Genomic DNA, 55,094 nt, shown 5'->3' on the forward strand with positions numbered 1-55,094 from the left:
GTCGATGGTGCGCATGATGTCGTCCCGGGTTTCGGAGGGCGCTCCGATCATGAAATAGCCCAGGGTCTCGATCCCCAGTTTCTTGGTGGCGGCGAACGTTTCCCGGACCTGGTCGAGGGTGATCCCTTTGTTGAGGACGGCCAGGATCTTTTCGGTCCCGGCCTCCACCCCGTAATGGATGCGTTCGCAGTGGGCCCGGCGCAGGCGTTCCAGCATCGGGGCGTCGACGCAATCCACCCGGGCCCGGATGTCCCAACCGATATCGAGGCGCCGGCGGATGATTTCGTCGCAGACCTCCATTACCCGGGGCTTGCTCACGGTGAAGGTGTCGTCGTAGACCAGGAACTCGTGGATGCCCAACTCCAGGCAGGCCTCCATCTCGTCGACCACGTTGACGGCGCTGCGGGCCCGGAACCGCTTTCCCAGATGGGGTCTGCCGCAGAACGAGCAGCGGAAAGGGCATCCCCGGCTGGTGATCATGGTCGTGATCGGCTGGCGCTTGGCCATGACCGAGCTGTAGTTGCGCCAGGGGGTGAGGGTCCGGTCGGGGAAGGGAAGGGCGTCCAGGTCGGCGACCAGTTCCGCGGGGGGGTTGCGGTGAAAACCGTATTCGTCCGTCCAGGCCAGGCCCGGCACGCTCTCCCGCGCGCCCTTCCCGTCCAGGCAGTCGGCCAGGGCGGCGAAGCCGGCTTCTCCCTCCCCGGCCAGGACGTAATCGACGCCGTCCAGCCGTGCCGTCTCTTCCGGATAGATGAAGACATGCCCCCCGCCCACGACCACCGGGACCCCCGGGCACGCCTCCTTGACGGTGCGGACGGTCTTGACCACGTCCAGGAGGGTGAAGGTCATGGCGGTGATGCCGACCAGGCCGGCCTTCGCTTCCCGGATCCTGGCCTCCAGTTCCGGATAGGTCAGCTCCTCCACCTGGGCGTCGATCACCTCCACTTCATGCCCGGTTTTCTCCTTGAGGTAACCGCCGATATAGAGCAGCCCCAGCGGGGGGTTGAAGCCCCGCTCCTCGTCGATCAGGGCCGGGTTGTTCCCGGTGAGTTCGTTTTCCCGGGGCGGATTGATCAGAAGGACTTTCACCGCTGAATCCGCTTATCGATCAGGTCGGCGATCAGGGCCAGGCCCATCATCTGCAGCCCCGACATGATCACCACGATGACGGTTATATCCATGACCCGTCCCAACACGAATTTGCTGTAGACGAGGATGCCCGCGGCCAAGAGGAAGAGGAGGACGCCGGCGGGGACGAAAATCTTGAGGGGGTGGAAGTACAGGCTGGTTCTGAGGATGAGGTTGACCAGATTTCCCGTGTCCTGGACAGGGCGGAACTTGGAGCGTCCTTCCCGGTGGTGGTAGTTGATGGGAAGATAGGCGACGCGGTATCCGTTGCTGAGAAAAGCCAGGGTGATGGTGGTGGTGAAGGAGAATCCGTCCGGGAAGATGTTGAAGAAGCGCAGGGCCGCTTCGCGGTTGAAGACCCGCAGGCCCGAGTTCAAGTCCGGAATCTTCATCCCCGCCAGATAATTGGCCATGGCCCGCAGCAGCGCTTTCGGTATCCGGCGGTGGCAGGGGATCGCCACCCGATCCCCGGTCCGCGACCCCACCACCATGTCGTGGTCGCGGGCGCTCTCGAGGAGAGCGGGGATGGCGTCGATGGGGTAGGTGCCGTCGGCGTCGGTGATGAGGACGGTGTCGAACTTCGCCGCCCGGATGCCGTCCTTGAGCGAGGCCCCGTAACCCCGGTTGACGGGGTGCCGGATGAGCAAAGCCGCTTCCGGCGCCACCGCGGCCGCGGTCCCGTCGGTGGAGGCGTCGTCGACGACGATGACCTCGAAGTCCACCCCGCTGTCGGCCATGACCGACCGCACCTGCCCGACCACCGGGGCGATGCCCGATTCCTCGTTGTAAGCCGGTATGACTATCGATACCCCGTTCATGTGCGTTCCTCGGATTAAAAACTATATGCCCGGTTCGGGGGCAGTGTCAATCGCCCCCCCGGACTCCGGCAGGAAATAGTAGCCGACGATCTCGTCCCCCCACCGGTCCCTGATCTCTCCGAGCGCGCCGCGCGCCCCCGTGGATTCGACCGCCGCCTCCAGCGCCTTCCGGTTGGGGGGGTGGACCACCACCGCTCCCGGTTCGCTTCCCCGGGAGGCGCGCACCAGGGAGTCGGCGAGTCCGGCCGTCCCCGCGAAGTAGGCGCAGAGGGGATGGGCGGCGATTTCGTGGTAGTCGTAGTACCGGTGGATGTCGGTGTGATAACGGTAGAGCCTCCCCGTTTCCGGGTAGCAGAGAAAATCGATCGCCCGCGCCGGCCCCAGGGTGGTGTAGAAGCTTTCGAAGTGAACCTCGGTCCGCCGCCCCCGGCGGAAAAGGTCGGCAACGAAAAGCCCGACCGCGTTCGAATCCGGTTCCTTCATGGCGAAGTAGCGGGAGACGTTCAGGACCGTCAGGGGCAGGAGGTAGAGGACGACGGCCGCCGCCCCCAGGGAGATTCCGACCCGGCGCGTTTTTCCGGGGAAAAGTCCGAGGAACCTCGACCCCAGGGCGGTGATGAAGACCGCCGCCGCCAGGCAGATCAGGGGGATGCCGAGAATGAGGTGCCGCGGCGGCGAACCGATGGGTTTGACCAGGGCCATGAAAGGAACGGTTGCGGGCGCGATCCAGAGAACGAGAAACAGGTAGCGGGTGCGTTTCCAGTGGTACAGCGCCCAGGCCAGGCCCAGAACGGCGGGCAGGAAGACGGCCCGGTTGACCAGGCCGCCCTTGGGGGGATAGGTGAACGAGCCCGACCAGCGGTCGACGCAGAGGTTGAGGTAGAGGTCCTCAAGGTTGGTCAGGAGCTGGCCCGGCACCAGTTCCCAGCGCATGGACATATCCGCCCGCGATTCGCTGCCGATGAAGGGGTAGATGCTTCCCCCCTTGGAGCTTTTGTAGGCGGTGTCGGCGATCATCCCCAGGCTCCCGGCCTGGATGGAGAAAAAAACCGCGAAGACGGCCAGAAAGACGAGGAAGCCGGGCAGGTTGCGGCGGAAAAAACCGCGCCGCAGCGCGGCCCGCGCCACCCACAGCGCCAGAAGCATGGGGAGCACGATTTTGACCGGGAGGTAGCAGAAACCGTAGAAACTGAGGACGAACCCCAGGAAGAGATAGGGGAGGATCCGCTGGGAGCGGATGGCGGTGAAGAAGAGGTTGAAGACGAGCAGGGCGAAGGCGATGCTCATGCTCCCGAACATGCCGGCTCTGAAGATGGTCATATGCCAGGGGGAGATGGCGAAGAGCGCGGCGGCCAGGAGTCCGGCGCCGGGGGAGAAGAGCCGGGCACCCAACAGGTAGAGCAGGGCGATGGCGGCCATCCCCCAGAGGACGGAGATGCTTCGGAACGCGACCAGATGAACCCCGAAGAGGCGCATCATCTCGGCGGCGGGAACGGTAAAAAGCGCCGAACTGCAGGAATCCGCCCCGTAGGAGCGGGGAAAATAGGTCCAGATGAAATCGGTGGTGTCGGGGTCTCCTTCCAGAAGCTGGACGCCGACCAGGGCGTTGGTGGCTTCGAATTCGTCGAAACGGGGCTGGCTGTCGATCCGGTAGAAGCCGGCGGCGGTGGCGGCCAGCAGCAGAGCGCCCAGTCCGGCGGCGTACATCCCCCCCCGTTTCCCGCGCCCCGGCTCCGCGGGGCCCGGGAACAGCCCGGCGACCAGGACCGCTCCCGCCGCCAGCAGGTAGCGGATGAACCCCTCCCGGCCCAGGCCGTCGCTCAGTCGGTTTTCCGCACTCAGGGCCAGCGCCAGGGCCAGGGCCAGGAAGAGGAAGCCCCCGGCGCGCCGCCGCCGCGCCGCCGCCGCCGCGACCGCGGCCAGAAACAGCGCCGCGCCGCCGATCCCGAACAGGACTTCGCCGCGGTTTTTCATGAACAGGACGGCGGCGCCGGCGCCGCGGTCGATGGTTTCGAAAACGGGTCGCAGCGCCGGCAGCGAGCCTTCGGGACCGAAAGCCGTCTTCCGGGCGGCCGTCAGCACCCCGGCGAAAAACAGGGCGTACAGAACCGCCGCCGCCGTCCCCGCGGCCAGGGCCCGCCGGTTCGGCGGTACCCGCTCCCGGCGCAGGAACAGACCTCCGGCGACCAGGACCAGAGCCAGGGCCGCCATCCGAAAGACGGGAGCGAGGATGAAGCTCCCGGAACTCACGGCTCTTCCGGCACCGGCCGGTCGAAGATCGCCGTCCGGGCGATCCGTCTTCCGAACCGGTCCCTGGGTTCGTCGATCCGGGCTCCGGGCAGTTCCCGCGCCAGTTCCGGCACCCGGCGGGACGCCGGCTGCTGGTCGGCGACTACCAGCGCCGCCGGCCTCCCCCCGGCGGACAGCTCCCGGGCGGTCCGTTCGACCAGGTCGGGGCGGATGTAGCGGTATCCGTAGGCCGGTTTCCCGGAAGTATCGAGGAGGAGGAAGTTGATGGTCTTGCGGCTGAGATCGTTGATGGGGACCACGACCAGCTCGTATTCGCGCGGAAAGGAGAGAAGATAATCGTCGAACGAGCGTTCCTCGTCCCAGCGACCCGCCGGTTGGTTGCTGTCGAAAAAGACGTGACAGTTGAAGACTCCGATTCCGGCCAGTCCCGCCGCCGTCAGGACGGCCGCCGCCGCCCCGCCGGTTTTCCCCAGCGCCGCCCGGGCCAGGACGGAAAAGCGGGAAAGCGGGATCGCGGCCAGGCAGTAGATGAAGGGCCATGAAACCATCATTCGTCTGACCATCACCGGGGGCCGGGAGAGCAGGTTGGGGACGAGGAAGGCCGCCAGGAAGAAGAGCAGAAGCCGGTAGTTCAATTTTCGGATACGGGCCAGGGCGGTGCCGATTCCGAGGATGAAAAGGACCGAAACGCCCGGGTTGAAAAAGAGGTTTCCCCGCGGCCAGGGGTCGTAGTTGAAGTTGCGGGAAAAGAAGAAATCTTCTCCCAGCTTGAGCAGGTTTTCCCAGACCAGGGGAAGCCCCCGGAGGTAGTCGGCCTGGGGGGTGTAGAGATGGCCCTGGGTCCGGTGCCAGACCGATTCGTAGCCGGCGAAACTGGGGGCCATGACCCGGAAGACGGGGATGTTCAACACGGCCCCGATCGCGACGACGGCGAGGACCCCGGCGGCCAGGCCGGGCAGGTTTCCCCGCAGAAACCCCCGGTGGAAGAACAGGAAAAAGAGAATGAGAACCGCCGCCAGCAGCACCGGGTATTTGGCCGGTGAATAAAAATAACCGGCGAAGGAGCAGGCGGCCCCCAGCAGGATCCAGGAGGTGACGTCGCGCCGCAGCAGGGCCCTCAGCAGCAGGAACACGATAAGAAGGCTGACCGTCTGGGTCGAACAGAGCAGGAGCCCGATCCGGCTGTAGTTGATGTGGAGGGGGGAAACGGCCATGAGCAAGGCGGAAATCAGGGCCAGCCGTTTTCCGAAGAGGATGCCGACGATGCCGTAGGTGAGGAGGACGGACAGGGTGCCGTAGACGACCGGAACCAGCTTCAGGGAGGCCAGGGAAACCCCGAGGAGACGAAAGGAGAGGGCTACGCAGTAGGTGTAGACGGGGGAGAGGTTCAGATGCCCCAGCCCCCGCCAGATGGTGGAGGTCCAGAGGGAGGGAGCGTGTTGGCCGTTGAGGACGTTGAGCGCCTGCCAGGCATAGTCGGACTCGTAGTGGTCGAAGCGGACGGAAACCGCCCCCAGCAGGTGGACCCTGAGGGCGAAGGCGAGCAGGACCGTCAGGGCCGCCATCGCCGCAGCCGGCACGCCTTCAGCCCAGGGCCGTCCCCCGGATCGAAGCGGGGACGGGGAAGCCGCGGCCGAGGCGAAGGCGTAGACGCCTCCCGCCACCAGGAACAGGGGTCCCCAGAAGAAGTTCCAGGCGCTCAGGAAGACGCCGCCGGCCAGGGCGAAGGACAAGCCCAGAACCAGGAGGATGAAGCCGGCGCCCCCCTTCCTCCGGGCCACCCCCGCCCAGAGGATCAGTCCCGCCGCCAGGGCGGCCGCCGCGCGCCGGAGCAGGGGCAGGTGGGGAAAAAGCCAGTCGTCCAGCGCCCGCCCCGCCTTCACCGCGGGGTCCACGATTTTTCCGGTGAGGGCGGAGGTGCCTCCGGGGAGGACGGCCGCCGCCCAACACCCCCATCCGATCGCGGCCGCGGTCGCCAGGACCAGGAGGGTCTTCCACCGGGTCCGGCGGTAGGCCGGCGCCGTGAAGAACCCCTTGACCGCCAGCCCGGCCGCTATTCCGCCGGCGCCCAGAACGAGCAGGATGATCCGGGACGGTTGCATGGGCCGGGGTCAGTCCGAGAAGGATATCTTCATGTTGGTGTAGGCCGGTCCCGCGTCCTTGGCTTCCATCCGGTTGATTTCATGGAAGAAGCGGTCGTCGAAGACCGGATCCTCCCCCGGCCATCCCCCCGAACCGCGGTAGACGTGGGTGTTGCGCCCTCCGGGCCAGGTGCAGCCTACGAAAATGACGGCGTCTTCGCTGCTGAACGAAAATTCGCTCCAATCCCCGGTTTCCTTCGCGGTCAGGAATTCGGAACGGGCGATCTCCCGGTCGGGTTTGTTGTCGCCGTTGCGGTCGGCGAAGGCCACGATGTGAAATCCGCCGTCTTCTCCCTCCAGGGCGTGGGCGATGCGGACGGTCACGGTGCTCCCGGTTTTCTTTTCGGGCTTGACCCGCCAGACCCAGAGGACATAGTTGCCCTGGGTGTTATGGATGTTGCCGGTCATCAGGCCTTTTTCGGCCATCTCCCGGGGCATCGTCGGCGGTTTGCGGGGTCGGGGCGCGGCCCGGTCGGGGGCTTCCCGGGAGTCGCGGCCGGCGGAGGAGAAAAGGCTCTTGACCCAGGCCGCCGCTCCCCCGGCCGGTCCCCGGGGGAAGAAGGGCCGAACGGTATCGTAGGCTACCGCCAGAAAGAGCGCCACCCCGGCGACTATCAAGACGTTGCCCCACAATCTGCGGCTGAACAGTTTCATAGCGATCCCCGTTTGGTTGGTTCCCGGTCAAAAAGAATACCACCCCCGCTGGGGGAGCACTATAATACGGTGATTTACAGCCGAAACTCAAGCGCCGCCTGGGTGAATAATGCCGCGTACCCTGATCGAGAAACGTCTGGAACTGGTCCTCTTCCTCGTTCTTCTGTTCAGTTTCGCTTATTTTTACCAGGGAGGGGGGGCCAATCAGAACGCCCGCCTCGACCAGATCCGTTCCATCGTCGAGTACGGCCAGCTCAACCTCAAGGGGACGGCCGGGAGCCACGACATCGTCCAGGTGGGGCGCAGGACTTATCCCAACAAGGCTCCGGGGATAGTGTTGGCGGGCACGCTCCCCTTCCTGGCGGCCGCGTGGCTCAAGGGGCCCGCCCTGCTCCTGGTGGAGGAGAGGTATCTCTACCTCTTCGTCAGCTACCTGGTCACCGTCCTGACGGTGGGAGCGGTCTGCGCCGCGGGGGGAGTGGTCTTCTTCCGGCTTCTGGGGCTGTTCGACGGGCGCCCCGCCCCCCGGCTTCTGGCAGTCGCCGCCCTCTTCGTCGGCACTCCGGCTTTCGCTTATTCCACCATGCTCTACGGCCATATGGCGGGATCGGTCTGGGCGCTGCTTTCCTTCTACCTCCTCTATAAGTACTCCTGCGTTCTGCCTCACGCCCCCCGTGCCCGGTTTTTTATTTTCCTCTCGGGGCTCTCCGGCGGTTGGGCGGTGGTGACGGAATATCCCACCATCGTCATCGTCGCGGTTCTATCCCTGTACTGCCTGTTCCGCTCCGCCCGGCTGCGCACCGGGCGCTGGTGGGGGAACGCGGGAGCGTTCCTGCTCGGGGCCCTCTTCCCGGCTCTGGTGCTGCTCGGGTACAACCGGGCGGTCTTCGGCCGCTGGCTGTACGTGGCCTACTTCGACAAGCGCGCCGCCGCCCACTCCGCCTATAAGCGGGGCCCGGTGTTGGGGTTTTCCTTCCAACTGCGCACGTTCCTCAACGTGGTCTGGCAGACCTCCTTCGGCGCCTATCGGGGTTTTTTCCACCTCTCCCCGTTCCTGGTTCTGATTTTCCCCGGCACCTGGTACCTGGCCCGCCGCCGGGGCGGGGGCGGCCTGGCCCTGGCGATCTGGTTCATGGCTCTGGCTTATTTCGCCCTCAATTCGGTCTACCCCTACTGGTACGGAGGCAAGGCTCTCGGCCCCCGGCACGCCATGGAGATGCTCCCCTGGCTGGTGCTGCTGGCGTTTTTCTGTATCCGGCGCCTTCCGCTTCTCTCGGGGGCACTGGTCGCGGTTTCCGCGGCCTTGATGCTGGTCGCGGTTTCGGTCCGGCCGGAGGAGTACGTGACCCGGCCTTTCCGGGACCTCTACTTCGAGTGTTTCCAGGACGGCGCCCTCGCCATCCGGGGGGAGCCCAGTTTCGTCAACGCCGGCGAGTTCAATTCGTTCAATGTGGGCCAGCTTCTGGGGCTGCCGGGCCGTTCCAGCCTCGTTCCCCTGCTGGCCGTCTGGTTCGCGGGAGGACTGTTCATGAGTATAGTTTCGCTGCGTCACCGCGCCGACGGCGCCGCTTCGGTCTCGTCGGCCGCGGTCAGGATCCTGGGAGCGGTGGTCGTGCTCCTCCTCGTTCTCGAGGGAGTCACGCTCTATCGGCTCATGCGGCTGGAGGAGGAGGTCGCCCTGCTCACCGACACCGGGGAATACCGGGTTCCCCCCGGTGAAATTCCGGCCGCCCAGGTCAGGGAGAAAGCTTCTCCCGGCCACCGTCTCCAGGTCTGGGAAGTGCTCAAGCCCTACGCCCCCGGCGACCTGGTCACGGTCAAGGCCGAACACGCCGCCGGCGGGGATAAAGGCGGGTTCTCCATCATCGCTTTCGCCGACCGCAACGGCGACGGCCGCCCCGACATCGAGATCAGCCGTTCCCCCTTCCTCGCCGGCCGCCGGGCCGGAGACTGGAGCCAATGGAGCTTCCGGGCGCCGACGGGAAAGATATTCGTCGGCTACACCTGGCGCGAAGGCGCCCGGGTGTACTTCGAGCGCACCGGATGGAAGGATGCGAGTTTCTCCCCGGAGATGTATTACTCCTCGGGAGAACTCCCCACGCTCTCCACCAGCCCCCGGGCCAGTAACCTGGCGGTGGAGATCGGCGCCGGCGGGGCGGCGCGGTGAGTCTCGGTTCCCGGACCCGCTTCTGGGTCCTCCTGATTTTTCTCGGCAACCTGGGCCTGCGCCTGGCCCTGGTCTCCTGGAATTACGCCACCTACACCGACAGCATCGACTACATGACCGCCCTCGACCGGGTGAGGGGGACCATCATCCTCCCCGGTTATCCCTTCGCCGTCGACCTGCTCGAGCTTCTCACCGGCGATCCCCAACTGGCCGGGCGCCTGGTTTCGATCGTCTTCGCTTCCCTGTGCGTTTTTCCGCTCTACGGTCTGGGCCGGATCGTCTGCGGCCGGCGCGCCGGGCTTTTGACCGTGCTCTTCTACAGCGTTTCTCCGCTGCTTCTGCGCTGGTCGCTGCGGGTGTTCCCCCACGGAATGTACGCTTTCCTGGTGCTCGCCTTCCTCTACGGGATCTTCCGTTCCCTGGAGAGCGGTTCGGTCTGGTGGCTGGCGGCCGGCGTATTCTGCGGCGGCCTGGGCGTCGTAACCTATCCCACCGGCCTCATCCTGGTCCCCGTCGCCCTGGCGGCCGTGGCCGGCCACCTGTTCCGGACCGCGGCCCGGGAACGTTCCGGGCCGTACTGGTGGGCGGTTTTCCTGGGGGGCTGGGCGGCGCTCGGGGCCGCGTTCGCCGCTTTTCCGGCCTGGCGTTCGGCGCCCGAGGCCGCGCTGGCGTTTCTGCTGGGGATCTTTCCGTTGGGGCTCCCCGGTCCCGCCGCGCTCTGGCCGATTCTGCTGCTGGGCGCCGGCTGGGGGACGGCGCTTGTGGTCGTCTCCTACCTGCTGCCCGCCCGCGGCGGGCGCCCCGGCCGTTCCCTGAGGCGCCCCCTGGAGCTGCTGGCCCTGGCCGCCGCCTTCTCCGGCTACGCTTTCCTCCATGTCTGGCAGCGCTATCTTTCCATGAGCACCTGGTACCAGGAAGGGATGAAGAACTCCATGCGTTCGCTGTCCGGGCGCTGGGAGCAATGGCTGACGTATTATCTTCAGTCCTATCCGTACGTTCTCGTCTACCCCGTCGCCGCCTTGGCGTTGGTGGGCCTGGTCCTCGTCGCCCGGCGCGCCCGGAGAAGCGCGGTCGTCGCCGCCTGGCTCGTCTTCTTCATCTATTTTCTGGCCGGGGTTTTCTACACCCTGGTGGCGAACAAATGGTGGACTCCCCGCTACCAGTACACCCTGGTCGCCGTTACCCTTCCTTTGGCCGGGTGCGGCCTTTCGGTCTTTTTCGATTCCCCCCGGCGCCTCCTGCGCGGCCTGGGTTGGGGGCTTCTCCTCCTTTCCCTGGGCGCCTCCGCGGTTTTCACGGCTTTCGTTCTCTACTGGTCTCGCGACAGTTTCGCCGACATCCGGCGCAGCGCCGACTATATCCGCGAGCACCTTTCCGGCCGCCGCGTCTACTCCAGCGAACTCCGCAAGGTGGGATGGTGGGCCCGGACCCCCGTACGGGGCTATACTTCCGGATCCCGGAGCTCGGTCCGTCCCGGCGATTATGTCCTCCTGGTCGGCTGGCACACCAACCTTGCCACCGAACTGCGCTACCTTTCCTCCCGGTATCCCCTCCGGGAAGTCCACCGCGAGACCGTAACCATCAGGGGGCTGCTCGCGGACGATATCGTCGACTGGGCCGGCCGGCGCCTCTCGCGCCGGGCCAACTCCCCGGTCTGCTGGGAAGAGAGGTTCCGCCCGCAGACCCTGGAGAGCCTGATCGTGGAAGTGCTCGATCCGGAAACGGGCGCGGGGCCCGACCAGGGGCGCCTCCTGCTCCCTGCCCCCGGCGACCTCCCGGTGGGAGGGGTCGAGCACGCCGACTACTTCGATTCCGGTTTCTGGGAGGTGTCCCCTCCGCCGGCCGCCGGAAGCGCGGTCGTGGTGGAGATGGCCCATGCCCGCCCCGGGGCCGAGGGGTCCTTCCGGATGGCGGCTTACGCCGACGAAGACGGAGACGGACTTCCCGACCGTCTCCTGGCCGAGTCCCCGCTGCTGGAGTCGGAACGAGCGGGCGAATGGTCCCGCTGGGAATTCACCTCCCCCGGGGGAAGAATTTTCGTGGGAAGCCGCTGGAGCCTGGGCAATTGGATCTACTACGAACGCGGCCGCTGGATCGACCAGCCTCTCGGGGAAGTGATGTTCTATTCCCGGGGAGGGGAACCCCGCAACAAGGCCAACCCCATCGTCACCAACCTCAAGGTCTCCTTCGCCGCCGCCACGGCGCCGGCCCCCTGATCTTTCCGGATCGGTCTTGGCGGAGCCCGGGGGGATGGGGTATGCTCGGAGCCGGGGAGGAAGGACATGACGCAAAACCCGAAAACTCGCCGTCCCGGCCGGGAGGCCGGCTGCGATCCGGTCCTCATCAGCCGCCTGCTGGAGCTGATGGAGAACGAGATCGTCCCCCTCACCCGGCGGGAGGTGGCCCGGGGGAACAAGATCTTCGGGGCCGCGGTTCTGAAGAAAGGCGATCTCTCCACCGTGGTCGTCGGTTCCAACAACGAGATCGAAAACCCGCTCTGGCACGGCGAGGTTCACACCATCAAGCTGCTCTACGAACTGCCCCGGGACCTGCGTCCCCACCCCCGCGATCTGATATTTTTCTCCACGCACGAGCCGTGCCCGCTCTGCCTCTCCGCCATCGCCTGGGCCGGTTTCGACGTTTTCTATTACTTTTTCAGCCACGAGGATTCCCGGGATTCCTTCGGGATCGGGCACGACCTCGCCATCCTCAAGGAAGTTTTCAAGCAGGAGCCGGGAGGGTACGCCCGGAGCAACCGGTATTGGACGGGGTACGGTCTCAAGGATCTTATCGCCGCCTGCGCCCGGGAGGACCGGGAGGCGTTCGCCGACCGGGTCGGCAGGCTGGAGGCCGATTACGAGCGGTTATCCGGGCTCTACCAGGCGAATAAAGCCCGGATCGACAGCAAGGATATCCCTCTGCGGTGATCCGCCGCGGGCCGGTTTCCGGTCCGGCGCCCGCGGGCGGGGCCGGGGGGAGGGAAGGGACATGGCGTTGAAGAATCTCCTGATCGTGGGACTGGGCGGGTTCGTCGGTTCGGTTCTCCGCTACTCGGTTTCGGGCTGGGTTCAGCGTCTGGCCCCCGAGGGATCTTTCCCCCTGGGCACCCTGGCCGTCAATGTGACGGGATGCCTGGTCCTGGGTTTTCTGGGGGGGCTGGCGGAGAACCTGGAGGTGTTCGCTCCCGGGACCCGGGTCTTCGTCTTTCTCGGCGTTCTGGGAGGCTTCACGACCTTTTCGTCCTTCGGTTACGAAACCGCGGCCATGCTCCGAGACGGCCAGATGCTGGGGGGGCTGGCCAACATCGGCCTCCAGGTACTGCTCGGCCTGGGCGCGGTCATGGCCGGTTACGGCCTGTCTACCCTGGAGTGAGGTGAACGACATGTTTCCGGTGAACGGACGGCTTTTGCGGATTTTCGTGGGGGAGAGCGACCGGTACGAAGGAATGCCCCTCTACCAGTGGATCGTACGACGGGCGCGGGAATCGGGGTTGGCCGGAGTTACGGTACTTCGGGGTATGGAGGGTTTCGGCCCCGACAGCAGGATGCACACCGCCAGGATACTGAGGCTGGCCCAGGACCTGCCCATCGTGATCGAAATCATCGATACCCCCGAGAAGATCGCCTCCTTCGTCCCCGACGTCGACCGGGTCATCGCCGAAGGCTTGATGACCCTGGAAGAAGTGCAGGTGCGCTTTTACCGTGCCGGCGCCGCGGAAGGTGAGTGAACGGCGCCGGCCGCCGTGCGGTTACGGTTGCGGTCGGAGCTTCCGAGGTGATATTTTCATGGCTTAACGGCGGGATCGGATTCCGTGCCCGCCCGCACCCGGCCGGTACGGCGGGAAAGAGAGCGGCAAGATGATCGAAGGCAAACGGATACTGCTCACCGGCGGCGCCGGTTTTATCGGGACCAACCTCTGCCGGGCCCTGGCCGACGCCAACCGGCTGGTGGTCTTCGACAACCAGCACCGCGACGCCATCCATTTCACCGCGCTGACCAGTCATCCCAACGTCACCTTCATCAAGGGCGACGTCCTCGACCCGGCTTCGGTCCGGCGGGCCATGGCCGGTTGTTCCCAGGTGATACATCTGGCCGCCATCGCCGGGATCGACACCGTCAACCGCCGCCCGACCGTGACCATGAACGTGAATATGCAGGGAACCCGCAACGTCCTGGAGGCGGCGGTGGAGGAGGGGGTGGAACGGCTGATCGATTTTTCCACCAGCGAAGTCTACGGTTCCTTCGTTTACAACGCCGACGAGGGCGATTCCACCATCCACGGCCGGGTGGGGGTGCTGCGCTGGATCTACGCCGTGAGCAAACTCGCCGCCGAGCATATGACCCACTGTTACCACGAGGAGTACGGGCTCCCCACCGTCACCATCCGTCCCTTCAACGTCTACGGCCCCTACCAGGTGGGGGAGGGGGCGATCCAGCGGTTTTGCCTGGCCGCGCTCGCGGGCGAGCCTCTCTGGATCAACGGCGACGGCTCCCAGATCCGGGCGTGGTGCTACATCGACGACTTCGTCCGCGGGGTCCTGCTCTGTCTGGAAAAACCCGCGGCGCTGGGCGAGGTCTTCAACATCGGCAACCACACCGCGGCCGTGACCATCCTCGATCTGGCCGAGCGTATCATCCGCCTGGCCGGGTCCTCCTCGACGGTGAACCACCGCGACGAACTGGGAGCGGACGTGGCCCTGCGCATTCCCAGCACCCGCAAGGCCCGGGAACTGCTGGGGTTCGTTCCCGAGATCAAGCTGGACGAGGGTCTTCGGCGCACCATCGACTGGTACCGAGAGTACGCCCCCAGGTTGTGAAGCCGGAGACGCAGGGATGAGAGTTCTGATCGCGGGGGCCAACGGCTTTGTCGGGCGCAATCTCCTGCTCGGGCTCGGCGCCGGCCGGGACCTCTACGGCGTCGATCTCGGCCCCGGACTGGAGGAGTTCGTTCGGCGACGGGGTCTGGCCGGGGTCAGGTGCGCCGCCTGCGACCTGGCCGATCGGGAAGCGGTCGCCGCCCTGGCCCGGGACTGGGGTGACGACTTCGACGCGGTCGTCTACCTGGCGGGGAACGGAGACCCCGCCCGCTCCGTGGCCGACCCCGCCTTCGATCTGCGCAGCGCCCCCCTGAGCCTGGTCACCTTCCTTTCGGCATTCCGGGCCCGGCGGTTCGTTTATTTCTCCTCGGGCGCGGTGTACGACCGGATCCGGGGCGCGGTTTCGCCCCGGACCCCGGTCGAGCCCGTGCTCCCCTATGCGGTGGGGAAATACGCCTGCGAACGCTATATCCGCTTTTTTCGGGAACGGGAACGGATCGGAAGCTACGTCGTTCTGCGGTTCTTCGGCGCGTACGGCCCCTGGGAACCCGCCCGCAAGATCTACACCCGGCTCGTCCGCCGGTTCGCCCTGGAGCGCCGTCCCGACTTCGAAATCCGAGGGGACGGCAGCAACCTCATCGACGCCATGTACGTCGAGGACGCCGTCCGGGCCGTGGGCCTGGTCCTCGATTCCGGGGTTGCCGATCGGACCGTGGATTTCTGCGTCGGGAGTCCGCTGACCCTCAGGGCCCTGGTCGAAACGGCGGCCCGCGAGTTCGGGCTCGAACCCGACCTCCGCTGCCGGGGAACCGTTCCCGAGTACATCGAGTTCCGTCCGTCGCCCGAGGAGATGCGCGAACTTTTCGGTTTCAGGCCGGAGATCCCCCTGAACGAGGGGCTGCGCCGGTTGGCGGAACACCTGCGCGCGGCAACGTTTGGAGAAGAAAGCCATGTCTGAGAGGAAACGAAACGTTCTCGTCACCGGCGGGGCCGGATATGTCGGATCGGTGATGGTCGGCGAGTTCCTGCGCCGGGGCTTCCGGGTGACCGTACTCGACGACTTCCGCTTCAGCCGCACTTCGCTCCTGCACCTGGTGGGGGAACCGGGGTTGGAGGTGGTTCGAGGCGACGTCCGGGACCGGTCCCTGCTCAAGCCCCTGGTGGCGGCGGCGGACGTCATCGTCCCCCTCGCCGCGGTGGTCGGCGCCCCCGCCTGCTCCCTGCATCCGGGGGAGGCCCGGAGCGTCAACACCGGGGCCGTTCGGCTCCTCAACGATCTGCGCAGCCGTTCCCAGCCGGTGCTTTTCCCGGTGACCAACAGCGGCTACGGGATCGGGGAGAAGGGGGTCTACTGCGACGAGAACACGCCGCTGCGGCCCATCTCCCTGTACGGGAAAACCAAGGTCGAAGCCGAGAAGCTGCTGATGGACAAGGGGGGGGTCGTCGCTTTCCGGCTGGCCACCGCCTTCGGGGTTTCGCCCCGGATGCGGGTGGATCTGCTCGTCAACGATTTCACCTACCGGGCGGTAAAGGACCGGTGCGTGGTCCTTTTCGAGGAGCACTTCAAGCGCAACTATATCCACGTTCGGGATATCGCCCGCGCGTTCCTCTTCGGGCTCGAACGTTTCGGAACCATGAAGGACCAGGCGTATAACGTCGGTCTCAGCAACGCCAATCTTTCCAAGCTCGAGCTCTGCCGGGTGATCAAAAAGCACGTCCCCGAATTGGTGATCATCACGTCCGACATCGGCCGCGACCCCGACCGCCGCGATTACATCGTCAGCAACGCCAAGATCGAGGCCGCCGGATTCAAGCCCCGCTATTCCCTCGACTACGGGATCCGCACCCTGATCAAAGCCTATGGCTTCATCAAGAACTCGATCTACGACAACCAGTGAAAACCGCCGCCGATAGTTCCGCTCCCATCCTGGTAACCGGAGCTTCCGGCTTCCTCGGCCGGCACATCGTCCCCGTTCTCAGGGAGCGGTACGGCGCCGACCGGGTGGTGGGCGTTTCCTCCTCGGATTACGATCTGACCGAGCAGGACCAGGTCCGGGCCATGTACCGCGACATCGCCCCGGGACGGGTCGTAGCTCTGGCCGGCTACGTGGGCGGCATCGGCGCCAACCGCGACTACCCCGCCGACTTCTTCTACCGCAATATCGTCATGAACACCCTGACCATCCATGAAGGTTGGAGGGCGGGCGCGGAGAAACTCCTGGCGGTGATGGGGGGGTGCAGCTATTCGGCGACCGCCCCGTCCCCCCTCCGCGAGGAACAGATCTGGGACGGGTTCCCGGCGGCGGAGAGCGCCCCGTATTCCATGGCCAAGAAGATGGGCCTGCTCCAGGCGGCCGCCTACCGCGCCCAGTACGGGTTCAACGCCGTCGTCCTCGTTCCCGGGAACGTCTACGGCGAATACGACAACTTCGAGCTGGCCAACTCCCACGTCGTCCCGGCCATGATCAGGAAATTTCACGAGGCCGCCCTCCGCCGGGAACCGCGGGTCGTCCTCTGGGGCAGCGGATCCCCCACCCGGGACTTCGTCTACGCCGCCGACGTCGCCGGGCTCTTTCCCTGGTTCCTCGACCGTTACGACAGCTCCGAACCGGTGAACCTCTCCACCGGGGTCTCCACCTCGATCCGGGAACTGGCGGTCCTGACCGCCGAACTGACCGGGTACCGGGGGGAGATCGTCTGGGACACCTCCCAGCCGGACGGGAAAAAGTACAAGATCTTCGCGGCCGACCGGCTCCACGGCCTGGGCCTTTCCTGTCCCACTCCGCTGCGGGAAGGCCTGGAGAAGACGGTGCGTTGGTTCGCCGAACACTACGGACGGGGGGACGTCCGGCTGTGAAGGCCGTGGTCCTGGGGGGTAAGGGGTTCGTGGGCTCGGCCCTGGTCCGGGAAGCCGAGCGCCGGGAAATCGAGTGCCTGGCCGTCGACCTCGACAATTACCGGGAGTGCCGGGGGACGGAGTGCGACCTCTTCATCAACGCCGCCGGCAACTCCCGCAAGTACCTGGCCGCCCGCGAGCCCGCCGAGGATTTCCGTATTTCCCTGGGAGGGCTGATCTCGTCTTTCGGGGATTTCCGGTTTTCCCATTACGTCTACATCTCCAGCGTCGACGTCTACCCCGACCCTTCCTCCCCCGCCCGAACCCGCGAGGAAGCCGTCATCGACGTCGCCTCCGTCTCCAACTACGGGCTCCATAAATACCTGGGAGAGCAGATGGTCAGGCACTACGCTTCCTCCTGGCTGATCCTGCGGCTGGGGGGGATCCTGGGGCCCGGCCTGAAGAAGAACCCGGTCTACGACCTCCTCCATGGGATCCCGCTCCGGGTCTCCGAAGAGTCCCGCTACCAGTACCTCGACGCCGGTTTTTTCTCCGGTGCCGTCTTCGCCCTGGCGGCGGCCGGCCGATGGGGGGAGGTCTACAACGCCTGCGGACGGGGGACGGTGGCCCTGCGCGAAGTGCGCCGGATGCTGGATGCCCCCCCGGAGCCGGCACCGGCCTCCGTCCCCGTGGAGCACTACCGGATCAACAACGACAAACTGGGCGAGTTCACGGAAATACCGGCCACTGCCGACACCGTCCGGGATTTCATCGCCGCCAGGGAAGCGAGGCAGCCATGATCATTTCCCAGACCCCGGTCAGGGTGAGTTTTTTCGGGGGAGGCACCGACTTCCCCGAGTATTTCGAGGAGCACCCCGCCGCGGTGCTCTCCACCACCATCGACAAATACGGCTACCTGACGGTCAGCTACCTCAGCGGTTTTTTCGACTATCGGATCAAGGCCTCGTATTCGCGGGCGGAGACCGTGGCCACGGTCGACGAACTCAAGCATCCGGCGATCAAGGCCTGCCTGCGGTTTCTGGGGATCGAGGAGAACATCGAGATCAACTACTTTTCCGACCTCCCGGCCCGGACCGGCCTGGGAACGTCATCGTCCTTCGTGGTCGGCCTCCTCAACGCGCTCTACGCCTACCAGGGCCGGCGGGTTTCGGCCGATCAACTGGCCCGGGAAGCCGTCTACGTCGAACGGGAACTGGTGGGGGAAAACGTGGGGCTCCAGGATCAGTACGCCGCCGCCTACGGAGGGCTCAACTACATCGGGTTCCACCCGGGACGGGTCGTCAAGATCGAGCCCATCATCTGCCCCCCGGAGACGATCGAGCTTCTCGACCGCAATCTCATGCTTTTCTACACCGGTATCCAGCGCTATTCCGAAACCATCCAGCAGGAACACGTGGCCAGGATCGGATCCAACCTCGGCCACCTGGCCGACCTGGCGGCGCTGGCGCCGGCCGGAAGGGACCTGCTCGAGAGCCGCCGGCCCGACCTCAGGGAGTTCGGGCGCCTGCTCCACGAAAGCTGGCTTCTGAAAAAGTCCATGGGAAGCGGCGTCTCCATCCCCGAGATCGACCGGATGTACGAGGCGGCCCGGAGCGCCGGCGCCTTGGGGGGAAAACTGCTGGGCGCCGGCGGCGGCGGCTTCCTCCTCCTCTACGTCGAGGAGCCCTGCCGCCCGGCGGTGAGAAAGGCCCTGGCCTCCAAGCTCGAAGTGACTTTCAATTTCGAGAGCAACGGGACCCACATCGTTTTTTACGACCCCCAGCGCCTGGCGCCTCCGCCGGACCCGGTCTGACCCCGTCGCCTCCGCGGCGCAGATTAAAGGTGCAAAACGCCGCGGGCTTGTGTGATAATTCCCGACCCATGGAACCGATCAGCATAATCGTATCCACCTTCAACGAGGAGGACACCATCGTCGGGGTCCTCGAGGGGCTGGCCGCCCACGCTCCGGGGTCCGAGATCCTCGTCGTTCACGGCGGCCGCGACGGAACCGCCGAAGCCGCCCGGAGATGGGGCAAGGAGCGCCCCGAGATCGATCTCAAGGTCATCCGCAATTTCGGGGACGTGGGGAAGGGCCACGCCATCAAACTGGGGATCAGCGTCGCTTCCCACCCGGTCATGCTCCAGTTCGACGCCGACCTCCAGTTTTCCCCGGCGGACATCCCCGCGATGGTCGAACCGCTGTCCGCCGGCGAAGCGGACCTGGTGGTGGGGTCCCGGTTCATGAAAGGGGTCGACAAATCCGCTTACCGTTCCAGTTTCTTCCGCGACCTGGGCAACACCCTGCTCAACCGCTGGATCTCCGTTCTGGCCGGGAGTGCCTTTACCGACGTCACCACCGGGATGAAGGCCTGGACGGCGGAAGCCGTCTGGAAGATCCCCTTTCGGGACAACCGCTACGTTTACGAGATGGAGATCGTGGTCCGGGGAGCCCTGGCCGGTCTCAGGATCGTTCAGATCCCGGTCGTGTACGCCAGCCGCCAGGGGGGCGCTTCCGGCCACGGTTCCGGGCTCCGGGAGTTCTGGAGCATCGCCCGGACCGGGTTCATGATCGGTTGCCGGGCCCTGGAGATCCGCTTGGGGATCTGGTAGGTTTTTATGCCGTCCGCCCGCACACCCGAGGGAGCGCCTCTCCTGATCCTGGGAGGGGGACCGGCCGGTCTGGCCGCGGGCCTGGAAGCGGCCCGGCGGGGGCTCCGCCCCCTGGTCGTCGAGGCCGGAGAAGTCGTGGGCGGGGTATCTTCCTCCCTGTACTGGAACCGCTTCATCCTCGAATACGGCCCCCACACCTACCACGTCAAGCACGACCGGATCGACGACCTGGTCCGCGAGGTATACGGCGGGGATCTGCCCTACAAGCAACGGATCACGCGGATGCTCCTGCGGGGGAAGATGTTCGACTACCCCCTCAAGTTCTGGCAGCTCCTGCGCGGCCTCAACCCGTTTTTTTCGGCCCGCATGCTCCTGGATTTCGTCTTCACCTCGATCCGCTACCGGATCTTTCCGCGTCCCGACGACTCTTTCCGGACCTGGGGGGTGAAACGTTTCGGCACCACCCTCTATAACCTCTGCTTCGGCCGCTACACCGAGCGGATCTGGGGGGTGCCGGCCGACCGGCTCTCGGTCCGGCTCGCCTCTTCCAAGCTGCACAAGCTCAATCTCAAGGACGTGATCGTCAAGCTCCTGGGGGGGAAGGGGCAGGAGCAGGCGACCTACTGGGAGGACTTCCTCTATCCCGAGGAAGGGATGGGGATCGTCTTCGAGAAAATGGCCGCCGAGATCGTCCGGCTGGGGGGGGAAGTCTGGCTCGACAGCCGCCCCTCCGCTTTCGTTTTCGATGGGAGCCGGATCGCCTCGGTCAAAATCGACCGTGCGGGCGGGCCGGCCGAGGTGCCGGTGTCGGCGGTGGTTTCGACCATCCCCCTTCCCGCCCTGGGGCTGCTGGTGCGGGGAAAGGTCCCGGAAGACGCCTACCGGGCTTCCCAGGCCCTGGCGAGCCGTTCGCTCGTCCTGGTCAACCTGATCGTGAGGATGCCCATGGTTTCGGAAGCGCATTGGGTCTACCTGCTCGACCCCCGGTTCCGCTTCAACCGGTTCTGCGAGCAGAAGAACCTGCTCCTGGAGAAGAAACCGCCCCTGGAAACCATGCTCACCTTCGAAGCCTGCTGCGGGTATCGCGACGAGTTCTGGAACCTGCCCGATTCCGCGCTGGTCAAGCTGGCCCTGGAAGATATCGGCCGCATCGAACGCATCGACGGGAGCCGGGTCACCGAAACCCTGGTGCGGAGGGTAAAGGACGCCTACCCCGTTTACGGGGTCGGGTTCGAGGGGGAACTGGAACGCTTCTTCATCGGCGCCGCCGGGATCGACAACCTCTATCCCACCGGCCGCCAGGGGCTGTTTCTCAACACCGATATGCACGACACCATGGAACTGGGCCTGCTCGCGGTCGAGGCCATCGCGGACGGAGTCCCCGGGCGGGACTGGTACGGTCGGATCGTTTCCTGGCTCCCCTACGCTCCCCCGGAGGAAGAGCGATGACCCCGGCCGCGGCGGCAGGCGGCGGACGCGGGAAGCTCTGGTTCCTCGCGGCGGCCGCGGTCCTGACGGCCGGGGCGCTCTGGCTCCGCCTCGATTTCATCGGCAACCGCCCCCAGCTCCCGGTGGTCTGGGACGCCGCCGGTTACAACCTTCAGGCCCGGGAGTTCGCCGCCGCCTGGAGCTCCTGGGGCACTCCCGACTTCGACGCTCACTACCGCAAGGCCTGGGAGATGGCGTTGCCCAAATGCGAACTCTATCCCCTGGCCATGAGCCTGGTCTACTGGCTGCACCGCTGCGATTTCCAGGCGGTGCGGGTGGCGCAGGGCGTGGTGGGAACGGTCAACTGTCTCCTGACCCTGCTGATCGCCCTGGCGGTGTTCCGCCGCCGGAGCGTGGCCCTGGGCGCCCTGCTGATCTCGGCGCTCTACCTCCCCGCCGTCTTTTCCGAAGGCAGGCTTCTGACCGAGACCGTGGCCGTCTTCGCCCTCCTGCTCGCGACCGTCCTGCTCCTGGCCGCCGTCTCCCGGGGCGGCTGGTGGTGGATGGTCCTGGCCGGCCTCGCCACCGCCCTGCTCATGATCTCCCGGACGTTTTTCCAGTACGTCTTCATCGTCGACATCCCCTTGTTGGCCGCCGGCCTCCGGTTCCGCCGCCACCGGGGGTGGTGGTGGAAAACGGGTCTCTACGCCGCGGCCGTCGCCGCCGTCATCGTTCCCCGCTACTTCTGGACCGGGGAGGTCGACTCCAAGGGCCGGCACTGGATCAGCGGGTCCTGGCGCAACGGCCTGGCCATCTATACCGGGATCTACCCCCCCAACCAGGGCCTGCAGACCGACGCCGACCCCGGAGGAGAGATTCACCGGGAGATCTTCGGTTCCCGGGGCCGGGAGACGCCGATCGACGATCTCTATTTCAAGGCCTACCTGCAGGTCCTGCTCCGTCGCCCGGCCGCGGCGGTGCCGGTGCTGCTGTCCAAGGGCGGCCTGTTCTGGCACCGGGCCTACAACGATTTCCGCCAGTCCTACCTGCTGGACGCGGACGGGATCGATCGCCTCAACCGGGTTTTGCTCTTGGCCGGGGTCTTCGGGTTGGGGCTGGCGGTCGGGTTGGGCCCGAGGGGCTGGATCTTCCTGGCCACCGCCCTCTATATCTGGGCCCTCTGCTTCGCCGCCGACGCCGAAAGCCGCTACACCCTGCCGGCGATGCCGTTCATGATCGGCGCCGCCTGCTGGTTCGTCTTCAACCTGGTTTCGGGGGCGGCGGCGACCTGGCGGTCCCGGGTCCGCCTGCGGCTGCTGGCGTCGCTGGGGCTGATCGTGGCGACCGGGGCGCTGACCTGGCTTACCCGCCCCCCCCGGCTGCTCCCCGGTTTGGAACCCCAGACCGCCTTCCGGGTCTGGCGGCTCTGCGCCGGCCTTTTCGCCCTTTCCCCGATCCCCCTCCTGGCCCTGGTCTACCGCTTCCGCCCGGGCGGCGGTCGCCGGCGCTGGTGGAGCGCCGCGGCTCCGGCGGTCGCCGTTCTACTCGTCTTCCTCGCGGCCATCGGGATCCCGCCCCGGTGGCATGAATGGAAAGTGAGACTCCAGCGCCCGGGGCAGACCGTCCGCCAGACGATCTCGCTTCCGGAGGACCTGGAGCGCTACCGGGGGGCCGAATTGAAGCTCGACCTCCTCTCCGGCCCCGGAAGGCTCTACGATCTCGTGGTCAAGGTGGACGGCGCTCCCGTCCGGATCTTCCAGCGGGGTCTGAGCCCGGATCCGGGTTCGTACATCGCCTCCCGGCGGGCTTTCCCCGTCTATCTGCGGGAGGAACGCCGGCATCTGAACCAGGTCCGACAGTGGTATTCGGTTCCCCTGGATATCCAGAAGCTGCGGGGGCGCCGGGAGCTGGAAGTCGAACTCGAGTTCCGCCCGGCGGCGGCGGGGGCGGACAACTACGTCGAGCTGTACGGGGATTATCTTATCGAGGGCCCCGGCGTTTTCGAGGGGCCCACGTTCTCTCAATCCCCCCGGGACCTGTCCCTCTACCGGTACCTCTTCTTCGACGACTGGCGTCTCTGGCGGAAATGGGACCTGGCCGCGCCCGCCCGGGCCGTCTCCGGGCCCGGGGGAGGGGATCTCGCCGCCGATCCGGGTCTCCAGACCGGACGCTACCGGATTCTCCTCGACCTCTCGCGGTTGAGCCCGGGGAGGGGAGAGTTCCCGGTCGCCGTCCGCAACCAGGAGTATCTGACCGACAAGACCGTGCTGGCCGACTATTACAACCTCCAGGTCTGGGAACTCAACCCCTGGAAACGGACGGGCAGCGAACTGCTGGTGGAAGCGGCCCACGCCGCACCGGGGGAGGAAGGCGGGTTCACCCTCGTGGTCTACGAGGACGCGGACGGCGACCATCAGCCCGACCGGCTCTGGGCGCGTTCGTCGTACCTGACCGGGGAAAAAACCGGCGCCTGGAGTTCCTGGACGGTGGCGCTTCCCGACGCGTCCCGCCCGGTTTTCGTGGGGATGAGCTGGCCTCCCGGAAGCAAGACCCGAGTCTACTACGAACGCAAGCTCTGGCCGGACGAAATCTTTCCCGAGGTCATGTACTATCGCCCCGGCCCCAACGCACCCAAAGCCTACCCGGTTTTGACCAACCTCCGCGTCTCCTTCCTCGATGCCGGCAAAAAATAACCGGTTTTACTTGCCCGCGGTCGGCCTCTCTGCCAATATCAGTAATATTTCCCAATAGCATATAGGTGCTCGGATGAGAAAGACCCGGCAGCGCAGCGCGATTCTCGAGGAACTGAGGAAAGTGAAAACCCATCCTACCGCCGAAGAGGTGCACGAGATGGTGCGCCGCCGGCTGCCCCGGATCAGCCTGGGCACGGTTTACCGGAACCTCGAAGCCCTCTCCGCCGCCGGGACCATCCGCAAGCTGGCCACCGCCGGGTCCCGGAAACGGTTCGACGCCGACTCCCGCAACCACTACCATCTGCGCTGCGTCGGCTGCGGGCGCGTGGTCGATCTGGAGCTGTCCGTGGAAGAACGTTTGAACGAGGAAGCCGCCCGGTCGACCGGCTACCGGGTGCTCGGGCACGAGCTGGAGTTTCAGGGCTGGTGTCCCGATTGTCTGGACGCTGCCGGCGAGGAACACGAGTGAACAACCCGCAACCGCGCGGCCCCGGAAAGCGGCGCGCCGCCGAAGGAGAACGAACGATGGATCTGAAGGGGAGCAAAACCGCCCGCAATCTCATGGCCGCCTTTGCCGGGGAGTCGCAGGCGCGCAACCGTTACACCTATTTTTCCGCGCAGGCCCGGAAAGAGGGCTTCCGCCAGATTTCGGAGATATTCGAAGAGACCGCCGACCAGGAACGCGAGCACGCCAAGCGCCTCTTCAAGTTCATGACCGGCGCCGAGCAGGAGATCGCCGGATCCTTCCCCTTCGGCGTTATCGGCGATACCCTGGCCAACCTCAAGGAGGGAGCCGCCGGCGAAAACTACGAATGGACCGAGATGTACCCCGGCTTCGCCAAGGTGGCCCGGGAAGAGGGATTCAATGAAATCGCGGACGCCTTCTCGGCGATCGCGGTGGCGGAACAGCAGCATGAAAAACGCTATCTGGCCCTGGCGTCCAATATCGAGAACTGCCGGGTCTTCAAGCGCGAAGAGCCCGTGGTCTGGAGATGCATGAACTGCGGGTACCTTCATGCGGGAACGGACGCCCCCCAGCTCTGCCCCGCCTGCGCGCACCCGCGCGCCCATTTCGAGATCCTGGCCGAAAACTGGTAAGCAACGAGGAGGAGACGATGACGGCACGGATGCAGGTCTACAAATGCGAAATCTGCGGGAATATCGTGGAAGTGATTCACGCCGGCGGCGGCCAGCTGGTCTGCTGCGGTGAACCCATGTCCCTGCAGCGGGAGAACACCACCGACGGGGCCCGGGAGAAGCACGTCCCCGTGATCGAACGGACGGACGACGGGGTGGTGGTGACGGTCGGCTCGGTTCCCCACCCGATGGAAGACAAACATTACATCGAGTGGATCGAAATCTCCTGCGATTCCGGCTGCTGCCACACCCGCTGTTTCCTCAAACCGGGGGAGGAGCCCAAGGCTTCTCTCCGGACCGATTGCGAAGGGATCAGCGCCCGGGAATACTGCAATCTTCACGGACTCTGGAAGTCGTAACCGCCGCCGGGGCCGGGAGCGTCTCCCGGCCCCGCGCGTGGGAGGAGGATAACCATGCTCAGCCCCGCCATCGAGGAAGCTCTCAACACCCAGGTCAACAAGGAACTGTACAGCGCCTATCTGTATTTCTCCATGAGCGCGTATTTCGAATCCGTCAACCTCAAGGGGTTCGCCAACTGGATGAGGGTTCAGGCTCAGGAAGAGCAGTTCCACGCCGTCAAGCTTTTCGACTATATCAACGAACGGGGGGGACGAGTCGTTCTGCGCCCGATCGAGGGGCCCGAGACCGAATGGGAAAACCCCACCGCGGTCTTCAGGCAGACCCAGGAGCACGAACGGTACGTGACCTCCCTGATCAACGGCCTGGTCCGGATGGCCCGGGACGAAAACGATTTCGCCACCGAAACCTTCCTCCAATGGTACGTGACCGAGCAGGTCGAGGAAGAGGCCGGCGCCGCCGATCTGCTGGAGCGCTTGAAACTGGCCGGCGATCGGGGCGGGGGGTTGTTCATGCTCGACCGGGAGTTGGCGGCGCGGGTCTTTACTCCGCCGGTCCAGTAATACGCGGAAGGAGTGTTGCGATGAAAGAGAAAGTGCAAGCGGCTCTCGACGAGGTGCGGCCCATGCTTCAGGCCGACGGCGGGGACGTGGAATTGGTGGACGTGGGCGCTGACGGGGTGGTCAAGGTCAAACTCACCGGCGCCTGCGGCGGCTGCCCCATGAGCCAGTTCACCCTGAAGTTGGGGATAGAACGGGCTCTCAAGGAGAAGGTCCCGGAAGTGGTCGAGGTCGTCTCCGTCTGATCCCGCCCGGCGCCCTCAGCGGTTCGCCGGCGTCTCTTTCGCGGGAAGAGGGAGCACCCCCGCCATTTCCCCGATGACGTTGACCAGTTCCGACCCGGTGGGGATGACGATTTTGGCGTTTCGGCTCAGCGACCGTTCCAGGGTCTCGAGTTTGCGCAGGAGCTGGGCGTTGCCGACGAAATAACTGTTGGCCGCCTCGTTGACCAGGCGGATGGCTTCCGCCTCCCCCTCGGCGGCCAGGATCTTGGCCTGCTTGACCCCCTCGGCCTTTTTGATCTCCGCCCGTTTTTCCCCGTCGGCTTGCCGTTCCAGGGCGTTGGCGAAGTCGAGGGCGGCGATTTTCTCGTTTTCGGCCTTGACCACCTTGTTCATGGTCTCCTGGACGTCCTTGGGGGGATCGATCTCCTTCAGTTCGGTCCGGACGATCGCCATCCCCCAGTTGTGGGTTTCCTTGCTCAAGGTGGTGAGCAGTTCGTTGTTGATCTTGTCCCGCTCGCTGTTCGCCGATTTCAGGGTCAGGGTCCCGATGATGTTGCGTAAGGTGGTCCGGGCCAGGTTGACGATCTGGATGCGGTAGTTGTTGACGTTGTACTGCGAATTCTTGACGCTCTGCTCGTCTTCCTTGACCTTGAAATAGACCTGGGCGTCGACCCGGGCGTTGAGGTTGTCGTTGGTGATGATCTCCTGGGGCTGGGCGTCCACCATCTGCTCGGTGATGTTGACCGGTATCATCCGGTCGATGACGGGGATGATCCAGTTGAATCCGGGCTGGGCAAAGCGCTTGTACCGGCCCAGCCTCTCCACCAGGCCCCGGTGGGTGGGGCGGATGATCCTGATGCCGGAGAAGAAAATGAAGAGCGCCACGATAACGAGAATCAGGATGGGACCCATGACTGCCTCCTTTCCCCGTCCGTTCGCCGGCGGGGTCGCTTGAACGTTGCGCTTTTCAATCTACCCGAAATCCTGCCCCCCGACAAGCCCGGCCGCGGACGTCAGGCAATTCCCGGCGGCTCGCGGGGAACCCGGTCTCCGAAGAGGCTCCGGATCCGTTCGACGTACGCGCCCGGATCGGCCTTGCGTTCCAGCCCCCCCGCCGTCATCGAACGAACGGAGCCGAAGACCGGCCGCTCCGGCCAGGGGTGGTCGTGGAGCCCGTAGATCCAGCCGACATTGGCGTAGGAGTTGGGATCGCGGCCGTCCAGGAACCAGCGGTTGTTCAGCTCCAGGGTGGTCCGGTAGGCCCGGGCCGGATCCGGGATCCATTCCAGGATCCGTTTTCCCCAGTACATCCGCAGGCGGTTGTGCAGGGTCCCGGTCCGGCGCAGCTCGATCATGGCCGCGTTCCAGTAGGGGTCGGCGGTCCGGGCCGCTTCCAGTTCGTCCGGGGAATACGTTTCCGGCCGCGGGTCCCGGCGGTGGCTGGCCAGGGTTGTGCGGGCCCAGGCGGGGAGAGAGCCGTACTCGTCGTAGTCGTCGGTTCGGCGCACGAAGTTGAAGGCCAGTTCCCGTCTCACCAGGAGTTCTTCCAGGAACGCTTCCCGGGCCGCCGCGGGCGCTCCCGTCGCGGCCGCGACTTTCAGGGCCAGGGTCAGGGGCGAAACCTGACCGAAGTGGAGGTAGGGGCTCATTCCCGAGGTCAGCCCTCCGTCCAGGAACCGACCGCTTTCGAGGTATCGGGGCAGACCCCGGGCCAGAAAGGCGTCGAACCGTTTCCGGGCCGCGCTTTCTCCTCCCCGGGGACGGTCGGTCAGGTCGGCTTGCCGCCGCAGCCGTTCGGGGAGGGAAGGGAGGGGGGAATCGGGGGCGTCTCCCCAGGCGAGACCCGAACGCCGCAGCGGGGTGGGGCGCAGCGCGACCAGGTAGCGCTCCCGGAGCCGTTTCAACTTGGGCCGGAGAGTCCGCGCTCCGATCTCGGCGCGGTCCGAGGCCTCGTCCACCGGGACCAGGGCGTCGGTTTCGACTTCCACCACCTCCCGCCCGGCCCGCCGGGCCACGGTCTTCCGCCAGGCGACCTGGTGGCGCAGGTAGCCCCGGTCGCAGACGATGAGAGCGGCTTCGGCTCCGGCGCGCAGGGCCGCCGCCGGAGGGGACTCCCTCAGAAAGCGGAAACCGATCTTCCTGCGCTCCAGGCGCTTCCGGGTTTCCGCCAGGCCTTCCAGCATGAAACGGTAATGGGCCCCGGTCGCTTCCGGATACCCGTTGGCGAGTCCGAAGACCGTCACAAGCGGCAGGTCGAGCAGGTTGGCCCGTTGAACGGCGTATTCGAGGGCGTGGTTGTCCCGGGTCCGCTGGCTGGCCTGCATCCAGTAGAGCACGAACTTCCCCGAGACCGGAGGTTCCCGGTTGAGCCGGCGCAGCCGGGATTCGGCGATGACCCGGGTGGAAGATCCGGTCATCGTTCCGTCTCCCTCCCGCGCCGGGAAAAAGGGGGGGCCGCCGGGCCGTTCGGATTCGCCATCGTTTGGTTTCCTCCGGGGTTGTACCGCTATCCTATTCCGGAGGGCACCCGCGCACAACGGATTTGATGGCGCGGGGCGGGGCCTTGATCCGGCCCCCGCTTGCTGTTAAAATCCGGCAATTCGAATATCCGGGCCCCGGCCCGGCAACGTTATCTTCAAGGAGGTAGATATGGCTGCTCCGTTCAAAGCATACGACGTCAGGGGCGTCTACGGGGAGGACGTCACCGAGGAACTCGCTTACGACCTGGGACGGGCTTTCGCCGATTTCATCGAGGGAGAAACCCTGGTGGTCGCCCACGATATGCGCCCTTCCAGCTACCCCCTGCGGGACGCTTTCATCCGGGGGGCGACCGGGCAGGGGAAAAACGTGGTCAACATCGGATTGGCCAGCACCGACATGCTCTACTTCGCCGTTATCCACCTCGACGCTCCCGGAGGGGTGATGATCACCGCCTCCCACAACCCGGCCAAGTACAACGGGTTCAAGTTCGTACGCGAGAAGGCGATCCCCATGGGGATCGAAAGCGGGTTGGACCGCCTCGAGGCGGCGGTCCGGTCCCGCGAGTTCAAGCCCGCGGCCGGCTCTCCCGGGACCGTGACCGAGCGCGAGCTTCTAAACGATTTCATCGCCTTCATGCATTCCTTCGTCAAACCCGAGGAACTGGCGCCTCTCAAGGTCGTGATCGACTGCGGCAACGGCATGGGGGGGATGGTCATTCCCCCGCTTTTCGCCGGAAGCAAGGTGACGGTCGTCCCCCTCTTCTTCGAGCTGGACGGATCGTTTCCCAACCATGAGGCCAACCCCCTTCTTCCCGAGAACCGGGAGGACATGGTCAAGAAGGTTCTGGAGACGGGCGCCGACCTGGGCATCGGTCTGGACGGCGACACCGACCGGGCGTTTTTCGTCGACGACAAGGGGAAGTACTGCTCCGCCGATTTCATCCTCGGGCTCCTGGCCAAGCAGATTCTCAAAAACCATCCCGGGGCCAAGATCTGCTACGACGTGCGTTGTTCCAATTACGTGCGCGACACCGTGGAAAAATACGGGGGAACCGCGCACATGGGCAAGGTGGGCCATGCCTACGCCAAGAATTTCATGCGCGAGATCGGGGCCGAGTTCGCCGGCGAAGTCAGCGGGCATTATTACTTTCACTACAAGGACGCCTACTTCGACAGCGGCAACCTCACCGCCCTGCTTCTGCTGAAAGTGCTTTCGGAGAAGGGCGAGAGCCTGTCCCGGGCCCTGGCCGAGACCGCGAACTACCACATCAGCGGAGAGATCAACTCCACGGTCGCCGACCCCGACGCCATCATGGCCGGGATCAAGGAACGATACCGGGGGCGGGGGAAATTGGTGGAGATCGACGGGGTCTCGGTGATCGGGGACACCTGGTGGTTCAACATCCGCAAATCCAACACCGAGCCGCTTCTGCGGCTCAACTGCGAGGCCGACACCGAGGAGCACATGCGGAAGCTGCGCGACGAGCTCCTGGCCCAGATCCGGGCCTGATCGGCGTCGGCGGAGCCGGGGAGGAGACATGGAGTACCGGGAAACCGTCGAGCGCCGCCGGGCGATCAACTTTTTCGACCCCCAAGCCCGGATAACCGCCGGGGACCTGCGGGAGATCGTGGAACGCGGGGTTCTGGCCCCCTCTTCCTTCAACCTCCAGCCCTGGAAGGTGGTGGCGGCCGTCTCCCCCGAGGTCAAGGAGGCCCTCTGCCGGGCTGCGTTCGATCAGCCCAAGGTGCGGGAAGCCTCGGCGGTCCTGGTCCTGCTCGGGAACCTCGAAGCCGTGGACGAGAGCGACGACGTCTTCGCCGCCGCCGTCGAACAGGGGTACCTGGCCCCCGATCAGGCGCACGGGAAGCGGGAGCAGGCCCGGGCTCTCTACGCCGGCCGGGAAAAGGAATTCGTCTCCCGCAACGTCGCGTTGCTGGGGATGAACCTGATGTTGGCCGCTACCGACCTGGGCTGGTCCACCCACCCCATGGACGGGTTCGACGCCGCCGCCGTCGCCGAGGCGCTGGCGCTGGAGGAGAAATACTTACCGGTCATGCTCGTGGCCGTGGGGCGGCCTTCCCCCCGCCTTCGGCTTCTTCCGCGCCCGACCCGGCGCGGATTCGACCGGGTCTGCGAGGTGCGCTGAGACCATGGGGTGGATGGGGAAACTTGCCGGGGGCGTGATCGGTTTCGCCCTGGGGGGGCCTTTGGGGGCCCTGCTGGGAGTGGGGGTGGGGGCGCTGGTCGACGCCGGGAGGGAAGCAAACCGCCCGGTTTCCCGAACCGCCCCCCGCCTCGACCCCGCCGAACAGGCGCAGGCCGCCTACTTCACCGCGGTTTTTTCCATGCTCGGGAAAATGGCCGCCGCCGACGGCAGGATCTCCCGTTCCGAAGTCAACCGGGTCGAGGAATTCATCTCTTCCCAGGGGATGGATCCGACCCAGCGGGCTTTTGCCGTCGCCGTCTTCAACCGGGCCCGTCTCAGCCCCTACACCTTCGCCGACCTGGCCCGGCAGTTCGCCCGGATCTTCGCCGGCGCGCCCCAGATCAGGTCGAGCATGTTCGATCTTCTCGCCCAGGTGGCGGCCGCCGACGGCGTCATCCACCCCGCCGAGGAAGAGCACCTGCGCGAGGCCGCCGCGATTTTCGGCCTGGGGCGGGGCGCCTTCGAACGGGCGATGCGCGAGTACGGCAGCGCCGCCGGGGACGACTACGCCGTGCTCGAGTGCTCCCCGGGGGCGTCCGACGACGAGATCAGAAGCAACTACCGTCGGCTGGTCAAGGACTTCCACCCCGACCGCCTCCGGTCCAAGGGCCTTCCCGACGAGCTCATGGCCCATGCCTCGGAGAAGTTCCGGCGCATCCAGGAGGCCTGGGAAAAGATCAGGAAGGAACGGGGGATCTAGGCTCGGGCCCCGGCGGCGACCCGGCGGCGCAGCCCCTCCAGTCCCTCGATCACCGCAAAGAAGTCGTCGAAGGGAAGGTGGGGGATGCCTTCGCGCCGGCAGAAGCCGGCCAGGGTGCGCCGGGCGAAGACGAGGTCGGCGGCGGCGGCGGCGCCGCTGTCGCTGAGGCCGTCGCCGGCGAAAACCACCAGATTTCCCCGGGCCTGAAGTTCGCGCACGATTTCGGCTTTTCCCACCAGGCAGCGCCCGTCGGCCAGGCGCGGGTGGCGGTTGAAGGCGACCTCGAACCTGCCTCCGCGGATCTCGGCGTGGTGGGAGAGGACCGGGATCGGCGTTCCCCAGGCTTCGAGCAGCGGAAAAATATAGAGGTCGAACCCGTTGGAGACGATCCGGGCCCGGATCCCGGACCGGTCGGCGTACGCCAGGAGCTCCTTCCAGCCCGCGCGCGGCCGCATCCGCTCCAGGACGAATTCGACGACCGCGCCGGATTCGCCCCGGAACGTCGCGGCCATCTTCAGGTAGGCTTCTTCCAGGGGCAGTTCCCCCCGCAGGTAGGCTTGGTCGATCTCCAGCCACTCGGGCCCGGCGAAGCGGGCGAACATGGAATCGAAGACGTCGTCGACGGTTACGGTGCCGTCGAAGTCAAGGACCAGGGATATGGATCGAGGTGCTGTTTTCATCCGCCTGTATCGGTGCGTCCGAAGGTGGTACACTATCCTAAACCATGGAGCGGACAAGCAAAAAGACTCGGGCGGGGCGTGCGCTTCCCCGTACTTTTTCGGAAAGGCGGGTGAGGGCGCTGGTCAAGGCCGTCGCTTCCGCCCCCGCCCGGCGGGGGGTTTTCAACCCCTGGGTGGAAGTGGATCGCGAGCACGATCTCGGCCCCGCCTCCCCCGGAATCCGCCGCCGCCACCTGGCCGGGTACCTCCGTCCCCGCGCCCACCGCTCCCGGCTGGTCCTGATCGGGGAGGCCCTCGGCTACCAGGGAGGGCATTTCAGCGGCATCGCCATGACCTCCGAGCGGATTCTTCTCGGGCACAAGTCCCGGGAGGGGATTCCGGCGGCGGCGGTTTTGCCCGCGCCCGCGCCCCGGCGCAGCAGCAGTCCCCGGTTCAAGCCCCTGGGCTTCTCCGAGCCGACCGGAACCATCGTCTGGAAACAGCTGCTGGGCCTGGGCCTGGACCCGTTCGCCTTCGTCCTCTGGAACGCTTTTCCCTGGCACCCGTTCTCGCCCGGCCGGGGGATGCTCAGCAACCGGCGCCCCACCGCCGTGGAACTGGCGTCGGGGGAACCCGTTCTCCGCCGGTTCCTGGAGATCTTCCCCGGCGCCGTCGTCCTGGCGGTGGGGAGGGTGGCGGAGGCGGTGCTGCGGGACCTGGGTGTGGCCGCCGTGTCGGTTCGGCATCCGGCCAACGGGGGCGCCGTCACGTTCCGTCGGCAGATAGGGCGCCTGCTCTCCGCGGAGGGGACGTGAAAACCAGGGTTCTGTGGGCCCGGCACGGCCGGATCGCCAACAACCTCACGGGAATCTACAGCGGCCGCAGCGCCGACCGTCTCGATCCGACCGGGCGCCGTCAGGCCGAACTCCTGGCCCGGCGCCTGGCTCTGCGGCCACCGGACCTGATCGTGACCTCGCCGGTGGCCCGGGCGGTGGAGACCGCGGCGGCGGTCGCCGCCCGCTGCGGGCTGACGGCTGCGGCCGAGGATTACTGGGCCGAGATCGATTTCGGACTCTGGAGCGGCCTCGACGGCGGCGCCATCGGCCGGGGATGGCCCCGGGAGTGGGAGGCCTGGCGGGCGGCTCCCCACGAGACCGCCGTGCCCGGCGGCGAGGGCCTGGAGGACGTCCGCGTCCGGCTCCGCCGCGGCCTGGCCCGGCTCCGGGACGAGTGGCGGGGGAAAACGGTCCTGATCGTGGCCCACGACGTCACCGTCCGGCTGGCGGTTCTGGAGGCGTTGGATCTGCCCACCCGGAGCTACCGCCGGTTCCGGGCTGACAACGCTTCCCTTACGGGCATCGTCTGCGACCCGGATCCGGTCCGGGTCGAGATGGTCAACGACACCGGTCACCTGGAGGAACTGGAACGATGAAGACAAGGTCGGGACTGTGCGCGCTCTTCCTGCTCCTGGGCGCCTGCGCCGCGCCCCAGTACCGGAGCCCCGCTTTCAAGGACGTGGACGTGGACGGCGACGGCATCGTCACCTGGCCCGAGTACCAGAAGGCCTTCCCGGGAAAGCCGCGGAACCTCTACCTGGCGTCGGACGAGGACCAGGACGAACAGCTCGACCAGTCCGAATTCGAACTCGGCCTGGGCGGCTCTTTCTGATCGTCCGCGCTCAGGCTTCCGGTTCGGGATAGCGGTTGAAGAACGCCCGTTCCTCGAACGGCAGCTTCTCCGGCCGCCGCCCCTCGACGGTGGGAAAGCCGATCGGGAGTATGACCCGGACGGTCTTGCCGGTCGGCAGGCCGACCAAACGGCCGATCCGTTCCGCCCGCCCGTCCGTCCGCAGCCAACCGTCCACCCAGACCGAAACGTAGCCGAGGGCGGCGGCGGCCAGGAGCATGTTCTCCACGGCGGCGGCGCAGTCCTCCACCTGAAAAGCCAGCCCTTCGTAGACGGCTTCCGGTTTGCGGTCGACGGCGCAGAGGATATAGGCCGGCGCGGTGCGCATGGCCTGGTTGGTGGCGTGCATCTCCTTGATCTCCCGGACCAGGTCGTCGTCGTCGACGATGACGAAGCGCGTGGTTTGGGCGTTGCGCCCGGACGGGGCGTCGAGCCCGGCTTGGACGATCTTTTTCAGGTGGTTCCGGGGGACCGCTCTCGCGCTCAACGGTTCCCGGTAGCTGTGTCGCCTGGCGACGGTCTCGAAGAAATCCATGGTCGTTACCTCCCGAATCCCAGTATAGCAAGACCGGTCGCCGCGGCCAACGCCGCCGTTTTCGGGTCTTCCTGTTCGCCGCCGCCGCCGCCGTGGTACACTGGCGTGGTTTTGTCCAACGGGAGCGATCCGGATGTCTTCTTCCCGCGCACATCGATGGTGGCTGAGGTTCCGGGAACGGGACCCGGGGGCGATCCGGCTGCGCCGCGCCTTCCGTCTCCTGGTCGCGGTCGGCCTGACCGTGCTGGCCGTCGCCCTCCTGACCGCCTGCGTCTCCGGCCGGCCCTCCGTCCGCTATCTCTTCATCGGTCTCCTCGCCGCCATGCTCCTGACCGCGACCGTTCCCGGGAACTCCCGCCGGGAGAGAATGCAGGGAATGGTCCGTTCCCTGATCGGTTCGCTGGCGGGGGCGCTTCTGGCCGCTTTTCTCCCCGGCAGGGGGGGGGCCTACCTGGCGGCGGTGCCCGCGGTCGTTTTCGTCAGTTACTTCGTCCGCCGTTTCGGCCCGGCCTACCGCCAGGCCGGATTCATGTTCATGGCGGTTTTCCTCTTCTCGCAGCTGGGGGGTATCGTCCCGGGAAATTTCCCCGCTTTCGCCGTCACCTTGCTGTTCGCCTTCATCTGCTCCTTCTTCGCCGGTTTTCATCTGGTCCAGGTCAAGCTGGAGACGGTCCTGATCGATTCCCTGCGCCGGTTTTTCAAGGAGAACAGCCGTTTTTTTTCCGCCCTGGAACGGTCGGCCGTCGCCCCCACGCCGGCCGTTCTCGGCGAGCTTGAGGCTTCCGTCGCCGGTCTCAAGGACACCCTTCTGGCCTGGGGAACCGTGGCTTCCCAGGTCTTCAACCGGAACGACCCCGCCTGGGGCATCCTGGCCCGGGCCGGGGACATGCAGTACCGTCTCGGACGCATTTCCCGGATCGCCCGGCGGGCGCTCCTGAAGCTCTCCGCCGGGCTCGACGGGTCCGCTTCTCCGGAACTGGGCCGCACCGTGGCCCGGGCGCTGGGGGAGGTGGGGCGGTCCCTGGAGGGGATCGCCGCGGTTCTCGACGGCGAACACGACCTCCACCTGGAGATGACCTCGAGCCCGGCGGCGGTCGACGCCTTGTCGGCCGCCGTGCTCAACGCGCCCGGCCCGGTGCGCGCGGTCGATTTCTACGCCTGGCAGGTCCTGGTTTCCCTCCGGCGTTTTCTGGAGAGCGTTTCCCTGCTCGACCGGGCCCTCCAGGATCCGGCCGAGGCCGCGTTCCCGGCCTCGGAGCCGGACCCGGCGACCGAGGTCCCCGAGCCTCCGCGGGGCTGGCGTCGCCGGGTCGCCGCCCGGCTGGGAGAGAGTTCGACCCGGCTGGCGGTCCAGGGAGCGCTGGCTTCGTTCTGTTCGCTGGCCGTCAGCGGGATATTCGGCCTGCAGCGCCCGGTCTGGGGAGTGGTTATGGCGGTGGTGGTGGTTTCGGGCACCTTGGGGGACAACGTCCGCAAGGCCCTGGAACTCTTCGGGGGAACGCTCGCCGGAGCCCTGCTGGCCCTGGCCCTGATCTGGATTCTTCCCGAAGGGCTGGTCCCGACGGCCGCGGTGCTGATGATTTTGCTCTTTCTCTGGAGCTACACCAACAACGTTTCCTACGCCCTGGCCACGGTCTGGATGGCTGCTTTCGCCATTGTGGTCCTGGCCCGGATCAAGGGGGGAGGCACGTCGATGGCCGCGGTCAGGCTGTATCAGGTCGGCCTCGGCGGCGGTTTCGGGCTTTTGGTTTCGAGCTTCGTTCTTCCCGTCAAAATCAGGCGCCGGAGCCGGGAGTTCGCGTCCGCCCTCCTGGCCGACGTCGCCGCCGTCGCCCGCGCCGCTTTCGCGATGGCCGAGGGCAGGGACGTTCCCGCCGCCGGCGCGGCCCGCGACGCCCTCTACCGGCACCTCGACGATTTTCACGAGTCGCTGCGAAAAATGGCCTACGAATCCTTCCTCCTTCCCTCCACCCGCCGCCGGCTCCTCTCCCTCTCCATGGTTCTGCACCGGCTCTGCGACTACGCCGTGTCCCTGCTCGAGCTGATCGAAGTGCTCAAGGTCAAGGGGCTGTCGCCCGCGGTCCATGAAGCCGCCCAGGCCATGTCGGGGCTGGTGGAAGGCGCCCTGGCGGCCATGGGGCGGGGGGAGGAAGACGGGTCTCTGGAGCGGGAAGTCGAGGCGGTGCGGTCCCGCCTGATCGACCGGGTGGGGGAGGGGACCCCCGCCGGTTCCCGTGGAGAGACGCTGAGGGCTTTGGGTATATTCTTCTACAGCCGGGCCATGGTCGACGCGGCCCGGGAAGGGACGCCGCTGTTTCGGGACCGGTAAGCCAAGGGAGGTCGGAAGACGATGCAGGAATACGATGTGATGGTGATAGGCGCCGGGGGCGGGATGAAGGTGGCTCTGCCGGTGGCGGATATGGGGAAGAGCGTGGTCTTGATCGAAAAAGACCGCCTGGGGGGAACCTGCCTTAACCGGGGGTGCATCCCCTCCAAGATGCTGATCTACCCGGCCGATTTCGCCCGGGAATGCCGGGAAGCCGCGCGTCTCGACCTGGACGTCGGCTTCCGGGACGTCCGTTTCCGGGAGCTGATCGACCGCATCGCCTCGACCGTGGACGGCATCGCCGCCGGACTGCGGCGCCAGATCGACGAACATCCCCGCCTCGACCTCGTCCGCGGCCGGGCGGTTTTCACCGGCCCGCGCGAAGTCGAGGTCGGGGGCGAACGGATCCGGGCCGAGCGGGTGTTCATCGTCGCCGGTTCGCGCCCCCGGATCCCCCCCGTTCCCGGCCTGGAGGAGACGCCGTATTGGACCAGTCCGGAGGCGCTGCGCGCGCCCGGCCTGCCCCGGCGCCTGGTGGTGGTGGGGGGAGGGTTCATCGCCTGCGAATTGGGGAACGCCTACAGTTCCTTCGGCTCCCGGGTGGATTTCATCGCCCCCGACGGGCTCATCGACCGGCAGGACGATGATGTCCGCGCCGAGTTCAAGCGGATATTCACCCGGTTCAACACCGTGCGCGAGGGCGCGCGGCTCGAACGGGTCGAGTACCGGGCCGGGACCTTCGTTTCCCGGGTGCGCGCGCCGGGCGCCGGCGAGGAGATACTGGAAAGCGACTCGCTGCTGGTGGCGGCGGGAGTGGTGCCCGACATCGCCGACCTGCACCTGGAGAGGACCGGGGTCGAACTCGACGAGCGCGGCTTCATCGCCGTCGACGGTTTTCTGCGGACCCGTGCCCCCGGCGTTTACGCCTTCGGCGACTGTATCGGCCATTACCTCTTCCGCCATTCGGTCAACTTCGAGGGAGAGTACCTGGTTCGGACCGTCTTCGGGGGCGACGACCGCCCCATCCGCTACTATCCGGTCCCGTCCGCGCTTTTTTCCTGGCCCGAAGTCGCCGGGGTGGGGAAATCGGAAAAAGAACTGCGGGCGGAAGGCGTCGAGTACGTCGCGGGAAAGGCCATGTACGCGGAGAGCAACGCCGGTCTGGCGCGCCAGGTCGACCACGGATTCGTCAAAATCCTGGTCGCCCGCTCCGACCGCCGGATTCTGGGAGCGCAGATCGTCGGCCCCGAAGCCAGCGACATGATCCATATCCTCATCGGGATGATGTACATGCAGGCCGGCCTCGACGATCTCAACCGGATGATCTACATCCACCCCGCCCTGCCCGAGCTGGTCCGCGACGCCGCCCGCGCCGCCGAAGCCGCCCTGGCCTGACGGCCGCCCCCCGGATCTTCAGCGCCGGGGGCGCAGGAGCAGCGCCAGGTGGGAGCGCCGCAGGGGAGGGAAGAGCCGCCAGGCCAGGCGCGTCCCCCGGGGAACGCGGCGGAGAACGTTCGCGGGCAGGTCGGTGAAATCGGCCGCCCGCGCCGTCTGCCAGGCCGGGGCCAGGGCTTCGACCGCCGCCGGCGATTCCGGGAACCAGCGCCCCCCCGGAAGAATCTTTCCCGCCGCCGGGGAGACGGCGTCGAATAAAAGCAGCGATCCCGGGAAATCCGCGGCGGCGTCGGCCATGACCGCCCGCACCGTCTCCGGGGCCAGGAACTGGAAAACGCCTTCGGCGATGAAGAGGAAGGGCCCCCCCCCCGCCCGCCGCCGGACCGCTTCCGTCCAGGCGCGGTCTTCCAGGTCGGCGACGACGACGGCCCCCTCTTCCTGCAGCCGCCGCTCCCGCCATCGTCCCGCTTCGGCGCGGTCGAGACAGAACCAGGGGACCCGGGCGCCGATCCGCGACCGGCGCGTGCTCGAACCGGCTCCCAGCTCCACCGCCGCCGCCGGTCCGTCGGCCAGAGCCTCCCGCGCCAGGTCGTCGATCAGGCGCGCGCGCAGACAGATCCCCAGCTCGGGGACGCGTCCGTCCCCGACCGCCCCCCCGGGGGGGGCGTCGTCGGCCAGCCTCCGGGCGGCGGGGTCGATCAGGACGGCGTCGGGCCGGGCGCTCTCCCGGGCCCGGGCCGCGATCGGCGTCCACCAGGCCCGCTGGTATTCGGGGAATCCGCGCACAAGTGCCTCCGGGCAGGTATCGGCATCTGCTGACAGGGCCGGTTCCGCTTGCTATACTACAACAACAGCGGGATGTCTTCATTGCCCGAATCCGTGGAGGCGGAACCGATGCCCGATGCCGTCAAGGTCAGCGAGGGGATTTACTGGCTGGGAGTGAACGACCGCCAGACCCGGCTTTTCGAGGAGCTCTGGCCGCTCCCCAACGGGGTCTCCTACAACGCCTACCTGGTGGAGGGAACGGAGCGCTGCGCCCTGATCGACACCGTCAAGGGGTCTTTCTCCGCCGATTACCGGGAGCGGGTGGCCCAGTGGGTCTCCGCCGGCCGGCGGATCGAATACCTGGTCATCAACCACATGGAGCCGGACCACTCCGGTTCGATCAAGACCCTGGTCGAGCTCTGTCCCGGGATCCGGCTCGTCGGGAACGAGCACACGGTGCGGATGATCGAGGACTTCTACCGCCTCGGCGCCGATACCGTCGAGGTCGGCGACGGCGACGAAATCGATCTGGGAGGGAGGAAGCTGGTCTTCAGGCTCACTCCCATGGTCCATTGGCCGGAAACGATGATGACCTTCGATTCACGGACCGGAACGCTTTTCTCCGGCGACGCCTTCGGGGGGTTCGGGACCCTCGACGGAGGCATTTTCGACGACGAGGTCAACATCGAGTTCTACCAGGACGAGATCCGCCGCTACTTCACCAACATCGTCGGACGTTTCAGCGCCATGGTGGTCAAGGCCATCGACAAGGTCCGGGATCTTCCCATCGCCGTGGTCGCTCCCACGCACGGGCCCATCTGGCGCCGGGACCCGTCGCGGATCATCGAGGCGTACGCTTCCTGGAGCCGGCACGAGACCGAACCGGGAGTGGTGATCGTCTACGGGTCCATGTACGGGAACACCGAGCGCATGGCCGATGCCGCCGCCCGGGTTCTGAGCGAACGGGGGTTGAAGAACATCAAGATCTTCAACGCTTCCCATACCCACGTTTCCTACATGATCAACGAGATCTGGAGGTTCCGGGGCCTGCTCCTGGGAAGCTGCACCTACAACCTCGGTCTCTTCCCCCCCATGATCGAACTGCTGGATAAGCTCAGGAACAGCAACCTCCGGGGCTGGCTGGTCGGCATCTTCGGCACCTATGCCTGGAGCGGCGGCGGCGTCAAGCGCCTGCGGGAATGCGCGCAGGAGTGCGGCTGGAAACTGGTGGAGCCGGTGGTCGAAGCCCGCTGCGCCCCCAAGCCCGAAGACCTGCGGGGGTGCCGGGAGCTGGCGGTCAACCTGGCCGCCGCCCTGGATGCTCCCGGGGACGGCGGGGGATGACCGGCGGGGTCGAAGAGGGGAGGTACTTTCTCAAGGATTCGGTGAGGAAAGTCACCGACTTCGCCGCCACCCCCCAGAGCCGCGGTGTTCCCCCTCCTCCCGTCCAGAAGCCGTTTCCGTCCGAAGCCCTCCGGTTCCCCCTTCCCGCTCCGGGAGAGTTCGGCGCCCTCGGGAAGATGGGGGTCTACGACGCCGTCCGCCGGCGCCGCAGCCGTCGGAATTTTTCGCCGGAGCCCCTGGGCCTGGCCGAGCTCTCCTTCCTGCTCTGGGCCGTCCAGGGGGTGAGACGCACCCTCTCCCCGGCCGCGGTACTGCGGACCGTCCCCTCGGCCGGCTGCCGCCACCCCCTGGAGACCTATCTCCTGGCGTTTCGGGTCGGCTCCCTGGAGCCGGGGGTTTACCGCTACCTCCCCCTGGGCCACGAACTTCTTTTCGAATTCGCGGTCCCCGACCTGGCCGCCCGCCTGGTCCGGGGAGTGCTGGGGCAGGAGTTCGCGGCGCGGGCCGCCGCCGTCTTCGTCTGGAGCGCGGTGCCGTCCCGGACCGAGTGGCGGTACGGGGGCGCTTCCCACAAGGTGATCGCCCTCGATGCCGGCCACGCCTGCCAGAACCTGTACCTGGCCTGCGAAAGCATCGGGGCCGGAACCTGCGCCGTGGCCGCCTACGACCAGGAGGAGATGGACCGGCTGCTGCGGCTCGACGGCGCCGAGGAGTTCGTGGTCTACCTCGCCCCCGTGGGGAGGGTCGGGCCTTAACGCCGGGGCGCCGCCGCTTGTCTTCGGCGGTTTTCCGGCTATAATTTCGGCGGACGGAAACGCCGCGACGGCGCCGCGGGCGCCGGGAGAGGAGGAACGATGGGCAAGATCTATCATATTCAGCTGGATCGGAAAATGATCGGGGGCGCCAAGCTGGCGGTGGTCCCGGGCGACCCCGGCCGGGTTCCCAAGATCGCGGGGCAGCTCTCGCCCCGGTTCCGGGAACTGGCTTTCAACCGGGAGTACCGGTCCTGCCTGGTCCCGGTCGGCTCCCGGGAGAAGGTTCTGGTCACCTCGACCGGGATCGGCGGCCCCTCGGCCACGATCGCCGTCGAGGAGCTGGCCATGCTCGGGATCACCACCTTCGTCCGGCTGGGGACCACGGGCTCGATCCGGAAGGACCTCAAGGTCGGGGACGTCGTCGTCACCGCCGCCGCGGTCCGTCTGGACGGCTCCTCGACCCACTACGCCCCCATCGAGTACCCGGCGGCCGCGGATTTCTTCGTCACCAGGATCCTGGTCGAAGCCGCGGAAAAGGCCGGCATTCCTTTTCGAGTCGGCGTCACGGCGTCTTCCGACACCTTCTACCCGGGGCAGGAACGCTACGACTCCCACGGCAAGTACGTGATCCGGAAATTCCAGGGCACGCTCGGGGAGTGGCAGCGGCTGGGGGTGCTCAACTACGAGATGGAATCGTCGGCCCTCTTCACCACCGCCCGGGCCCTGGGGCTGCGGGCCGGATGCGTGGCGGGGGTCATCGTCAACCGGGCTTCCACCGAGGCCATCCGCAAGACCGACGTGGCCCGGGCCGAAGACAACACCATCTCCGTTCTCAAAGACAGCCTGGGCCCGCTGCTGGCCCTGGCCCGGAGCCGCGTCCGCGGGTGATGCCGCCGACCCGGCGTCAGTACGACCTCGCCCGCCACCACGCCTGGGGAGGGCTGGGGATGCTGGCCCTGGCGGCGGTGTTGCGGGGGGTCGTCCCCGGAATCTCCCCCCGGGTGGCGGCGCCGGTCCTGGGCGCTCTGTGCGCCTACGCCGGGTTCTGGCTGTTTCTGACCTACCGCTACCGCGCCGCCCTCGGCCGGCGGCGCGAGGAGGCGGCAGGCGGCGCCGCCGCCCGGGCGAAGGCCGAGGCCAAGGCCGCCAAGAAACAAGCCAAGGCCGCGGCCAAGGCGGCGAAAAAGGGAGGGGGGGGCGGGCGTTAACGCCCCCGGCGCGAGCCCAGCCAGAAGAAGACCCCGGCCACGGCCAGCATCCCCGCCAGCTTGAGGGCCAGGGATCCGGCGCCGCTACCGGAATCCGCGCTTTCTTCCGCCTCGGTCAGCTCGTCGACTTCTTCGTCGCCCGCCGCCGTGCCCGCCGGGGTCGGAGGGGGAGAGGGCCGGAAGCGGGGGGTAACCGCCGGGAGGACGGTCGAGGAAAAGGCCTTGGTCAGGAGCTCCCGGGCCTTGGCGTCCCGGGTCGTCCGGTCCTTGGAGCCGAGGACGACGGCGACGAACCTGACCCCGCGCCGGGAGGCGGTGGCGACGATGGAGTAGCCCGCGGCCTTGAAGTACCCGGTCTTGAACCCGTCGCAGCCGGGAACCGATCCGAGCAGGTGGTTGTGGGTGCGCATGTCGAAGGTGCCGTCGCGGAAGGGGCGGTACGTGGTCTCCGTGTAGGCGAAGACGGCGGGGTGCTTGATCAGCTCCAGCGCCAGCCGGGCCAGGTCGCGGGCCGTGCTTGTATCCGGTTCGTCTCCCGCCGCCGGAGGGAGACCGTGCACGGAATGGAAGACGGTGTCGGCCATTCCCAGGTCGGCGGCTTTCCGGTTCATCAGCTCGACGAAGGCCTCGGCCGACCCCGCCGTGTGGATGGCCAGGGCGACCGCGGAATCGTTGGCCGACTGGACGATCAGGGAATAGAGCAGCTCTTCCACGGGAAAGACCTCGCCCTCCTTGAGGTAGACTTGCGAGCCGCCCGTCCGGGCTGCGGCCGCGGTCACGGTCACCGGGTCGTCGAGCCGCAGGGTTCCCTCCTCGACTTTCTCCTGGAGGATGAGGAGCATCATCAGCTTGATCACGCTGGCGGGATAGGCGCGGGCGGAAGAGTTGTCCTCGAAAAAGACTTCGCCGGTCCCGGCGTTGAGGACCAGGGCCGAAAGGTAGGGGTTCTTGGCCACGGTCGGGATTTTGGCCCGGGCCCCGGGTGCGGCGGCGGGGAGGAAGATGAGCCCGGCCGCGGCCGCGGCCGCGAAACGGCGGTGCCCGAGAAGGCGTTTCATGCTACTCTGCCGGCAAGGATCCATAACCCCGGAATTTTCTCCCGGCCGCAGGGAAAACTCCAGGAAAAATCGTGAACCTCGAAGCCTTGGAAAAAATTCTCGCCGCCCTCCCCGGATACCGTCGGGTCCAGGCCCGGCGCGCGCTGTATCGGGACCTGGTTCCTTCCTGGCTGGAAGCCACCGCCCTTCCCCTGGAGCTGCGCCGGGAACTGGAGGAGGCCGTCCCCCTGCCGGCGTCGGCGGAGTTTTTCCCCGAAGCGGACGGATCGGCCGAACGCGCCCTGGTCGTTCTCGGCGACGGGGAGGCGGTCGAGACCGTGCTGATGCGCCACGGCTCCGGGCGCCGGACGGTCTGCGTCTCCTCCCAGGCCGGTTGCGCCCTCGGCTGCTCTTTCTGCGCCACCGCCGAGCGCGGCTGGTCCCGGAACCTGTCCGCCGGCGAGATCGTGGGCCAGGTTCGTCTCGTCGCGCGCCGTCTCGCCCCCGCGGGGGAAAAGGTCGGCAACGTCGTTTTCATGGGGATGGGTGAGCCCCTGCTCAATTATGAAGCGGTGGCGGAGGCGGTGCGCGAACTCAACGCCGCCGACGGGTTCAACATCGCCGCCCGCCGGATTTCCATCTCCACCGCCGGGATCGTTCCCGGGATACAGCGTCTGGCCGCCTTCCCCCTGCAGGTCAACCTGGCGGTCTCGCTCCACGCGCCCGACGACCGGCGGCGGAAGGAGCTGATGCCGTTGGCCGGCAAGGTCCCGCTCCGGCGCCTGCTGGCGGCGGTGCGGGACTATCAGGCCCGCACCAACCGCCGGGTCATGTTCGAGTATATCCTGATCGACGGGTTCAACGACAACACCGCCGACGCCCGCGCTCTGGGGGGCCTGCTGCGGAAGGACGGGCCGCGGCTTTTTCTCGTCAACCTCATCCCCTGCAACCCCGCCCGGGGTTTCCGGGCCCCCCCCGAAGCCCGGATCGAGGGTTTCCGGCGGGCACTGGAGGGGGAGGGCGTCTCCGTCACCCGCCGCTACCGTTTCGGCCGGGGGGTCCGGGGTGCCTGCGGTCAGCTGGCGGGACGCGACGAAATCGAGGAGGTCGAAGATGGGAATGTTCACGACCGGGAAAGTATGCCTGGAGCGGCTCCCCCGGGGGGGAGATCTGGCTGAAGCCGTGGCCGCCCGCGCCGCCGCCCGGGGGATCGCCTGCGCCGAAATCTGCGCCGTCGGGGCCGTGTCCCGGGCCCGGATCGGGTATTACCTCCAGGACCGGCGCCGCTATCGGGAACTGGACTTTCCGGAGGCCATGGAGATCGTGTCCTGCCTGGGGACGATCACCGAAAAGGACGGGGCGCCTTTTCTTCATGCCCACCTGGCCCTGGCCCGGGAAGACGGTTCCACGGTCGCCGGCCACCTCCTGCCCGGGACCGTTATCTTCGCCTGCGAATGCCTGATCCGCGAGCTGGTGGGGGATGTCCCGCGCCGCGCGCACGACCCCGATACCGGGCTGTCGCTCTGGGAGAGTTCATTCCATGATTGATGTCCGGTTCGGACCGGGGTAAACTGCAATAGGGATATGTGCAGGACCGGGCGCCGCGGCGCCTGCGAGCGGGTCCCCCGGGAGGATGCGAGTGCGCCGACCAGGCCGGGTAATCGTGATCGGCGGCGGACCGGCGGGGCTGATGGCGGCCGGGAAGGCCGCGGCCGCCGGCGCCTCGGTGCTGTTGCTGGAGAGGATGGACCGGGTCGGCCTCAAGTTGGGCTTGACCGGGAAAGGCCGGTGCAACCTCACCAACGTCGCCCCGGTTCCGGAGATGCTCCAGCACTTCGGGGCCGGGGGCAATTTTCTGCGCGCCGCCCTCTGCAATTTCGGCAACCGCCGCCTGATCGGGTTTTTCGCCGACCTGGGAGTGGCCACGGCGGTGGAGCGGGGCGGCCGGGTCTTTCCCGAAGCGGGGAGCGCGGTGGAGCTGGCCCGGGCCTTGAAAAAATGGGCGGCGGGAACCGGAGTCGAGATTCTCACCTCCCGCCGCGTCGATCGGCTCCTGGTCGACGAGGGCCGTATCCGGGGGGTCTGGGTGGGGGACGATTTTTATCGGGCCCGGGCGGCGGTGATCGCCACCGGAGGGCTCTCCTACCCGCGGACCGGTTCCAGCGGCGACGGCTACCGGTTGGCGGCCTCCGTCGGGCATACCGTCGTCGCCCCCCGTCCCGCCCTCGTCCCCCTGGACACGCCCACCGGGCACTGGTCGCGGACCCTCCCCGGCTTGGCCCTGAAGAACGTCCGGTGCCGGCTGACGGCCGGGGGGCGCCGGATCGCCGACGAGTTCGGGGAGATGATCTTCACCCATACCGGGGTGTCGGGACCGATCGTTCTTTCCCTTTCCCTCCGGGCCGGGGACGCGCTGGCCGCCGGGGCCGAAGTCGCGCTTTCCCTCGATTTCAAGCCGGCCCTCGACGAGAAGAAACTCGATCTGCGCCTCCTGCGCGATTTGAAGGAGGCGGGAAAACGGCGGATAGCCGGGGTGGTCAAGGGCCTGCTCCCCCGCGCGCTGGTCCCGGTCTGCCTGGCCGCCTCCGGGATCGACCCTCTCAAGCGGGCGGACCAGGTTACCCGGGAGGAGCGTCTTCGTCTCCGCCTCTGGCTCAAGGGGGCCGACATCCCCGTCCTCGAACTCCGTCCGGCGGCGGAAGCGGTCGTCACCGCCGGGGGCGTGTCCCGCCCCGAGATCAACCCCCGCAGCATGGAGTCGCGGCTGGTCCGCGGCCTCTTCTTCGCCGGCGAGGTCATCGATATCGACGCCGATACCGGCGGCTACAACCTGCAGGCCGCGTTCTCCACCGGGTACCTGGCCGGGGCCGGCGCCGCCGCCGCCTGTCTTTAGGCGCGACGGCCGCTGAACTCGGCCAGCGCCCCCCAGAACGGGTCCACCCGGGGGTGCTCCAGGGGCCGTTCCTGGCCGTCCTCGCGCAGGATCAGGCGCCCGGGGTCGTCGGTGACTTCCCCGACCCGGCTGGCGGGGATCCCCCCGGCGCCCAGGCGCTTCAGAACCTCGTCCGCCCGGTGCGGGCGGCAGGTGACGATCAGGGACCCCTCGCTGATCGAGGTATAGGGGTCGATCCCGAACAAACCGCAGATCCGGCGCACCGGATCCTGGACGATGATCGCTTCCTTTTCGACCGTCATCCCCACCCCCGCGGCCCGGGCCACTTCGTAGAGGCCGCCCAGGACGCCGCATTCGGTGGCGTCGTGCATCGAGGTCACTCCCTCCTCGCGGACGCCGGCTTCGACCGCGATCCGGGCGTCCTCCACCACCGACATCTGCCAGAACAGTTCTCGGGCTTCCTCGGCGAACTCGGAGCCGAAACGTTCTTCGATCCGGTCCGGAAAGGTGGCCGCGAACAGGCCGGCGGCCTCCACCGCCGCTCCCTTGGTGACGAGGACGGCATCGCCGGGCCGGGCCATGGCGGGGGTAAGATAGCGGTCCTTCGGGCCCACGCAGATCACGGTCGCCCCCCCGATCATGGGGAATTCGCAGCCTTGGTAGCGGCCGGTGTGTCCCGAGATCACGGCCAGGCCGATGGCGTCGCATTCCCGGTGGACCGTGTTCCAGAAAGCCTCGAAAGCTTCCCGGTCCATGGAAAGGGGGAGGTTCAGGTCCAGGGTGATATAGGCCGGGGGGAGTCCCGAGGTGGCCGCGTCCGAGGCCAGGATGTGCACGGCGAACCAGGCCGCTCGTTCCCAGCCGTAGGCGGGGATGACGAAGACCGGGTCGGTGGTGGTGACCATGACCCGGCCGTTCCCCAGGTCCACGACCCCGACGTCGACCCCGTTGCGGGGGCCGACCAGCACTTGAGGCCGCCGTCGCCCCAGGCGGGGGAGGATGATCTCGTCGAAGATATCCGGCGAGACCTTGCCGGTCGCGGGCAGTTCCCGTTTCATGCCGTTTTTCCCCGGCCGCTGCCCCCGCTCCCGGCTCAGTCGGCCTGGACCAGGTCGCCGCGCTCCAGTCCGGTCCCGGAGAGAACCTCGGCGATGGAGTACTTCTCCTTGACGCTGGTGACCTTGACCCGGCCCACCTTCTCCGTCTCCGATCCCAGGGTCATCCCGGTATCGGGGTCGACCAGGGCTTCTCCCTGGCGGATGACGTCGAATTCCATGCCTTCGCTCATCCCCCCTTCGCTGCCGGCGTTGATGTAGACCTTGGAGGCGTCGGCCTTGATCACTTTGCCCTGCCAGGGAACGCTCCTGAGGCGGGAGGCGATTTTCGCCACCGCTTCGTCGATGGCTTCCTGGGTCGCTTCCCCCAGCGGGGTCTTGCGGAAACCGCCCAGGTCTCCGGAAAAATCGGAGTGGCTGTAGCCGAGGGAGAGGCCGCCGGCGTCGGCGCTCCCCTCCACCCGGATCGAGTCCAGCACCTCGCCGCTGCTGGTGTCGTAGATCCGGACGTTGATGGCCACGTGGGCCTGCTCGTGGCTGCCGCCGATGCGGAAACCGGCGATCCCGATCCCGCCGCCTTCTCCGCCTTTCTTCTCCTCGAACTCGGTGACCGCGCCCGAGATCAGGATCTGGGCCTTACCCAGCTTGCCGATGGCGGCGGCCGAACCTTCGCCGGTGCGTCCGCTGGCTCCCAGATCCTGCTCGGCCAGGACCGAGGAGAGGTCCTGCCGCTCGAGAACGGTGAATTTGCCGGTGTTGATCAGGGAGGTGGCCATCATCTCCTGCATGCCCCAGCCGATATCCCAGGCACCGTACCAGCCGGATTTGTTGTCGAACTCGGAGACCGCGATCGTCATCTTGGGCGCGGCGGCGGCCGTTCCGGCCGCGACCGCGGCCGCCAGCGCGACCGCCCAGGTGGTCAGTGAAGTTTTTTTCATCCCGGTTCCTCCTCGGCGCCTCCGCCGTTTCGGGTTGCGTTTCCGTAAAAAAATACCATAAACGGCTCCGGGTGTAGGGGAAAAACCTCCCGAAATCCCGAGGGAAGGGGTTGACTTGCAAAAGGGGGGGGTATAGTTTTCCCGGTGGCCGTTCGGGGCCCGTAGCTCAGTCGGTTAGAGCAGGGGACTCATAATCCCTTGGTCGTAGGTTCGAGTCCTACCGGGCCCATTTCCTTTTTCCCCCTCCATCCCGCGGTTGAGCTCCGGCGGCGCCCCGGTTACAATGACCCCGAGGTGACCGTCCCATGAAGATCGTCCCGATAGTGGCGGCGGTGGCGCTGGGAGCCGTTGGAACCCCGGGCGGGGGGGCTCCCACGCCTCCGCTGGAAACCTACCTGAGCTACGAGGGCAACCTCCCCCGCTGGTGGTCGGCAGCGCAGGCCGGCTGGCGCTGTTGGGAAGAGGGGAAGGAGGCCGAGGCCGTGGCTCGCTGGGAAGCGGCCCAGGAAGACGGGTTCCAGGAGAGCCGGGCGTTTTTCCGGATGGGGATCCATTACTACGAGGCGGGGGAATGGGAACGGGCCGCCGTGTACCTGGCCCGGTCGCGCCCCTGGGTGGAGGCGGAGAGCGGCGATCCCGTCCTCAAGCTCCGCCTCTACCGGTCCCTGGGCCGAGCCCTCGCCGAACTGGGCCGGATCGACGAAGCCATGATCAATTACCGCCGGGCACTGGCCCTCGACCCGGCGGACACCGCGGCCCGGGTGGGCCTGGCCGGGCTCTGCCTGCGGCGGGGGATGATCGGCGCCGCCGAGAGCGAGGCCGACAAGGTTCTGGAAAACGATCCCGGCAACGCCCGGGCGCTGCTGATCATGGCCCGGGCCGCCGAGCAGGACGGGGGGTACTCCCGGGCCGCGGGCATCTACCGCCGGATTCTTGCCGCCGACCCCGCGGCGGACGACGCCCGTCTCGCCCTGGGGCGCATTCTCTACTACCGGCTGGCCGACCCCGCTTCCGCCCGGAAGGAGCTGAAGGAGTACCTCCTCCGCCGTCCGGACGATCCCTCCGCCCTGGCGGTTCTGGCCGAGGCCGACCTCGTCCTGGGCGACCGGGAGGCGGCCGGCGAGGCCGCCGCCCGCGCGGTGGCCCTCGATCCCCGTTCCTACCGGGGGCTGGTCATCCTCGGGCAGCTGGCCTTCGGGAAGGGGGAGTACTCAACCGCCCGGGAGTTCTACCGCCGGGCCTGGGAGTCGGACCGGTCCCTGGCCCCGGCCGAGTACGGGCTGGGGATGGTGGCCCTGCAGGAAGGGAAACTGGTCGAGGCGGAACAGTTCCTCCGCCGCGCCTGCGCCCACGCCCCCGGTTTCGCCGACGCCGAGTACAACCTGGGGGTGGTCTTCGAACGCGGCGGCCGGACGGAAGAAGCCGAGGGGGTCTTCCGCAAACTGGTCTCCGAGCAGCCCGGGTATTTTCCCGGGCACCTGGCCATGGGCGGCTTGCTCTACAACCAGCGGCGGATCAAGGACGCGCTGCCCTTTTTCCTCAACGCCGCCGCCCTCGACCGCAACCGCTGGGAACCCTACTACTACGTGGGCAAATGCCTGATCGACCAGGGCCGCTACCGGCCCGCCCTGGAAGCCCTGGAATCGGCGGCTCGGATCGCTCCCGGTAACGCCTCCGTGCTCACCGATATCGGCGTCGCCCGGCAGCGCCTCGGAGACCTGGACGCGGCCCGGGAAGCCTTCGCCTCGGCCCTGGAGATCGAACCCGACTCCATCAGGGCCCGGATCGACCTGGCCCTTCTCGAACAGGAGGCTTCCCGTCCGGGCCGGGCCCGGGAGGAATACCGCCGCGCCCTCATCGTCCGTCCCGGCGACGTGCGCTGGGGGTACGAATACGAGCCCGGCGACATGCTCCGGGAGCTTTCCGAGGGGCTCAGCCGCCACCTGGCCACCGGCGTCGACTATATCAGCCTCTTCGGCCTGATCGAGAACGTTTCCCGGGACGATCCGGCTTTTCCGGAGATGGTACCCCTTCTGGAGAAGCTCCTGGTCGAGCACCCGCGCGAGCCCGGATACCCCTATCTGATCGGGCTCTGTTTCCAGCGTATGAACGACGCTTCCCGGGCCGAGCACTACTTCAGCCGCGCCCTCCAGATCGACCTCGATTTCGCCCCCGCCCACCTCTCCCTGGGGAGGATGTACCTACTCCAGGAGCGTTTCCCCGAGGCCCGGGCCCACCTGGAGGCGTTCGTGGCCCTGGTCCCGAGGGGCGAAGCTTCGGACGCGGCCCGCGTCCTCCTGGAGAGTCTTCCCGACGGCGGGTCCTGAGCCCGGGGAAAAGGGTTGGAAGCCGCCGGGAGGAGAAGGTAATATCGCCGGAAAAGCCGGGCCCCCCGGCCGCGGCGGAAAAAAGCAAGGAGCGGAAGATGGCGAAGGAAATTACGATCGGCAACGGCATTCTGGTCACCCTGGGCAAGGAGAACCTGGTGATTCCCCGCGGCGCGGTCCTGATCCGGGACGGCGTCATCGCCGCGGTGGGGACCGACGCGGAGGTCAGGAAACAGGCGCCGGAGGCCGAGTACGTCGATGCCGCCGGCAAGGTGATCATGCCCGGCCTGATCAACGCCCACCACCACCTCTACAGCACCTTCGCCCGGGGGATGGCTCCCAAGGACCCGCCGCCCTATACCTTCGTCGAGGTGTTGGAACGGCTTTGGTGGCCCCTGGACGCCGCCCTGGTCGAAGGCGACCTCTACTACGCGGCCATGCTCCCCCTGATCGACTGCATCAAGCAGGGAACGACCTCGATCATCGACCACCACGAGAGCCAGGGCTACCAGATCGGGAGCCTCTCCGAGCTGGCCAAGGCGGTGGACGACTCCGGGATCCGGGGGTGTCTCTGCCTGGGGATCTCCGACCGTTACGGGAGGGGAGCCGAGGGGATCGAGGAGAACGTCCGTTTCGTCAAGGAGGCCAACTCCGTCCCGGCCACGGCCGCCCGCCGGGTCTGCGGCATGTTCGGGCTCCACGCCGCCTTTACCGTCGAGGACGAGACCCTGGCCGCGGCGGTCTCCGCCGCCGACCGGCTCGGCGTCGGGTTCCACACCCACGTGGCCGAAGCCGCCTCCGACGAGGAAGCCAGCCTCGTCCGATACGGTCAGAGGGTCCTGCGGCGGTTGCGGGACAAGGGGGCGCTGGGGGAGAAGAGCCTGGCCATCCACTGCGTCCACATCGACGGCGAAGAGACGGACATCCTCCTCGAAACCGGGACCGCCGCGGTTCACAACCCCGAGTCGAACATGAACAACGCCGTGGGGGTGGCTCCGGTCCTGGAAATGTTCGGCCGCGGGATCGCCGTCGGCCTGGGAACCGACGGCATGACTTCGGATATGCGCTCCGGCGTCAAGACCGCGTTTTTCCTCCAGCACCTGGCCCAGGAAGATCCGCGGGTGGGGTTCTGCGAATCCTGCAGCCTGCTCCTCGACAACAACCCCGAGATCGTCTCCCGCCAGTTCGGCTACCGGGTCGGGGTTCTGGCTCCGGGCGCCGCCGGGGACGTCATCGTGGTCGACTACACCGCGCCCACCCCCCTCGACGGGAACACCTGGCTGGGGCACTTCCTCTTCGGGATCTGTTGCGGCGCCGCGGTCGATACCACCGTGGTCGGCGGCAAGGTCCTGATGCGGGGGAAGAAGCTCACCCTGCTGGACGAGGAAGCCCTGGCGGCCCGGTGCCGGGAACGGGCCCGGGCCTTCTACGGCCGCTTCTGAGCGGAGGTCACTCCTCCTCGGCCTTGCGCCACTCCGCCTTGAATTCGGGGATGGGCGGGGTCCGGCGCTTATGCCGGGTGGCGCGGACCATCGACCTGACGGTGTCGATGTCGTCGGGGAAGAACCCTTCCTGGAGCAGGCTCTGCCTTCCCAGGTGCAGGTCGATCATGCAGTAGAGGATGCTGTCCAGGAACTGGTAGGTGAACCCCAGTTCGCCCTCGTCGGTCTGGCCCTGCCAGAGCCCGGCGGTCGGGGTCCGGTTGGCCAGGTGGCGGGGAATCCCGATCGAGACCGCCAGCTGCCTGACCTCGGTTTTATAGAGGCACCCGATCGGTTCCACGTCCACGCCCCCGTCGCCGTACTTGGTGAAGTAGCCCATGTAGTACTCGGTCCGGTTGCCGGTGCCCAGGACGAGGGCGTTGTGGTAGGAAGCCCAGTCGTAGAGGATGCTCATCCGTTCCCGGGCCATCTTGTTCCCCTTGCGCATGACGCTGGCGCGGGAAAAGTGTTCGAAATAGGCGTCGATCATGGGGGCGATGTCGATGGTGCGGGTGTGGATTCCGAAAAGGTCCGCCAGTTCCTGGGCGTCGCGGATATCCTCGGGGCGCCCCGCCCGGTAGGGGAGGAGGAGCCCGATGACGTTGGAACTGCCCATGGCTCTGACCGCCAGGGCGCCGATCGTGGCCGAATCGATCCCGCCGGAAAGGCCGACGACGGCTTTTTCCTTGCCCGAGCGCTCCACGGCGCGGCGGATGAAGGAGACCAGGTGTTCCTCGACTTTCCAGGTGTCGATGACGGGCGTTTTCATGCTCTAACAATAACGGGCGCGCCGCCGGGGACAAGCAAAATATTGCCTTTACACGTAGGCCCCCGTCCGCCGGATCAGGGGCTTCCCGGGGCGTCGGGTTTCTCTCCATAGGGAGTTTTCGGTTCCGCGGCCCGGGGAAGTTCCGCGGGGCCCGGTTCCGGAAAGGGGACGACTTTTTTCCCCGCCCGCTCCAGGAGCCGTCGCGCTTCTTCCCTCAAGCCGGGGGGAGCGGCGGCGGCGGATTCCGCCTCCTTCGCTTCCGCGGCGGCGCGCCGGGCGCCCGCCGCCAGGAGCCGGCAGCGGCCGCAGCCGCGCAGGTGCGCTTCCACCTCCCGGACCCGCGCCGTACCGGCCGTGCCGTCGGCCGCTCCCAGGATGACCTCGAGGGCGGGGCAGTCGGGGCCGGGCGGCTCTTCCGGCGCGCGGGCGGCCTCCAGGGTCAGCGCCCGGCTCCGGCAGGCGGGGCAGTCCCGCAGGTGCGCCGCGACCTCGCGGGCGGCTGCGGGGCCGCTCTCCCCGTCCAGGAAAGCCGAAAGCACTCGATCGGGGGGGCAATTCATGAGCTTGGTCCTCGCTTAAACAGTCGCTCTGGCGTCGTATTTATTCCCATACATCCTCCACGGAGTCGATCCCGCGCCGGCGCAGGGACGCCCCCATCCGGCGTTTTCCTTCCAGCAGGAGCTTCCCCACCTGGCCCGCGTTCAGCCGGATCCCTTCCCGTCCCAGCTCTTCCGCTATTTCCCGGTAGCGGTAACCGGCCATCCACAGCCGCAGCGCCTTCTCCTGGCGCGGGGGCAGGGAGGAGAGGGCGTCTTCGATCATCTCCCGCGCCTGCCGCCTCGCCGGGGCGCGCCCGGCGGCGGGATCGGCGGGTTCGAAGGCGGGGCCGTCCTCGTCCCCGCCCGCCCCCATCTCCTCCAGCGAGGCCTCCCGCCGGCGGCGGAAGAAATCGGCGCAGCGCCGCCGGGCGACGGCGGCGATCCAGGTCGCCGGCCGGCAGTTCCCCTGGAAGGAAGGCCAGCCCCGGATGACGGCTTCCCAGATCTCCATGAAAAGGTCCCGGGCGTCTTCTTCGAGGAGCCGGTTCCCCCTGACCACGTACCAGATCACCCTGGAATAGGTTTCGACATTGGCTTCCAGTTCGCTCATCGTCCCGGTACCATAATCATAACCGGTCGGTTCGAAAACGCCAGGGAGGATCGCATGGAAACCGTACGCCGCGCCTTGCTCCGCGCCGAGGCTCGGAGCACCTGCCGCAACATCCGTCTGGCCGCCGTGATCGAGACCCCCTCCGGGCGCCTGGTCGAGGGCTGGAACGGGCCTCCCGAGCGCTGCGGCCCGCACCCGGCCTGCCGGTTGGGCGGTCCGATCACTCCCGCCAACCTCCGGCTCTGTCCCGGGGTCCACGCCGAGGTCCGCGCGCTCTGCCGGGCGGCGGCGCGGGGCGTGGCCGTCGAGGGGGGAACGCTCTATCTCAGCCGCTGGTTCCCCTGCGCCCCCTGCGCCCGGGCCCTGATCGAAGCCGGAATCGTCCGTCTGGTGGTGACGGAGAAACTCTCCCTGGCCAAGGACGATTGCTACAACTTCGTACTGGCCGAGGAACTGCTGGGGGCCGCCGGGGTGGAGACGGTGATCGATCCCGGTTTACTCGAATTCGGCCAGGAGGAAGGTGTGGTCCGAGGGCCGCTCTCCCAGCCGGGGTTCCAGGTCGATCCATGAGCCCCGGCAGCGCCGGGCCAGGGCCGGAGCGGCCATGATGTAGTCGATCCGCCAGCCCATCCGCCGCTTGAGCAGCCAGGGGGTCCGGTAGTCGAAAAAGGTGTAGAGCCGCTCCTCGGGGTGGTTGCTGCGGAAGCAGTCCTCGAAACCCCAGGCGATGACGTTTTCCAGGGCGTCCCGGGCCCGGGGGTGGTAACAGACGTTGTCGGCTTCGCCCTCGGGGTCGAAGACGTCCAGGGGGAGGCGGGCGACGTTGAAGTCCCCCGCCCAGGCCAGTGGCCGGTCCGGGGAAAAGGTGCGGTCGAACCACCGCCGCAGCCGCGCCAGCCACTCCAGCTTGAAGCGGAACATCTCGTGTTCCGGAGCCCGGCCCTGGGGGACGTAGGTGTTGACCACGCTCACCCCCCCGAAGTCGGCCCGGATCAGCCGGCTCCCCTCGTCCTTCCCCTCCCCGTCGAACCCGTAGGAGACCAGCTCCGGCGTTTCCCGGGAGACGATCGCCACCCCGTTGTAGGTCTTCTCCCCTCGGAAGGCGACCTGCCAGCCGGCTTTCTCGAACTCCGCCCGGGGGAAGTCCTCGTCCCGGACCTTGGTCTCCTGGAGGGCGAGGACGTCGGGGCGATGCTCCTCCAGCCAGGCCAGGACCGTCGGCAGCCGGGCCCGGATGGAGTTGACGTTGAAGGTGGCGACGAGCATGAGGGCATTGTCGGCCGCCCCCGGGCCCCTGTCAAGGAGACCCCGGGGTAGACATGGAAGGAAGCATGGAGCATGGGGCATAGAGCATAGAGCATAGAGAATAGAGAAAAACTGCCACGGACCCCTTTGGGTTCAGGGCGGAGGGGTTCCCCTCTATGCCCCATGCTCCATGCTCTCTGCTCCCCCCGCGCAGCGTTCCAGGACCCGGCGGGCCACGTCGGGGGTGACGCCGCCCCGTTCCCCCAGCTTGACCATGCCGTGGGCTTCCAGTTGGGCCAGGAGGGCGGGGACGGCGTCGG

55 protein-coding genes and 1 tRNA gene (1 of these 56 running past the window's edge) are annotated in these 55,094 nt (G+C 67.2%); 38 read left to right on the top strand and 18 right to left on the bottom strand.

What is annotated here, in order from left to right:
* From PLZ73_08555 to PLZ73_08575, 5 genes are all read right to left on the bottom strand, one after another.
* A partial coding sequence (locus tag PLZ73_08555; GenBank protein ID HOO77924.1) for a radical SAM protein occupies nucleotides 1-1,089 on the bottom strand: 1,089 nt, incomplete at its 3' end.
* Nucleotides 1,086-1,946 carry a glycosyltransferase family 2 protein gene (locus PLZ73_08560; protein HOO77925.1) on the bottom strand — a complete coding sequence of 287 codons (861 nt, stop codon included), beginning with the start codon at nucleotides 1,944-1,946 and terminating at the stop codon, nucleotides 1,086-1,088. The genes PLZ73_08560 and PLZ73_08555, both read right to left, overlap by 4 nt.
* A gap of 21 nt (nucleotides 1,947-1,967) precedes the next feature.
* Entirely contained in the window at nucleotides 1,968-4,196 is a 2,229-nt protein-coding gene (locus PLZ73_08565) for a glycosyltransferase family 39 protein (GenBank protein ID HOO77926.1), read from the bottom strand.
* Entirely contained in the window at nucleotides 4,193-6,298 is a 2,106-nt protein-coding gene (locus tag PLZ73_08570; GenBank protein HOO77927.1) for a glycosyltransferase family 39 protein, read from the bottom strand. Before PLZ73_08570 ends, PLZ73_08565 begins: the two co-directional genes overlap by 4 nt.
* Before the next feature lie 9 nt (nucleotides 6,299-6,307).
* On the bottom strand, nucleotides 6,308-6,991 hold the full coding sequence (locus tag PLZ73_08575) for a hypothetical protein (GenBank protein HOO77928.1): 684 nt from the start codon (nucleotides 6,989-6,991) through the stop codon (nucleotides 6,308-6,310).
* A 109-nt stretch (nucleotides 6,992-7,100) separates the two neighbouring features.
* Between PLZ73_08575 and PLZ73_08580 the strand changes: the two genes are divergently transcribed.
* From PLZ73_08580 to PLZ73_08670, 19 genes are all read left to right on the top strand, one after another.
* Nucleotides 7,101-9,158, top strand: a complete 2,058-nt coding sequence (locus PLZ73_08580) for a hypothetical protein (protein ID HOO77929.1) — start codon at nucleotides 7,101-7,103, stop codon at nucleotides 9,156-9,158.
* Entirely contained in the window at nucleotides 9,155-11,374 is a 2,220-nt protein-coding gene (locus tag PLZ73_08585; protein HOO77930.1) for a glycosyltransferase family 39 protein, read from the top strand. The genes PLZ73_08580 and PLZ73_08585 overlap by 4 nt, the downstream gene beginning before the upstream one ends.
* 66 nt (nucleotides 11,375-11,440) lie before the next feature.
* Nucleotides 11,441-12,085, top strand: a complete 645-nt coding sequence (locus tag PLZ73_08590) for a nucleoside deaminase (protein ID HOO77931.1) — start codon at nucleotides 11,441-11,443, stop codon at nucleotides 12,083-12,085.
* A 61-nt stretch (nucleotides 12,086-12,146) separates the two neighbouring features.
* Nucleotides 12,147-12,530: a fluoride efflux transporter CrcB gene (gene crcB, locus PLZ73_08595; protein HOO77932.1), complete on the top strand. Its 384-nt coding sequence runs from the start codon at nucleotides 12,147-12,149 to the stop codon at nucleotides 12,528-12,530.
* Nucleotides 12,531-12,540: 10 nt separating this feature from the next.
* Nucleotides 12,541-12,885 (top strand): DUF190 domain-containing protein, encoded by a 345-nt coding sequence (locus PLZ73_08600; GenBank protein ID HOO77933.1) that lies wholly within the window; start codon nucleotides 12,541-12,543, stop codon nucleotides 12,883-12,885.
* Nucleotides 12,886-13,015: 130 nt separating this feature from the next.
* Nucleotides 13,016-13,975: an SDR family NAD(P)-dependent oxidoreductase gene (locus tag PLZ73_08605; GenBank protein HOO77934.1), complete on the top strand. Its 960-nt coding sequence runs from the start codon at nucleotides 13,016-13,018 to the stop codon at nucleotides 13,973-13,975.
* A gap of 16 nt (nucleotides 13,976-13,991) precedes the next feature.
* Nucleotides 13,992-14,933 (top strand): NAD(P)-dependent oxidoreductase, encoded by a 942-nt coding sequence (locus PLZ73_08610; GenBank protein ID HOO77935.1) that lies wholly within the window; start codon nucleotides 13,992-13,994, stop codon nucleotides 14,931-14,933.
* Nucleotides 14,926-15,873 carry an NAD(P)-dependent oxidoreductase gene (locus tag PLZ73_08615; GenBank protein ID HOO77936.1) on the top strand — a complete coding sequence of 316 codons (948 nt, stop codon included), beginning with the start codon at nucleotides 14,926-14,928 and terminating at the stop codon, nucleotides 15,871-15,873. Before PLZ73_08610 ends, PLZ73_08615 begins: the two co-directional genes overlap by 8 nt.
* Complete coding sequence (locus tag PLZ73_08620; protein HOO77937.1) at nucleotides 15,870-16,832, top strand: NAD-dependent epimerase/dehydratase family protein; 963 nt, start codon at nucleotides 15,870-15,872, stop codon at nucleotides 16,830-16,832. The genes PLZ73_08615 and PLZ73_08620 overlap by 4 nt, the downstream gene beginning before the upstream one ends.
* Entirely contained in the window at nucleotides 16,829-17,611 is a 783-nt protein-coding gene (locus PLZ73_08625; GenBank protein ID HOO77938.1) for an NAD(P)-dependent oxidoreductase, read from the top strand. Before PLZ73_08620 ends, PLZ73_08625 begins: the two co-directional genes overlap by 4 nt.
* Nucleotides 17,608-18,624, top strand: coding sequence for a kinase (locus PLZ73_08630; protein HOO77939.1), 1,017 nt, complete (start codon nucleotides 17,608-17,610; stop codon nucleotides 18,622-18,624). The genes PLZ73_08625 and PLZ73_08630 overlap by 4 nt, the downstream gene beginning before the upstream one ends.
* 68 nt (nucleotides 18,625-18,692) lie before the next feature.
* Nucleotides 18,693-19,421, top strand: a complete 729-nt coding sequence (locus PLZ73_08635) for a glycosyltransferase family 2 protein (GenBank protein HOO77940.1) — start codon at nucleotides 18,693-18,695, stop codon at nucleotides 19,419-19,421.
* A gap of 6 nt (nucleotides 19,422-19,427) precedes the next feature.
* A complete protein-coding gene (locus tag PLZ73_08640; protein ID HOO77941.1) occupies nucleotides 19,428-20,870 on the top strand; it encodes an FAD-dependent oxidoreductase in 1,443 nt (480 codons plus the stop codon).
* Nucleotides 20,867-23,542 (top strand): hypothetical protein, encoded by a 2,676-nt coding sequence (locus tag PLZ73_08645; GenBank protein ID HOO77942.1) that lies wholly within the window; start codon nucleotides 20,867-20,869, stop codon nucleotides 23,540-23,542. The genes PLZ73_08640 and PLZ73_08645 overlap by 4 nt, the downstream gene beginning before the upstream one ends.
* Nucleotides 23,543-23,615: 73 nt before the next feature.
* Nucleotides 23,616-24,011, top strand: coding sequence for a transcriptional repressor (locus tag PLZ73_08650; protein HOO77943.1), 396 nt, complete (start codon nucleotides 23,616-23,618; stop codon nucleotides 24,009-24,011).
* Nucleotides 24,012-24,067: 56 nt separating this feature from the next.
* Complete coding sequence (locus tag PLZ73_08655) at nucleotides 24,068-24,640, top strand: rubrerythrin family protein (protein ID HOO77944.1); 573 nt, start codon at nucleotides 24,068-24,070, stop codon at nucleotides 24,638-24,640.
* Nucleotides 24,641-24,657: 17 nt separating this feature from the next.
* The gene (locus PLZ73_08660) at nucleotides 24,658-25,038 is read left to right on the top strand and encodes a desulfoferrodoxin (protein HOO77945.1); all 381 of its coding nucleotides are present in this window, start codon (nucleotides 24,658-24,660) and stop codon (nucleotides 25,036-25,038) included.
* 54 nt (nucleotides 25,039-25,092) lie between these two features.
* Nucleotides 25,093-25,599, top strand: a complete 507-nt coding sequence (locus PLZ73_08665; GenBank protein ID HOO77946.1) for a ferritin — start codon at nucleotides 25,093-25,095, stop codon at nucleotides 25,597-25,599.
* Between the two features lie 20 nt (nucleotides 25,600-25,619).
* The gene (locus PLZ73_08670; protein HOO77947.1) at nucleotides 25,620-25,841 is read left to right on the top strand and encodes a NifU family protein; all 222 of its coding nucleotides are present in this window, start codon (nucleotides 25,620-25,622) and stop codon (nucleotides 25,839-25,841) included.
* Nucleotides 25,842-25,856: 15 nt separating this feature from the next.
* Here the strand turns inward: PLZ73_08670 and PLZ73_08675 are convergent, their stop codons facing one another.
* Together PLZ73_08675 and PLZ73_08680 are read right to left on the bottom strand one after the other, a co-directional pair.
* Nucleotides 25,857-26,732, bottom strand: coding sequence for an SPFH domain-containing protein (locus PLZ73_08675; GenBank protein HOO77948.1), 876 nt, complete (start codon nucleotides 26,730-26,732; stop codon nucleotides 25,857-25,859).
* 101 nt (nucleotides 26,733-26,833) lie between these two features.
* A complete protein-coding gene (locus PLZ73_08680) occupies nucleotides 26,834-28,237 on the bottom strand; it encodes a deoxyribodipyrimidine photo-lyase (protein HOO77949.1) in 1,404 nt (467 codons plus the stop codon).
* 232 nt (nucleotides 28,238-28,469) lie between these two features.
* On the opposite strand from PLZ73_08680, the gene PLZ73_08685 reads away from it, so the two are divergent.
* Genes PLZ73_08685 through PLZ73_08695 form a run of 3 tightly spaced genes read left to right on the top strand, consistent with a single transcriptional unit; the run spans nucleotide 28,470 to nucleotide 31,207 of the window.
* On the top strand, nucleotides 28,470-29,810 hold the full coding sequence (locus tag PLZ73_08685; GenBank protein HOO77950.1) for a phosphomannomutase/phosphoglucomutase: 1,341 nt from the start codon (nucleotides 28,470-28,472) through the stop codon (nucleotides 29,808-29,810).
* Nucleotides 29,811-29,838: 28 nt separating this feature from the next.
* Nucleotides 29,839-30,447 carry a nitroreductase family protein gene (locus PLZ73_08690; protein HOO77951.1) on the top strand — a complete coding sequence of 203 codons (609 nt, stop codon included), beginning with the start codon at nucleotides 29,839-29,841 and terminating at the stop codon, nucleotides 30,445-30,447.
* 13 nt (nucleotides 30,448-30,460) lie between these two features.
* A complete protein-coding gene (locus tag PLZ73_08695) occupies nucleotides 30,461-31,207 on the top strand; it encodes a TerB family tellurite resistance protein (GenBank protein HOO77952.1) in 747 nt (248 codons plus the stop codon).
* On the opposite strand, the gene PLZ73_08700 is transcribed toward PLZ73_08695, so the two are convergent.
* The gene (locus PLZ73_08700; GenBank protein ID HOO77953.1) at nucleotides 31,204-31,887 is read right to left on the bottom strand and encodes an HAD-IB family phosphatase; all 684 of its coding nucleotides are present in this window, start codon (nucleotides 31,885-31,887) and stop codon (nucleotides 31,204-31,206) included. The genes PLZ73_08695 and PLZ73_08700 overlap by 4 nt on opposite strands.
* A gap of 110 nt (nucleotides 31,888-31,997) precedes the next feature.
* Between PLZ73_08700 and PLZ73_08705 the strand changes: the two genes are divergently transcribed.
* From PLZ73_08705 to PLZ73_08715, 3 genes are read left to right on the top strand one after another with little or no spacing between them, the layout of a single operon-like run.
* Complete coding sequence (locus PLZ73_08705; GenBank protein ID HOO77954.1) at nucleotides 31,998-32,681, top strand: uracil-DNA glycosylase; 684 nt, start codon at nucleotides 31,998-32,000, stop codon at nucleotides 32,679-32,681.
* Complete coding sequence (locus PLZ73_08710; protein ID HOO77955.1) at nucleotides 32,678-33,298, top strand: histidine phosphatase family protein; 621 nt, start codon at nucleotides 32,678-32,680, stop codon at nucleotides 33,296-33,298. Before PLZ73_08705 ends, PLZ73_08710 begins: the two co-directional genes overlap by 4 nt.
* Entirely contained in the window at nucleotides 33,295-33,534 is a 240-nt protein-coding gene (locus PLZ73_08715) for a hypothetical protein (GenBank protein ID HOO77956.1), read from the top strand. Before PLZ73_08710 ends, PLZ73_08715 begins: the two co-directional genes overlap by 4 nt.
* A 10-nt stretch (nucleotides 33,535-33,544) precedes the next feature.
* On the opposite strand, the gene PLZ73_08720 is transcribed toward PLZ73_08715, so the two are convergent.
* Nucleotides 33,545-34,087, bottom strand: coding sequence for a nitroreductase family protein (locus PLZ73_08720; GenBank protein HOO77957.1), 543 nt, complete (start codon nucleotides 34,085-34,087; stop codon nucleotides 33,545-33,547).
* 133 nt (nucleotides 34,088-34,220) lie between these two features.
* Between PLZ73_08720 and PLZ73_08725 the strand changes: the two genes are divergently transcribed.
* Together PLZ73_08725 and PLZ73_08730 are read left to right on the top strand one after the other, a co-directional pair.
* The gene (locus PLZ73_08725; GenBank protein ID HOO77958.1) at nucleotides 34,221-36,416 is read left to right on the top strand and encodes an FUSC family protein; all 2,196 of its coding nucleotides are present in this window, start codon (nucleotides 34,221-34,223) and stop codon (nucleotides 36,414-36,416) included.
* A 21-nt stretch (nucleotides 36,417-36,437) separates the two neighbouring features.
* On the top strand, nucleotides 36,438-37,808 hold the full coding sequence (locus PLZ73_08730; GenBank protein ID HOO77959.1) for a dihydrolipoyl dehydrogenase: 1,371 nt from the start codon (nucleotides 36,438-36,440) through the stop codon (nucleotides 37,806-37,808).
* An 18-nt stretch (nucleotides 37,809-37,826) separates the two neighbouring features.
* On the opposite strand, the gene PLZ73_08735 is transcribed toward PLZ73_08730, so the two are convergent.
* On the bottom strand, nucleotides 37,827-38,594 hold the full coding sequence (locus PLZ73_08735) for a class I SAM-dependent methyltransferase (protein HOO77960.1): 768 nt from the start codon (nucleotides 38,592-38,594) through the stop codon (nucleotides 37,827-37,829).
* Between the two features lie 108 nt (nucleotides 38,595-38,702).
* Here PLZ73_08735 and PLZ73_08740 point away from each other — a divergent pair, with 108 nt between their 5' ends.
* The 4 genes from PLZ73_08740 to PLZ73_08755 all read left to right on the top strand — a co-directional run bounded on the left by PLZ73_08740 (nucleotide 38,703) and on the right by PLZ73_08755 (nucleotide 41,880).
* Nucleotides 38,703-39,917, top strand: a complete 1,215-nt coding sequence (locus tag PLZ73_08740; GenBank protein ID HOO77961.1) for an FprA family A-type flavoprotein — start codon at nucleotides 38,703-38,705, stop codon at nucleotides 39,915-39,917.
* Complete coding sequence (locus tag PLZ73_08745) at nucleotides 39,914-40,672, top strand: SagB/ThcOx family dehydrogenase (GenBank protein ID HOO77962.1); 759 nt, start codon at nucleotides 39,914-39,916, stop codon at nucleotides 40,670-40,672. Before PLZ73_08740 ends, PLZ73_08745 begins: the two co-directional genes overlap by 4 nt.
* 99 nt (nucleotides 40,673-40,771) lie before the next feature.
* Nucleotides 40,772-41,560, top strand: coding sequence for a uridine phosphorylase (gene udp, locus PLZ73_08750; GenBank protein HOO77963.1), 789 nt, complete (start codon nucleotides 40,772-40,774; stop codon nucleotides 41,558-41,560).
* A complete protein-coding gene (locus PLZ73_08755; GenBank protein HOO77964.1) occupies nucleotides 41,557-41,880 on the top strand; it encodes a hypothetical protein in 324 nt (107 codons plus the stop codon). The genes udp and PLZ73_08755 overlap by 4 nt, the downstream gene beginning before the upstream one ends.
* Here PLZ73_08755 and PLZ73_08760 read toward each other — a convergent pair.
* The gene (locus tag PLZ73_08760; protein HOO77965.1) at nucleotides 41,877-42,938 is read right to left on the bottom strand and encodes a D-alanyl-D-alanine carboxypeptidase family protein; all 1,062 of its coding nucleotides are present in this window, start codon (nucleotides 42,936-42,938) and stop codon (nucleotides 41,877-41,879) included. The genes PLZ73_08755 and PLZ73_08760 overlap by 4 nt on opposite strands.
* Before the next feature lie 71 nt (nucleotides 42,939-43,009).
* On the opposite strand from PLZ73_08760, the gene rlmN reads away from it, so the two are divergent.
* The 3 genes from rlmN to PLZ73_08775 all read left to right on the top strand — a co-directional run bounded on the left by rlmN (nucleotide 43,010) and on the right by PLZ73_08775 (nucleotide 45,810).
* Nucleotides 43,010-44,095, top strand: coding sequence for a 23S rRNA (adenine(2503)-C(2))-methyltransferase RlmN (rlmN, locus tag PLZ73_08765; protein ID HOO77966.1), 1,086 nt, complete (start codon nucleotides 43,010-43,012; stop codon nucleotides 44,093-44,095).
* Nucleotides 44,031-44,465 (top strand): DUF296 domain-containing protein, encoded by a 435-nt coding sequence (locus PLZ73_08770; protein HOO77967.1) that lies wholly within the window; start codon nucleotides 44,031-44,033, stop codon nucleotides 44,463-44,465. Before rlmN ends, PLZ73_08770 begins: the two co-directional genes overlap by 65 nt.
* A 91-nt stretch (nucleotides 44,466-44,556) precedes the next feature.
* Nucleotides 44,557-45,810 carry an NAD(P)/FAD-dependent oxidoreductase gene (locus tag PLZ73_08775; protein ID HOO77968.1) on the top strand — a complete coding sequence of 418 codons (1,254 nt, stop codon included), beginning with the start codon at nucleotides 44,557-44,559 and terminating at the stop codon, nucleotides 45,808-45,810.
* On the opposite strand, the gene PLZ73_08780 is transcribed toward PLZ73_08775, so the two are convergent.
* Nucleotides 45,807-46,868, bottom strand: coding sequence for an AIR synthase family protein (locus tag PLZ73_08780; GenBank protein HOO77969.1), 1,062 nt, complete (start codon nucleotides 46,866-46,868; stop codon nucleotides 45,807-45,809). The two genes, PLZ73_08775 and PLZ73_08780, sit on opposite strands and share 4 nt — an antisense overlap.
* A gap of 35 nt (nucleotides 46,869-46,903) precedes the next feature.
* Nucleotides 46,904-47,803 carry a CsgG/HfaB family protein gene (locus PLZ73_08785; protein HOO77970.1) on the bottom strand — a complete coding sequence of 300 codons (900 nt, stop codon included), beginning with the start codon at nucleotides 47,801-47,803 and terminating at the stop codon, nucleotides 46,904-46,906.
* 155 nt (nucleotides 47,804-47,958) lie between these two features.
* Here PLZ73_08785 and PLZ73_08790 point away from each other — a divergent pair.
* From PLZ73_08790 to ssnA, 3 genes are all read left to right on the top strand, one after another.
* Nucleotides 47,959-48,032: transfer RNA gene (locus tag PLZ73_08790), tRNA-Ile, on the top strand.
* 76 nt (nucleotides 48,033-48,108) lie between these two features.
* Nucleotides 48,109-50,130, top strand: coding sequence for a tetratricopeptide repeat protein (locus PLZ73_08795; protein HOO77971.1), 2,022 nt, complete (start codon nucleotides 48,109-48,111; stop codon nucleotides 50,128-50,130).
* 98 nt (nucleotides 50,131-50,228) lie between these two features.
* The gene (ssnA, locus tag PLZ73_08800; protein HOO77972.1) at nucleotides 50,229-51,572 is read left to right on the top strand and encodes a putative aminohydrolase SsnA; all 1,344 of its coding nucleotides are present in this window, start codon (nucleotides 50,229-50,231) and stop codon (nucleotides 51,570-51,572) included.
* Between the two features lie 7 nt (nucleotides 51,573-51,579).
* Here the strand turns inward: ssnA and PLZ73_08805 are convergent, their stop codons facing one another.
* From PLZ73_08805 to PLZ73_08815, 3 genes are all read right to left on the bottom strand, one after another.
* Nucleotides 51,580-52,380 (bottom strand): NAD+ synthase, encoded by an 801-nt coding sequence (locus PLZ73_08805; protein HOO77973.1) that lies wholly within the window; start codon nucleotides 52,378-52,380, stop codon nucleotides 51,580-51,582.
* A gap of 74 nt (nucleotides 52,381-52,454) precedes the next feature.
* Nucleotides 52,455-52,940: a zf-HC2 domain-containing protein gene (locus tag PLZ73_08810; protein HOO77974.1), complete on the bottom strand. Its 486-nt coding sequence runs from the start codon at nucleotides 52,938-52,940 to the stop codon at nucleotides 52,455-52,457.
* A 40-nt stretch (nucleotides 52,941-52,980) separates the two neighbouring features.
* Nucleotides 52,981-53,529, bottom strand: coding sequence for a sigma-70 family RNA polymerase sigma factor (locus tag PLZ73_08815; protein HOO77975.1), 549 nt, complete (start codon nucleotides 53,527-53,529; stop codon nucleotides 52,981-52,983).
* A 54-nt stretch (nucleotides 53,530-53,583) separates the two neighbouring features.
* On the opposite strand from PLZ73_08815, the gene PLZ73_08820 reads away from it, so the two are divergent.
* The gene (locus tag PLZ73_08820) at nucleotides 53,584-54,099 is read left to right on the top strand and encodes a deaminase (GenBank protein HOO77976.1); all 516 of its coding nucleotides are present in this window, start codon (nucleotides 53,584-53,586) and stop codon (nucleotides 54,097-54,099) included.
* Here the strand turns inward: PLZ73_08820 and xth are convergent.
* Together xth and PLZ73_08830 are read right to left on the bottom strand one after the other, a co-directional pair.
* Nucleotides 54,025-54,795 (bottom strand): exodeoxyribonuclease III, encoded by a 771-nt coding sequence (xth, locus tag PLZ73_08825; GenBank protein HOO77977.1) that lies wholly within the window; start codon nucleotides 54,793-54,795, stop codon nucleotides 54,025-54,027. The two genes, PLZ73_08820 and xth, sit on opposite strands and share 75 nt — an antisense overlap.
* Nucleotides 54,796-54,948: 153 nt before the next feature.
* Nucleotides 54,949-55,094 carry the end of an iron-containing alcohol dehydrogenase gene (locus tag PLZ73_08830; GenBank protein ID HOO77978.1) on the bottom strand. Its footprint extends 1,042 nt past the window's final position, so the window shows 146 of its 1,188 coding nt (coding positions 1,043-1,188); the start codon falls outside the window, past its right edge; the stop codon is at nucleotides 54,949-54,951.

This window comes from bacterium (genome assembly GCA_035380285.1).
Lineage (GTDB): Bacteria > Auribacterota > Erginobacteria > Erginobacterales > DAOSXE01 > DAOSXE01.

What these genes read in the sequence shown, in the direction of transcription:
- PLZ73_08560 (HOO77925.1), bottom strand. Translation starts at nt 1,946, where the DNA reads ATGAACGGGGTATCGATAGTCATACCGGCTTACAACGAGGAATCGGGC.
- PLZ73_08570 (HOO77927.1), bottom strand. Translation starts at nt 6,298, where the DNA reads ATGCAACCGTCCCGGATCATCCTGCTCGTTCTGGGCGCCGGCGGAATA.
- PLZ73_08575 (HOO77928.1), bottom strand. Translation starts at nt 6,991, where the DNA reads ATGAAACTGTTCAGCCGCAGATTGTGGGGCAACGTCTTGATAGTCGCC.
- PLZ73_08580 (HOO77929.1), top strand. Translation starts at nt 7,101, where the DNA reads ATGCCGCGTACCCTGATCGAGAAACGTCTGGAACTGGTCCTCTTCCTC.
- PLZ73_08590 (HOO77931.1), top strand. Translation starts at nt 11,441, where the DNA reads ATGACGCAAAACCCGAAAACTCGCCGTCCCGGCCGGGAGGCCGGCTGC.
- crcB (HOO77932.1), top strand. Translation starts at nt 12,147, where the DNA reads ATGGCGTTGAAGAATCTCCTGATCGTGGGACTGGGCGGGTTCGTCGGT.
- PLZ73_08600 (HOO77933.1), top strand. Translation starts at nt 12,541, where the DNA reads ATGTTTCCGGTGAACGGACGGCTTTTGCGGATTTTCGTGGGGGAGAGC.
- PLZ73_08605 (HOO77934.1), top strand. Translation starts at nt 13,016, where the DNA reads ATGATCGAAGGCAAACGGATACTGCTCACCGGCGGCGCCGGTTTTATC.
- PLZ73_08610 (HOO77935.1), top strand. Translation starts at nt 13,992, where the DNA reads ATGAGAGTTCTGATCGCGGGGGCCAACGGCTTTGTCGGGCGCAATCTC.
- PLZ73_08615 (HOO77936.1), top strand. Translation starts at nt 14,926, where the DNA reads ATGTCTGAGAGGAAACGAAACGTTCTCGTCACCGGCGGGGCCGGATAT.
- PLZ73_08630 (HOO77939.1), top strand. Translation starts at nt 17,608, where the DNA reads ATGATCATTTCCCAGACCCCGGTCAGGGTGAGTTTTTTCGGGGGAGGC.
- PLZ73_08635 (HOO77940.1), top strand. Translation starts at nt 18,693, where the DNA reads ATGGAACCGATCAGCATAATCGTATCCACCTTCAACGAGGAGGACACC.
- PLZ73_08640 (HOO77941.1), top strand. Translation starts at nt 19,428, where the DNA reads ATGCCGTCCGCCCGCACACCCGAGGGAGCGCCTCTCCTGATCCTGGGA.
- PLZ73_08645 (HOO77942.1), top strand. Translation starts at nt 20,867, where the DNA reads ATGACCCCGGCCGCGGCGGCAGGCGGCGGACGCGGGAAGCTCTGGTTC.
- PLZ73_08650 (HOO77943.1), top strand. Translation starts at nt 23,616, where the DNA reads ATGAGAAAGACCCGGCAGCGCAGCGCGATTCTCGAGGAACTGAGGAAA.
- PLZ73_08655 (HOO77944.1), top strand. Translation starts at nt 24,068, where the DNA reads ATGGATCTGAAGGGGAGCAAAACCGCCCGCAATCTCATGGCCGCCTTT.
- PLZ73_08660 (HOO77945.1), top strand. Translation starts at nt 24,658, where the DNA reads ATGACGGCACGGATGCAGGTCTACAAATGCGAAATCTGCGGGAATATC.
- PLZ73_08665 (HOO77946.1), top strand. Translation starts at nt 25,093, where the DNA reads ATGCTCAGCCCCGCCATCGAGGAAGCTCTCAACACCCAGGTCAACAAG.
- PLZ73_08670 (HOO77947.1), top strand. Translation starts at nt 25,620, where the DNA reads ATGAAAGAGAAAGTGCAAGCGGCTCTCGACGAGGTGCGGCCCATGCTT.
- PLZ73_08675 (HOO77948.1), bottom strand. Translation starts at nt 26,732, where the DNA reads ATGGGTCCCATCCTGATTCTCGTTATCGTGGCGCTCTTCATTTTCTTC.
- PLZ73_08680 (HOO77949.1), bottom strand. Translation starts at nt 28,237, where the DNA reads ATGACCGGATCTTCCACCCGGGTCATCGCCGAATCCCGGCTGCGCCGG.
- PLZ73_08685 (HOO77950.1), top strand. Translation starts at nt 28,470, where the DNA reads ATGGCTGCTCCGTTCAAAGCATACGACGTCAGGGGCGTCTACGGGGAG.
- PLZ73_08690 (HOO77951.1), top strand. Translation starts at nt 29,839, where the DNA reads ATGGAGTACCGGGAAACCGTCGAGCGCCGCCGGGCGATCAACTTTTTC.
- PLZ73_08695 (HOO77952.1), top strand. Translation starts at nt 30,461, where the DNA reads ATGGGGAAACTTGCCGGGGGCGTGATCGGTTTCGCCCTGGGGGGGCCT.
- PLZ73_08700 (HOO77953.1), bottom strand. Translation starts at nt 31,887, where the DNA reads ATGAAAACAGCACCTCGATCCATATCCCTGGTCCTTGACTTCGACGGC.
- PLZ73_08715 (HOO77956.1), top strand. Translation starts at nt 33,295, where the DNA reads ATGAAGACAAGGTCGGGACTGTGCGCGCTCTTCCTGCTCCTGGGCGCC.
- PLZ73_08720 (HOO77957.1), bottom strand. Translation starts at nt 34,087, where the DNA reads ATGGATTTCTTCGAGACCGTCGCCAGGCGACACAGCTACCGGGAACCG.
- PLZ73_08725 (HOO77958.1), top strand. Translation starts at nt 34,221, where the DNA reads ATGTCTTCTTCCCGCGCACATCGATGGTGGCTGAGGTTCCGGGAACGG.
- PLZ73_08730 (HOO77959.1), top strand. Translation starts at nt 36,438, where the DNA reads ATGCAGGAATACGATGTGATGGTGATAGGCGCCGGGGGCGGGATGAAG.
- PLZ73_08740 (HOO77961.1), top strand. Translation starts at nt 38,703, where the DNA reads ATGCCCGATGCCGTCAAGGTCAGCGAGGGGATTTACTGGCTGGGAGTG.
- PLZ73_08745 (HOO77962.1), top strand. Translation starts at nt 39,914, where the DNA reads ATGACCGGCGGGGTCGAAGAGGGGAGGTACTTTCTCAAGGATTCGGTG.
- udp (HOO77963.1), top strand. Translation starts at nt 40,772, where the DNA reads ATGGGCAAGATCTATCATATTCAGCTGGATCGGAAAATGATCGGGGGC.
- PLZ73_08760 (HOO77965.1), bottom strand. Translation starts at nt 42,938, where the DNA reads ATGAAACGCCTTCTCGGGCACCGCCGTTTCGCGGCCGCGGCCGCGGCC.
- PLZ73_08770 (HOO77967.1), top strand. Translation starts at nt 44,031, where the DNA reads ATGGGAATGTTCACGACCGGGAAAGTATGCCTGGAGCGGCTCCCCCGG.
- PLZ73_08780 (HOO77969.1), bottom strand. Translation starts at nt 46,868, where the DNA reads ATGAAACGGGAACTGCCCGCGACCGGCAAGGTCTCGCCGGATATCTTC.
- PLZ73_08785 (HOO77970.1), bottom strand. Translation starts at nt 47,803, where the DNA reads ATGAAAAAAACTTCACTGACCACCTGGGCGGTCGCGCTGGCGGCCGCG.
- PLZ73_08795 (HOO77971.1), top strand. Translation starts at nt 48,109, where the DNA reads ATGAAGATCGTCCCGATAGTGGCGGCGGTGGCGCTGGGAGCCGTTGGA.
- ssnA (HOO77972.1), top strand. Translation starts at nt 50,229, where the DNA reads ATGGCGAAGGAAATTACGATCGGCAACGGCATTCTGGTCACCCTGGGC.
- PLZ73_08805 (HOO77973.1), bottom strand. Translation starts at nt 52,380, where the DNA reads ATGAAAACGCCCGTCATCGACACCTGGAAAGTCGAGGAACACCTGGTC.
- PLZ73_08810 (HOO77974.1), bottom strand. Translation starts at nt 52,940, where the DNA reads ATGAATTGCCCCCCCGATCGAGTGCTTTCGGCTTTCCTGGACGGGGAG.
- PLZ73_08815 (HOO77975.1), bottom strand. Translation starts at nt 53,529, where the DNA reads ATGAGCGAACTGGAAGCCAATGTCGAAACCTATTCCAGGGTGATCTGG.
- PLZ73_08820 (HOO77976.1), top strand. Translation starts at nt 53,584, where the DNA reads ATGGAAACCGTACGCCGCGCCTTGCTCCGCGCCGAGGCTCGGAGCACC.
- xth (HOO77977.1), bottom strand. Translation starts at nt 54,795, where the DNA reads ATGCTCGTCGCCACCTTCAACGTCAACTCCATCCGGGCCCGGCTGCCG.